At 70.7% G+C, this 57,671-nt stretch carries 36 protein-coding genes (1 of these 36 running past the window's edge); 19 read left to right on the forward strand and 17 right to left on the reverse strand.

The genetic code is table 11. The features are described 5' to 3' along the window. Positions 1-1,097 precede the first annotated feature (1,097 nt). From AC3ET4_RS06565 to AC3ET4_RS06595, 7 genes are all read right to left on the reverse strand, one after another. On the reverse strand, positions 1,098-1,877 hold the full coding sequence (locus AC3ET4_RS06565) for a hypothetical protein (protein ID WP_431946886.1): 780 nt from the start codon (positions 1,875-1,877) through the stop codon (positions 1,098-1,100). Between the two features lie 165 nt (positions 1,878-2,042). Continuing rightward, complete coding sequence (locus AC3ET4_RS06570; RefSeq protein ID WP_431946888.1) at positions 2,043-4,463, reverse strand: glycoside hydrolase family 95 protein; 2,421 nt, start codon at positions 4,461-4,463, stop codon at positions 2,043-2,045. Between the two features lie 69 nt (positions 4,464-4,532). Beyond that, on the reverse strand, positions 4,533-5,594 hold the full coding sequence (locus AC3ET4_RS06575) for an ABC transporter permease (protein WP_431946890.1): 1,062 nt from the start codon (positions 5,592-5,594) through the stop codon (positions 4,533-4,535). Beyond that, positions 5,587-7,098: a sugar ABC transporter ATP-binding protein gene (locus AC3ET4_RS06580; RefSeq protein ID WP_431946892.1), complete on the reverse strand. Its 1,512-nt coding sequence runs from the start codon at positions 7,096-7,098 to the stop codon at positions 5,587-5,589. Before AC3ET4_RS06580 ends, AC3ET4_RS06575 begins: the two co-directional genes overlap by 8 nt. Before the next feature lie 21 nt (positions 7,099-7,119). After that, positions 7,120-8,193 (reverse strand): sugar ABC transporter substrate-binding protein, encoded by a 1,074-nt coding sequence (locus tag AC3ET4_RS06585; protein ID WP_431946894.1) that lies wholly within the window; start codon positions 8,191-8,193, stop codon positions 7,120-7,122. A 95-nt stretch (positions 8,194-8,288) separates the two neighbouring features. Next, a complete protein-coding gene (locus tag AC3ET4_RS06590; protein ID WP_431946897.1) occupies positions 8,289-9,044 on the reverse strand; it encodes an SDR family NAD(P)-dependent oxidoreductase in 756 nt (251 codons plus the stop codon). After that, the gene (locus AC3ET4_RS06595) at positions 9,041-10,348 is read right to left on the reverse strand and encodes an enolase C-terminal domain-like protein (protein WP_431946899.1); all 1,308 of its coding nucleotides are present in this window, start codon (positions 10,346-10,348) and stop codon (positions 9,041-9,043) included. Before AC3ET4_RS06595 ends, AC3ET4_RS06590 begins: the two co-directional genes overlap by 4 nt. A gap of 300 nt (positions 10,349-10,648) precedes the next feature. Between AC3ET4_RS06595 and AC3ET4_RS06600 the strand changes: the two genes are divergently transcribed. The 8 genes from AC3ET4_RS06600 to larE all read left to right on the forward strand — a co-directional run bounded on the left by AC3ET4_RS06600 (position 10,649) and on the right by larE (position 18,194). Continuing rightward, positions 10,649-11,368, forward strand: coding sequence for a FadR/GntR family transcriptional regulator (locus AC3ET4_RS06600; RefSeq protein ID WP_431946901.1), 720 nt, complete (start codon positions 10,649-10,651; stop codon positions 11,366-11,368). A gap of 83 nt (positions 11,369-11,451) precedes the next feature. After that, on the forward strand, positions 11,452-12,303 hold the full coding sequence (locus AC3ET4_RS06605) for a fumarylacetoacetate hydrolase family protein (RefSeq protein WP_431946903.1): 852 nt from the start codon (positions 11,452-11,454) through the stop codon (positions 12,301-12,303). Then, positions 12,303-13,289, forward strand: coding sequence for an aldo/keto reductase (locus tag AC3ET4_RS06610; RefSeq protein WP_431946905.1), 987 nt, complete (start codon positions 12,303-12,305; stop codon positions 13,287-13,289). Before AC3ET4_RS06605 ends, AC3ET4_RS06610 begins: the two co-directional genes overlap by 1 nt. Continuing rightward, positions 13,289-14,239, forward strand: coding sequence for an amidohydrolase family protein (locus AC3ET4_RS06615; protein WP_431947023.1), 951 nt, complete (start codon positions 13,289-13,291; stop codon positions 14,237-14,239). The genes AC3ET4_RS06610 and AC3ET4_RS06615 overlap by 1 nt, the downstream gene beginning before the upstream one ends. Further along, positions 14,236-15,516 (forward strand): nickel-dependent lactate racemase, encoded by a 1,281-nt coding sequence (gene larA, locus AC3ET4_RS06620; protein WP_431946907.1) that lies wholly within the window; start codon positions 14,236-14,238, stop codon positions 15,514-15,516. The genes AC3ET4_RS06615 and larA overlap by 4 nt, the downstream gene beginning before the upstream one ends. After that, positions 15,513-16,202, forward strand: a complete 690-nt coding sequence (larB, locus tag AC3ET4_RS06625; RefSeq protein ID WP_431946909.1) for a nickel pincer cofactor biosynthesis protein LarB — start codon at positions 15,513-15,515, stop codon at positions 16,200-16,202. Before larA ends, larB begins: the two co-directional genes overlap by 4 nt. Beyond that, positions 16,199-17,380, forward strand: coding sequence for a nickel pincer cofactor biosynthesis protein LarC (larC, locus tag AC3ET4_RS06630; RefSeq protein WP_431946911.1), 1,182 nt, complete (start codon positions 16,199-16,201; stop codon positions 17,378-17,380). Before larB ends, larC begins: the two co-directional genes overlap by 4 nt. Then, the gene (larE, locus tag AC3ET4_RS06635) at positions 17,370-18,194 is read left to right on the forward strand and encodes an ATP-dependent sacrificial sulfur transferase LarE (protein WP_431946913.1); all 825 of its coding nucleotides are present in this window, start codon (positions 17,370-17,372) and stop codon (positions 18,192-18,194) included. Before larC ends, larE begins: the two co-directional genes overlap by 11 nt. Before the next feature lie 476 nt (positions 18,195-18,670). Here the strand turns inward: larE and AC3ET4_RS06640 are convergent, their stop codons facing one another. Beyond that, a complete protein-coding gene (locus AC3ET4_RS06640) occupies positions 18,671-27,145 on the reverse strand; it encodes a hypothetical protein (RefSeq protein WP_431946915.1) in 8,475 nt (2,824 codons plus the stop codon). A 791-nt stretch (positions 27,146-27,936) separates the two neighbouring features. Between AC3ET4_RS06640 and AC3ET4_RS06645 the strand changes: the two genes are divergently transcribed. Together AC3ET4_RS06645 and AC3ET4_RS06650 are read left to right on the forward strand one after the other, a co-directional pair. Further along, positions 27,937-28,539 (forward strand): ABC transporter ATP-binding protein C-terminal domain-containing protein, encoded by a 603-nt coding sequence (locus tag AC3ET4_RS06645; RefSeq protein WP_431946917.1) that lies wholly within the window; start codon positions 27,937-27,939, stop codon positions 28,537-28,539. After that, the gene (locus AC3ET4_RS06650) at positions 28,532-29,005 is read left to right on the forward strand and encodes an ATP-binding cassette domain-containing protein (RefSeq protein WP_431946919.1); all 474 of its coding nucleotides are present in this window, start codon (positions 28,532-28,534) and stop codon (positions 29,003-29,005) included. Before AC3ET4_RS06645 ends, AC3ET4_RS06650 begins: the two co-directional genes overlap by 8 nt. A gap of 130 nt (positions 29,006-29,135) precedes the next feature. On the opposite strand, the gene AC3ET4_RS06655 is transcribed toward AC3ET4_RS06650, so the two are convergent. Further along, on the reverse strand, positions 29,136-29,726 hold the full coding sequence (locus tag AC3ET4_RS06655; RefSeq protein WP_431946921.1) for a TetR/AcrR family transcriptional regulator: 591 nt from the start codon (positions 29,724-29,726) through the stop codon (positions 29,136-29,138). Between the two features lie 123 nt (positions 29,727-29,849). Between AC3ET4_RS06655 and AC3ET4_RS06660 the strand changes: the two genes are divergently transcribed. The 7 genes from AC3ET4_RS06660 to AC3ET4_RS06690 all read left to right on the forward strand — a co-directional run bounded on the left by AC3ET4_RS06660 (position 29,850) and on the right by AC3ET4_RS06690 (position 41,871). After that, on the forward strand, positions 29,850-30,578 hold the full coding sequence (locus AC3ET4_RS06660; RefSeq protein WP_431946923.1) for an SDR family oxidoreductase: 729 nt from the start codon (positions 29,850-29,852) through the stop codon (positions 30,576-30,578). Positions 30,579-30,885: 307 nt separating this feature from the next. Continuing rightward, the gene (locus AC3ET4_RS06665; RefSeq protein ID WP_431946925.1) at positions 30,886-32,334 is read left to right on the forward strand and encodes an MFS transporter; all 1,449 of its coding nucleotides are present in this window, start codon (positions 30,886-30,888) and stop codon (positions 32,332-32,334) included. Between the two features lie 420 nt (positions 32,335-32,754). Next, on the forward strand, positions 32,755-33,237 hold the full coding sequence (locus AC3ET4_RS06670; RefSeq protein ID WP_431946927.1) for a transposase family protein: 483 nt from the start codon (positions 32,755-32,757) through the stop codon (positions 33,235-33,237). Positions 33,238-34,004: 767 nt separating this feature from the next. Continuing rightward, the gene (locus tag AC3ET4_RS06675; RefSeq protein ID WP_431946929.1) at positions 34,005-37,397 is read left to right on the forward strand and encodes a S8 family peptidase; all 3,393 of its coding nucleotides are present in this window, start codon (positions 34,005-34,007) and stop codon (positions 37,395-37,397) included. Between the two features lie 548 nt (positions 37,398-37,945). Continuing rightward, the gene (locus AC3ET4_RS06680) at positions 37,946-38,110 is read left to right on the forward strand and encodes a hypothetical protein (protein ID WP_431946931.1); all 165 of its coding nucleotides are present in this window, start codon (positions 37,946-37,948) and stop codon (positions 38,108-38,110) included. A gap of 427 nt (positions 38,111-38,537) precedes the next feature. Then, on the forward strand, positions 38,538-41,486 hold the full coding sequence (locus AC3ET4_RS06685; protein WP_431946933.1) for a S8 family serine peptidase: 2,949 nt from the start codon (positions 38,538-38,540) through the stop codon (positions 41,484-41,486). Between the two features lie 169 nt (positions 41,487-41,655). Then, on the forward strand, positions 41,656-41,871 hold the full coding sequence (locus tag AC3ET4_RS06690; protein WP_431946934.1) for a hypothetical protein: 216 nt from the start codon (positions 41,656-41,658) through the stop codon (positions 41,869-41,871). A 35-nt stretch (positions 41,872-41,906) separates the two neighbouring features. Here AC3ET4_RS06690 and AC3ET4_RS06695 read toward each other — a convergent pair whose 3' ends face one another. Continuing rightward, a complete protein-coding gene (locus AC3ET4_RS06695) occupies positions 41,907-42,239 on the reverse strand; it encodes a hypothetical protein (protein ID WP_431946936.1) in 333 nt (110 codons plus the stop codon). 413 nt (positions 42,240-42,652) lie between these two features. Beyond that, the gene (locus AC3ET4_RS06700; RefSeq protein ID WP_431946938.1) at positions 42,653-43,750 is read right to left on the reverse strand and encodes a mechanosensitive ion channel family protein; all 1,098 of its coding nucleotides are present in this window, start codon (positions 43,748-43,750) and stop codon (positions 42,653-42,655) included. An 835-nt stretch (positions 43,751-44,585) separates the two neighbouring features. On the opposite strand from AC3ET4_RS06700, the gene AC3ET4_RS06705 reads away from it, so the two are divergent. Continuing rightward, positions 44,586-45,158 (forward strand): GNAT family N-acetyltransferase, encoded by a 573-nt coding sequence (locus AC3ET4_RS06705; RefSeq protein WP_431947025.1) that lies wholly within the window; start codon positions 44,586-44,588, stop codon positions 45,156-45,158. Positions 45,159-45,201: 43 nt separating this feature from the next. On the opposite strand, the gene AC3ET4_RS06710 is transcribed toward AC3ET4_RS06705, so the two are convergent. Then, positions 45,202-45,780, reverse strand: a complete 579-nt coding sequence (locus AC3ET4_RS06710) for a TetR/AcrR family transcriptional regulator (RefSeq protein WP_431946940.1) — start codon at positions 45,778-45,780, stop codon at positions 45,202-45,204. A 298-nt stretch (positions 45,781-46,078) separates the two neighbouring features. Here AC3ET4_RS06710 and AC3ET4_RS06715 point away from each other — a divergent pair, with 298 nt between their 5' ends. After that, the gene (locus tag AC3ET4_RS06715; RefSeq protein ID WP_431946942.1) at positions 46,079-47,524 is read left to right on the forward strand and encodes an MFS transporter; all 1,446 of its coding nucleotides are present in this window, start codon (positions 46,079-46,081) and stop codon (positions 47,522-47,524) included. Between the two features lie 143 nt (positions 47,525-47,667). Here the strand turns inward: AC3ET4_RS06715 and AC3ET4_RS06720 are convergent, their stop codons facing one another. From AC3ET4_RS06720 to AC3ET4_RS06740, 5 genes are all read right to left on the reverse strand, one after another. Further along, positions 47,668-53,793 (reverse strand): hypothetical protein, encoded by a 6,126-nt coding sequence (locus AC3ET4_RS06720; protein ID WP_431946944.1) that lies wholly within the window; start codon positions 53,791-53,793, stop codon positions 47,668-47,670. Between the two features lie 390 nt (positions 53,794-54,183). After that, positions 54,184-55,329, reverse strand: coding sequence for a PLP-dependent cysteine synthase family protein (locus AC3ET4_RS06725; protein WP_431946946.1), 1,146 nt, complete (start codon positions 55,327-55,329; stop codon positions 54,184-54,186). After that, positions 55,322-56,074: a class II glutamine amidotransferase gene (locus AC3ET4_RS06730; RefSeq protein ID WP_431946948.1), complete on the reverse strand. Its 753-nt coding sequence runs from the start codon at positions 56,072-56,074 to the stop codon at positions 55,322-55,324. The genes AC3ET4_RS06725 and AC3ET4_RS06730 overlap by 8 nt, the downstream gene beginning before the upstream one ends. Positions 56,075-56,304: 230 nt before the next feature. Next, positions 56,305-57,132 (reverse strand): amino acid ABC transporter permease, encoded by an 828-nt coding sequence (locus tag AC3ET4_RS06735; RefSeq protein ID WP_431946950.1) that lies wholly within the window; start codon positions 57,130-57,132, stop codon positions 56,305-56,307. 147 nt (positions 57,133-57,279) lie between these two features. Next, on the reverse strand, positions 57,280-57,671 hold the 3' portion of the coding sequence (locus AC3ET4_RS06740; protein WP_431946952.1) for an amino acid ABC transporter permease. 250 nt of this gene lie beyond the right edge of the window; the window shows 392 of its 642 coding nt (coding positions 251-642); its start codon lies beyond the right edge, outside the window; it ends in the stop codon at positions 57,280-57,282.

Raw genomic sequence — 57,671 nt, forward strand, 5'->3', positions numbered from 1 at the left:
CTTGAGGCTGCCGTGTGGTCGGCCGAGGTAACCGGCGAATGCGGAGTGGGAGCGCTGGAGCCGCTCCTGCCTCGCGGTGATGCGTGGCGGCACTGGAGCGAGCACCGGAACGGGCGCCTGTACGCTCCGCGCTCCTGGACGCAGGACCTCAACCGGTGTCGGGCGGCGGGAATCCCCGGAGGACTTGAGGTTCGCCACCAAGCCCGCTGGCCACCGGGATGGTCGCCCGGGCTCTGGACGCAGGCGTATCGGCCGCATGGGTCACCGGTAACGAGGTCTGGAGAGCCGTCAGATCGGCTACGCCTTGGCCGTCTCACGCAAGCGGCCGGTCCGCAGGCGTGCGGGCCTCCTCGAAGCAGGCATGCTTGCCACGCAGTTCACCGGGTCCCGCTTACCACGATGGCCAGGTCTTGTCGGGCATCGGCGGTGGACATCCACCGGAATCGACGCCCTGGCTGGATCCGGACCGCTCCCGGCCGAGTAGAGGGAAAGCTTCAGCTTGATACGTGCGCAACATCCGTATGGGAGGGTGTCCTACACTCACCCGACCACCGCTGCGGGTGGCGCCGGCACGCGGAACATCACCAACACCCTAATGCAGTGAACCATGGAGAGTACGTGGAGTTCCTTGACGGGCAGTTCAGCGGATACACGAAACGGCACCAGGATTACATGCACACGGGAGGCGGTCCGCAGTGATAACGCTGGAGGACGCCACGGTTACCGCGCAAGAATTCGCATCCCGCCGTCTCCCCAAAGGCGACGGATTCCAGTGGGGGTTTCGCTTTCGAGGGATTTCAAGTTCGGGCCTCTACCTGTTCCAGATCACCGTGAATCCACCGGCCCCGAACGGGAGGCCAAGGTTCGGCGGCAGCCCCGGATTCGTCGTCGACTCGAAGAGTGGGAGTTGCCGATCTGTGCGAGGCCACTCGGAGTACAAAGACCTTCTCAACCAGATAGCTGACAGAGCCACGTAAGGAAGCCGACGTACCCAGTGTGTCGCTCCGAGCATAGTTGCCCACCGAAGCGGCTGCGGGTGATGTCGGTGGGCAGGTCGGGACGGCCCCGCTCGGGGTGCGGGCGCCGGCCGCACCCGCTCAGCCGGCCGACGTGCTCTGCGTCGCCTCGCGTGCCGCGGTGAGGGCTCGCTGCCTGATGTCGCCGCCGAACAACTGCATCCCGGTGGCGGCCAGGACGTCATCCCTGCCGATGGTCCGCCCGTCCCCGCTGCGGGTGGCCAGGGCCCGGTGGGAATCCGTGAGGAACGGGGAGGGGGCCGGTTCGCCCGGCATCGCCAGGGTGACCGTGCCGAAACGTCTGACCCCGCCCTCGCGGACGACCATGGCCGCGTCTCGGGCAAGGTCCGTCAGGAACACGCTCGCGATCCCGTCCAGGTCGCGGACCATCGCCGGGACGGCCGTCACTCCCCGGCTCCGCAGCAGCTTCCTGACCCCGGCCTGGAACCTGTGGGCGCCGGCAACGGCACTCGGCCTGCGGGACCCACGGCGCCGGCGAGAAGGCACGACGGCGCCCTCGGCGTCGTGGAGGACACCGGTCAGGTTTCGGAACGTCGGGCTGTGGTCGTACCACTTCGTCCCCACGTCGAGCTCGACGTTCCGGTCGAGCGCCGAGAGGAGGTCCGCGGGGATCAGCTTCTTCCGGGCCTGCTCCGCCGCCGCTCTCCTCGCGCCGTCGATGATCTCCGTCAGCACCGTCCGCGTCACCGACGCGGCGGCCCACGCGGCCGACCGGGAGACGTGCATCGGGGTCACGTCCCTGAACACCGCTTTGACGAGAGAAGCCGTGAACGGCGCGACATCCGTCGCGGCGGCGGTCTCGAGTCGGCCGCGCCCAGGACCTGCGGACTGTGTGGTCATCGGAGGAAACGCTCCTTGCTGTCGGAGTGGGTCACCGCCCCACACCTCACCACATGGCCCCGCTCCCTTACTCATCCACCGTCTCTGCGGCACCCCGTCGAAGGGCGCGCCGCCCGCGCCCGCCGAGACATGAGGCCCGGCGGGCGCGAGCGGCGCTTTGCGGTGTCAGCGCGGCGTGATCACGTAGTCGCCGCGCGCCGCGGCCTCGAAGACGACGACGGTGCTCTCCGGACGTTCCACGGCGACCCGGCCGTGGGGACCGGTGGGGTGCACATCGACCGGAGCGGCCGTGCGCAGGCGGACGGTGCCGCCGTGCCGGGCCGTGAGCCGGGCCTGCGACAACGTGCCGTCGCGCCAGGTGAGATCGACGGTCAGGCCCCCGCGGGCGAGCAGGCCCGTGACGCGGCCGTCCGGCAGCTGCGGGGGCAGTGCGGGCAGCAGGTGGACCTCGTCGGTGTGGGACTGGAGCAGCCATTCGGTCACGCCGGCGGTGGCGCCGAAGTTGCCGTCTATCTGGAAGGGCGGGTGGAGGTCGAACAGGTTCGGCGCGGTGCGGCCGGGCGTGAGGAGGTCGCCGAGCAGCTTGTAGGAGCGGGCGCCGTCCTCGGCACGCGCCCAGAAGTTGATCTTCCAGGCGAGGGACCAGCCGGTTCCGGCGTCCCCGCGCAGCTCCAGCGTCTTCAGCGCGGCCTGGAAGAGGTCCGGCGTACCGCGCTTGGTGATCTGGTTGCTCGGGTGCAGGCCGTACAGGTGCGAGACGTGGCGGTGCTGGCGCTCCGGGGCTCCGGCGTCCCAGTCGTCCTGCCATTCCTGCAGCTGTCCCAGAGCGCCGATCTTCATCGGGGGCAGTTGGGCCCGGGCCGCACGCACCAGGTCGGCGTAGGGGCTGGTGTCGCCGAGGGCGTCGCAGGCCGCCAGGTACCCGTCGAACAGGTCACGCAGGATCTGGTTGTCCATGGTCGGTCCCGCGCACACCGACACGCCGCCGTGGTGGGCGTTCTCCGGTGACACGGAGGGACAGGTCACCAGGTGGCCCGTGCCGGGGTCGGGGACGAGCGAGTCGAGGAAGAAGCGGACCGCTCCCTCCACCACGGGCAGCCGGCGGCGCAGGGCTTCCCGGTCACCGGTGAAGCGGTAGTGCTCCCACACGGACGTCGCCAGCCAGGCGCCGCCGGTGGGCCACATCCCCCAGAAGGCGCCGTCCACGGGCGCGGTCCCACGCCAGGCGTCGGTGTTGTGGTGGGCCACCCAGCCGTCGGCGCCGTACTGCACCCGAGCGGTCTTCTGCCCCGCCTCCGCGAGGTCGTCGAGGAGAGCGAAGATCGGCTCCCAGCACTCCAGGAGGTTGGTGGAGGGCGCCGGCCAGTAGTTCATCTCCGTGTTGATGTTGATCGTGTACTTGGAGTCCCAGGGCGGGGACAGCTGGTCGTTCCAGATGCCCTGCAGATTCGCGGGCTGGGTGCCCGGACGGGAGGAGGCGATCAGCAGGTAGCGGCCGTACTGGTAGTGCAGGGCGACCAGTTGCGGGTCGTCTCCCTGGGCGAAGGCCGCGACCCGCCGGTCGGTCGGCGCGCCCGCCGCCTCGGTGGTGCCGAGGTCGAGCGTGACACGGCGGAAGAGCGCGCGGTGGTCGGCCACGTGCCGGGAGCGCAGCCGCCCGTACGGGGTGCCGCCCGCGGCGTTCAACGGGCCCTCGGCGCGGGCGCGGTGGTCGCCGGATGCGTCCTGGTAGTCGTTGTAGCTGGTGCCGACGGACACCAGCAGCGTCACCGCGTCGGCCCCGTTCACCGTGAGCGTGCCGTTCGCGCTGCTCACGGTGCCGCCCTCGGTGTGGGCGCGGACCAGGGCGCGGAAGCGGACCTGGCCGGTCACCCCCTCGCGGGTCTGTCCGGTCCCCTCCAGCCCCACGGTCATCGGGTCCGGGGAGTCCGTCCGGACCTGCTGCGGACTGTCGAAGGCGGCGGTGAAGGACAGGCTGCCGCGGGTGTCGGCGGTGAGCCGGACCACGATCACCTGATCCGGGTGGCTGGCGAACACCTCGCGCCGGTATGTGACGCCGCCGCGGGCGTACGTGGTGGTCGCGACGGCCGTGTCGAGGTTCAGCTCGCGGCGGTAGCCGGTGACCTCGCCCGCGCCCGGGACGGTCAGGCGCAGGTTGCCGACGGTCTGGTACATCAGCTCGCCGACCGGGGTGCCCATGAAGGAGGAGTCGATCAGACTCTGCGCGGCGCTCCACTCCCCGGCGAAGACCCTGCGCCGGATCTCCGGGAGGGCGGCCAGGCCCCGCGGGTTGGCGGGTTCGTAGGGGCCGCCGGCCCACAGGGTGTCCTCGTTGAGCTGGAGCTGTTCGGTGTCGACGCCGCCGAACACCATGGCGCCGAGGCGGCCGTTGCCGAGCGGCAGAGCCTCCAGCCACTGTCCGGCGGGCTTGTCGTACCACAGGGTGAGGGCGGAGGCCTCGCCGGCGGGGCCGGGCGGCGCAGCGGGGGCGGGAAGCGGGGCCGCGGTCGCCTCCACAGCGGGGAGGCCGGCGGCCAGAGCGGCGGACGCGGCTGCGGAGGCGACGAGGAACTCTCTTCGTTCCATGGATTGCCATGCCTTTCGGTCGCGGGTGCGGGCCGGACATCGAGGGCGTGCGTGTTCGGGGGGCGTCGCTCAGTCCTGGACCTTTCCTCCCGTGATGCGGGAGAGCGCCAGGGCGATGAGGATGATCGTGCCGTTGAGGGCGCCGATCCACTGTGCGGGGACGCCGCCGAGGGTGAGGACGTTCTGGATCATGAACAGGAGCAGGATGCCGGTGAAGGCGCCGAACATGGTGCCCTTGCCGCCGTTGAGGCTGATGCCGCCGATGACGGCTGCGGCGAAGACGGTGAAGATGTAGCCGTTGCCCTGGGCGGAGGCCACCGAGGCCAGGCGCCCCGAGAGCAGCAGGCCGCTGAGCGCTGCGAGGACGCTGGCGGCGACGATGACCGTCCACAGGACCCGGTCGGTGCGGATGCCGGCGGCCTTGGCCGCGTCGACGTTGCCGCCGATGGCGTAGAGGGAGCGGCCGAAACTGGTGAAGCCGAGCACCACGATCCCGACGGCGAACAGGAGCAGGCAGATCCAGACCGAAGCGGGCATGCCGGCCCACTGGGCGGTGCCGAGGTAGAGCATCGACGGTGGCAGTTGGAAGAACGTCTGGCCGCCGGAGATCCCGGTCAGGACGCCGCGGAGCACGATGAGCATGCCGAGCGTCACGATGAAGCCGTTGAGTCCGAACCGGATGATGAACAGGGCGTTGATCACGCCGATCAGCACGCCGACCGCCAGGGTGACGGGCACGGACCATCCGCCGGGCAGCAGGCCGATGCCGTGCGTGGCGCCGGCGGGTACGGTGAGCCACGCCGCGACCCCGGGCGCGATTCCGACGGTCGACTCCAGGGAGAGGTCCATTTTCTTGACGATCAGCACCAGGGTCTGAGCGAGGACCAGGAGCGCGATCTCGGACATGGTCTGCAGGACGTTGATCAGGTTGTCGGCCTGAAGGAACACCGGGTTGACGAGTTGTCCGACGATCGCCATGACGATGATCGCGGGAACGAGCGCGAGGTCGCGCAGCCGCGCGAAGGCGATCCTGCGTCCTCCTTGATCCCTGGTGGTCGGCTGCTCGCTCCCGGGCTCCGGCGGGCCGCCGTTCGGGGTCGTCGCGGCAGCCGCGGTCGCGCTGTCAGACATCGAGGTCCACTCCTTCCATCGCGGCCACGAGCTCGTGGTCGTGCCAGCCACCGGCCCTCTCGGCCACGACACGGCCCTGGAACATCACCAGGACCCGGTCACAGATGCGCAGGTCGTCCAGTTCGTCGGAGGCGATGAGCACTCCGGTGCCGGACCCGGCGATCTCCGCGACCTTGCCGAGGAGGAACTCCTTGGACCGCACGTCGACGCCGGCGGTCGGATTGATCAGCACCAGCACGTTCGGATCGTTGGCCATGGCCCGGGCCATCACGACCTTCTGCTGGTTGCCTCCGGAGAGCCCGGAGACGGGCAGGTGGGGTCCCGGTGCCTTGATCGCCAGCCTCTCGATCATGGAGCGGGCGTAGGCGTCCCGGCGGCGGCCGTCGATGAGACCATGCGGGCCGAGCCGCTCGGGGATGGTCAACGTCCCGTTGTCGGCGATGGACATCTGCGGTACCAGTCCCTGGTGGTGGCGGTCCTGCGGGACGAATCCCACTCCCGCCCGCAGCGCGGCCGGCACGCTGCCCGGCCGCGGGCGGACCCCCGCGATCCGCACCGTACCCCTGTCGGCGGACCGCAGTCCGACGACTGTCTCGGCGACCTCCGTGCGGCCGCTGCCGGCCGCGCCCGCCAACCCGACGATCTCCCCGCCGCGGACCGTGAAGGACACGTCCTGGTAGGCGCCCTCGACGACGGCGTCCTCCACCGCGAGCGCCGCCGGGGATGCGGCGGGCACCGGGCGGCGGCCTGCCCCGCCGGTCCCCTTGGTGGCGCCTTCGCCGGTCATGGCGGCCACGAGCTGGGCACGGGGAAGTTCGGCCACGGGCGCCGTCAGGATGTGCCGGGCGTCCCGGAACACCGTCACCGTGTCGCAGATCTCGTAGACCTCCTGGAGGTGATGGCTGATGAACAGGAAGGTGATGCCCTGCTGCTGGAGGTCGCGGATCCGGGCGAACAGCCGCCCGATGGCTGCTCCGTCCAGCTGTGCGGTCGGTTCGTCGAGGATGATGAAGCGCGCGCCGAACGACAGCGCCCGGGCGATCTCGACGAACTGCCGCTGCTCGATGTCGAGTTCGCCGGCGGGAACGCGCACGTCGACGTCGACCGACCACGTCCGCAGCACCTCGCGTGCCCTGTCGCGGACCGTTCGCCAGCTGATCAGGCCTCCGCGGCCACGGCCGTGCCGGTTCAGGAAGAGGTTCTCCGCCACGGTGAGCTGGGGGATGATGGTGGACTTCTGGTAGACGCAGGCCACCCGCTCCCGCCAGGCGTCCCGGTCCGCGAGCCGCGGCGCAGGCTCGCCCCCGAAGGACACCGATCCCTCGTCCGGTGCCTGAAGTCCCGTGAGGACGGAGACCAGGGTGGACTTCCCCGCCCCGTTGCGCCCCACGAGCGCGTGCGTCTGGCCGGGCATGATCGTGATGCCGGCGTCATGCAGCGCGACCGTGGGCCCGAACCGCTTCGTGATCCCCACCGCCTGGGCGACGGGGTGAGCCGTAACCATGCTTGTGTGTCGCCTTTCCGCTCAGCCGAGGTTGTTGCCCCACAGGGACGAGTCGTCGCTCTTGAGGCTGGGAACCCCGCCGTAGGTGCCGCCGTCCGCGGTCACGAGGGGAGCGGAGAGCTGGTCCTCCAACAGGCCGTCACGCACCTGGATGATGGTGCTGTCGTGGTCGGTCGGGCCGGGCTGGAACGTCTTGCCGTCGATCGCCGCCTTGAGGTAATAGAGGGCGTACTTCGCGTAGAGGTCGGCCGGCTGGGAGACGGTGGCGTCGATCTTCCCCTCGCCGATGTTCTTGAGCTCCTCGGGGATCCCGTCGTTGGAGACGATGTACACGTGCTTCTTGTCCTCGGGGCCCACCAGGAGGTTCTTCTGCTTGAGCACCTGGAGGGTGCCGGCGAGCGCGAAGCTGGACTGCATGTAGACGCCCTTGATGTCGGGGTGGGCCGTCAGGTCCGTCTGCAGCTTCTGCGCGGCCACCGCTCCGTCCCAGTTGGTGGCTTCACCGAAGACCTTGATGTCGGGGAAGTTCTTCTTCATGCACGCGTTGAAGGCCTCGGTGCGGTCACGGCCGTTGATCGACGCGAGGTCGCCCTGGAGCATGACGACCTTGCCCTTGCCGCCCAGCTTGGTGCCGAGGAACTGGCAGGCCTTCTCTCCGTAGGCGCGGTTGTCGGCACGGACCACCATGTAGACCTTGCCCGTGTCCGGGCGGGTGTCCACCGTGACGACCGGTATCTTCTTGGCTTCCATCTGCGCCAGCGTGGGCGCGATGGCCGCGGTGTCCTGGGGCGCCATGGCGACCCCCTTGACGCCCTGGCTGATGAAGGTCTGTGCGTTGGCGGTGAGTTTGGCGACGTCGTTCTGCGAGTTGGTGGTCTTCAGCTCCAGTCCGAGTTCCTTGGCGAACTCGGGGGTGTACTTGATGTATGAGTTCCAGAAGTCGGTGTCCGAGCGCGGGTAGTCGACCCCGATGACCGTCGAACCGCCGCCGCCCGCCCCCGACGCGGGTCCTGAGCCGCCGCAGGCGGTGAGCGCGAGGACGGTCAGGGCGGCGGTGCCGCCGAGGAAGGCGTGCCGGGTGAATCTGAGCTCCATTGCTCGTTCTCCTTGCCGGGTGAGTCGCGGTTAGAGCGGTACGCCGGCGGGTGCGGGAGCGGGTGCCGGTACCGCGGGTGAGGGAGGGGGCCGCTTCAGGCGCGCGGGCGAAGCCGCAGACCTTCCATGCCGCCGTCGACGGCGAGGTCCGTGCCGGTGGTCGAGCCGGACGACGGGCTCGCGAGGTAGGCGACGGCAGCGGCGACCTCGTCCGCGGAGACGAGGCGGCCCATGGGCTGGCGTGCGCACAGGGCCGCGCGCTCGGCGTCGGGGTCGGCCGCACGATCGAGGAGGCGGCCGATCCACGGCGTGTCGGCGGTCCCCGGATTCACGCAGTTCACACGGATGCCGTCGGGCACGAGGTCAGCGGCGGTCGCCCGGGTCAGGGCGAGCACGGCGCCCTTCGTCGCGGAGTACAGCGCCCGGTCCGGCAGTCCGGCGGTGGCGGCGATGGAACAGGTGTTGACGACGGACGCCTGACGGGAGCGGCGCAGGTGGGGAAGGGCCGCCCGGGTCACCCGGACCATGCCGACGACGTTGACGTCGAAAACCCGGTGCCACTCCTCGTCGGTGTTGTCCTCGATCGTGCCCTGGGCGCCGATCCCGGCGTTGTTGATCAGGACGTCGATGCCGTCGAGCACCCGCGCGGCCTCCTCGACGCCGGCCCGGACGCTCACGTCGTCGGCGACGTCCGCGCGGATGCCGACGAGGGGTTCGGGAAGCTCGTCCGGGGTGAGGTCGAGGCAGGCGACACGGGCGCCCCGCGCCGCGAGCAGACGGGCGGTGGCCAGCCCGATGCCGGAGGCGCCTCCGGTGACCAGGGCCTTGAGCCCCGCGAACTCGCCGCTCATGCGTCGGCCTCCGCGCTCCACACCGGTCCGTCGGGGTAGCGGTGTTCCTCCAGGGACCGCGTTCGCAGTTCGGCGCTGATTCCGGGCGCCTCGGGAGCGAGGTAGCGGCCGTCGCGGATGCGGACGGGGTCGGTGAAGTGCTCGTGCAGGTGGTCCACGTACTCGATCACCCGGTCCTCGGTGGTGCCGCTGACGGCCACGTAGTCGAACATCGCCAGGTGCTGCACCATCTCGCACAGTCCGACCCCTCCGGCGTGCGGGCAGACCGGGACACCGAACTTGGCGGCGAGCAGGAGGATGGCGACGTTCTCGGTGACGCCGGCGGTGCGGCTGGCGTCGAGCTGCAGCACGTCGAGCGCGTCCGCCTGGAGCAGTTGCTTGAACATCACCTGGTTGTGGGTGTGTTCGCCGGTGGCCACCTTGACCGGCGACAGCGCCCTGCGGATGGCGGCATGGCCGAGGATGTCGTCCGGGGAGGTGGGTTCCTCGATCCAGTACGGGTCGTAGGGCGCCAGCGCGGCCATCCAGTCGATCGCCTGCTGGACCCCCCATGCCTGGTTGGCGTCGACGGCGATCCTGACGTCCGGGCCCACCGCTTCGCGCGCCAGCCGCATGCGGCGTTCGTCCGCCTCGCGGTCGGCGCCGACCTTCAGCTTGATCTGGCCGAAGCCCTCGGCGACCGCCTCCTTGGCCAGCCGCACCAGTTTCTCGTCGTCATAGCCGAGCCACCCGGGGGTGGTGGTGTACGCGGGGTAGCCGTGCTCCAGCAGGTGCGCGGTGCGCCGGGCCCGGCCGGGCTCGGCGCGCCGCAGGATCTCCAGGGCCTCGTCACGGGTGAGGGCGTCCTCGAGGTAGCGGAAGTCGACGAGGTCGACGAGCTGCTCGGGGGAGAGTTCGGCGAGAAGCCGCCAGACCGGCTTTCCGGTGCGGCGCCCGTACAGGTCCCAGACCGCGTTGACGATCGCCGCGGCGGCCATGTGGATGGCCCCCTTCTCCGGGCCGAGCCACCGCAGTTGGCTGTCTCCGGTCAGGCGCCGCGAGAAGCCGCCGAGATCGGCCAGCACCTCCTGCACCGGCAGTCCCTCCACGAGCGGGGCCAGGGCGCGTACGGCGGCCACCTCGACGTCGTTCCCGCGTCCGACGGTGAAGGCGAGCCCGTACCCCTCCTCCCCCGCGCTCGTGCGGACGGTCACATAGGCGGCCGAGTAGTCGGGCTCGGGGTTCATGGCGTCGGAGCCGTCGAGCTCACGCGAGGTAGGGAACCGTACGTCGACCGCCTCGACGGCCGTGATCACCTCAGTCATGGCTTCCGCCACCTCCGGTGCGGAGGTGATGGTTCTGTCCCGGCATCATGGCAACCACCCGTCCTCATGTGTCGGCTAGATGTCCGTCGCGCTACGGCACTCGGACATTGGATGGATTTATAGGGTCGACTCGAGTCGGTGTCCATACCCTCGGACGGCAAAGGTTTCCGTCAAGCTTTCGACCTGCACACATGCGAAACTCTCGATCCGCAGAGCAGGGACCGGCCATCCCATGTCTTCCGCAGCGATGGGATGTATTGCTACGCTGCCGCCGCCTGAGCAGCCATCAGGGGGCAACGGATGTCATTGACGGACAAGGCGATCGACCGCATCAGGGACCTCATCCAATCCGGTGAGCTGCGGCCGGGGGCCAAACTCCCTCCCGAGCAGCAGCTGGCCACGGAGCTGGGCCTCTCCCGCAACCTGATGCGAGAGGCGGTGAAAGCGCTGGTCGTCGCACGGGTGTTGGAGATCCGCCGCGGTGACGGAACGTATGTGACCAGTCTGGAACCCGAGTTGCTGCTGAGCAGCATCGGCTCCGCGGTGGAGTTGCTGCGCGGTGACACCCTGCTGGAGCTGACCGAGATACGCCGGCTCTTCGAACCGGTCGCCACCGGGCTCGCCGCCACACGGATCTCGCCCGCGGGGCTGGCGGAGGTCGAACGGCATCTGGAGGCGATGCGGGCGACCCGCGACGACGTGGAACTGCTCACCGAGCACGACGCCGCGTTCCATCGCGCGGTCGTCGCCGCCACCGGCAACGCCACCCTCGCCACCGTGCTGGAGGGGATCTCCGGCCGGACACTGCATGCCCGCGTCTGGCGCGGACTGGTCGACGAGGACGCCGCGGGACGCACCGTGGCCGAGCACGAAACCATTCTCCGGGCATTGGCCGCCGGCGACGCCGCTCTGGCCGAAGCGGCCGCCCTCCTGCACGTCAGCACCACCGAGCAATGGCTGCGCGAGCACCTGGAACCCGACGGCGACGTCCCGGGCGGCGCCGCAGGCGACCCGCACTGACCGACACCCGAGGCCCCACCCGAAGACCGCCCGGGGCGTGCCGGTCACGGACGGGCACGCGTCACGAGCAAGGAGCACCCGCCATGAGATTCCTGCGCGTCGGCCCCGTGGGCCGCGAGCGTCCCGCCGTCCTCGACGCCGACGGCGTCGCCTACGACCTGACACCGCTCACGGGCGACATCGACGGGGCCTTCCTGGCCGGCGACGGCCCGGACCGCGTCCGCACCGCCCTGACCGACGGCGCCCTCCCGCGCGCCGACCTCACCGGCCTGCGCACCGGTGCTCCCGTGGCGCGTCCCGGAAAGGTCGTGTGCGTCGGACTCAACTACGTCGATCACGCCGCGGAGACCGCGACGCCCCTGCCGACGGAGCCGGTGGTCTTCATGAAGGCCTCCAACACGGTCGTCGGACCCGACGACACCGTCCTCGTACCGCGCACCAGCACCGCGACGGACTACGAGATCGAACTCGCTGCCGTCATCGGCCGGACCGCCCGCTATCTGGAGTCCCCCGACGCCGCTGCCGAGGTGATCGCGGGGTACGCCATCGCCGACGACGTCAGCGAGCGCTCCTTCCAGCACGAGCGCGGCGGGCAGTGGGACAAGGGGAAGTCCTGCGAGACGTTCAATCCGCTCGGTCCCTGGCTGGTGACGCCCGATGAGGCCGGGGACCCCCAGGACCTCGGGATGCGGCTGTGGGTCAACGGCGAATTGCGCCAGGACGGCCACACCAAGGACATGGTCTTCGGTGTGCACCACATCGTGTGGTACCTCAGCCAGTTCATGGTGCTCGATCCCGGCGACGTGATCAACACCGGCACCCCGGCCGGGGTCGCCTTCGGCGCCAACGACTTCGCCTACCTGCGGCCCGGCGACGTGGTCGAGGCGGCGATCGACCGGCTCGGCCGTCAGCGGCACGTCCTCGGGCAGGCCTGATGCTCTCCGCAGAAGGACCCTGGTACACCGAGCGGGTGCCTCTGGGACGTTCCGACGTGACCGTCAGCCGCCTCGGGGTGGGCACCGCGCCGCTCGGCGGTCTGTTCTCGGCCGTGGGAGAGCGGCAGGCCGCCGACACGCTGGAAGCCGCCTGGACGGCCGGGATCCGGTACTTCGACACCGCCCCGCACTACGGCGCCGGGCTCGCCGAGCGGCGGCTCGGCGCCTTCCTCACCGGGGCCGGCCACCCGCGCTCGGCCTACACGGTGTCGACAAAGGTCGGACGGCTGCTCGTACCCGGCGCGTCCGCTCCGGGCGACGAGGCCTTCCACGGCGCACCCGGGCTCGTCAGGGTCCGGGACTACAGTGCCGAAGGCGTCTACCGCTCGCTCGCCGAGAGCCTGGAGCGCTCCGGTCTCGACGCCTTCGACATCGTTCTCCTCCATGATCCGGACGAGCACTGGGAGGAGGCCGTCACGGGCGCCTACCCGGCTCTGGCCCGGCTGCGCGCGGAGGGAGCGGTACGGGCGATCGGCGCGGGTATGAACCAGACGGCGATGCTCACCCGTTTCGTCACCGAGACCGACCTCGACTGCGTGCTCGTCGCCGGCCGCTACTCCCTGCTGGATCGCAGCGCGGCCGACGAACTGCTCCCGGCGTGCGCCGAACGCAAGGTGGGCGTCCTGGTCGGCGGTGTGTTCAACAGCGGCATCCTCGCGAATCTGGCGCCGGACGCCATGTACGACTACGCGCCGGCCCCCGAGGCGGTCCGCCGCCACGCTCTCGCCCTCGGCGCATGCTGCGCCGAGTACGGCGTCCCCCTGGCCGCGGCGGCACTGCGTTTTCCACTGCGGCACCCGGCTGTCACCGGTGTCGTCATCGGCGCGCGCAGCGCGCAGGAGGTCACCGTGAACGTCGCGCACATCACCGCGACGATCCCCGAAGAGCTCTGGGCGAGGCTCGACGCCATGGAACGGAACGGATGATGAACAGGATCGACGCACACCACCACATCTGGCGGCCGGCATCGACCACCTCCCCCTCCCTTGATCCCGCTCCGCTCGCCGGCACCGGGCCTCGACGCCGTGTGCACGCGTGGCTCGACGCACCCGGGATGGCCCCGGTGCGACGGGACTTCACCTTGGCGGACCTGGCACCCGCCGCCGCGGCGGCGGGCATCGACCGCACGATCCTGGTCCAGGTCCTGCCCGACACCGACGAGACCGCGGATTTCCTGGCGCTGGCGGAGGCGGACGAGACGGTCGCCGGTGTCGTGGGCTGGGCGGACCTCACATCGGACCGGCTCACCGACACGCTCGACTCCCTGCGGGCGGCACCCGGCGGTGGACTCCTGGCGGGCGTGCGGCATCTCGTGCAGGGCGAACGGGACCCGGGCTGGCTGACACGTCCGGACGTGCGCCGCGGGCTGCGCACGGTGGCCGACGCCGGCCTCGCCTATGACCTGCTCGTCGTTCCCCGGCAGCTGCCCGCGGCCATCACCGCCGTCAGCGAGCTGCCGGAACTCACGTTCGTCCTCGACCATCTGGCCAAGCCGCCCATCGCCGGCGGCGAGACGGAGCCCTGGGCCTCGCTGATCCGCGAACTGGCGGCGCGTCCGAACGTGTTCTGCAAACTGTCCGGCATGGTCACCGAGGCGGGTCGCGACTGGAACGTGGCCGCCCTGCGTCCCTACGCCGACGTGGTGCTCGACGCCTTCGGACCGGACCGGGTGATGTTCGGATCGGACTGGCCGGTGTGCCTGCTCGCGGCCTCCTACGAGGAGGTCGTCACCGCCGCCGAGGCGCTGACCACCGGCCTCACCGATGCCGAGCGCTCCCGTGTCTTCGGCGGGACCGCGGAACGCGCCTATCGCCTGGGCGCGGGCCGCAGGCGGGAGCGGACCGGCGGCGAAGGGGCCGAGGAGGCGGTCCGGTGAAGCTGCGCCTCGCCTACGGGCGGTCGGGGCTCGAGATCGACGTCGATCCGCGCAGGACGACCGTCGTCGAGCCCGTCCACCACAAGGCGGCCGCGGACCAGGCGGCCGTGCTGCGCGCGGCCCTGCGCGACCCGGTCGCCGGGCCCCCGCTGCGCGAGAGGGTGCGCCCCGGGCAGACGGTCGCCATCTCGGCGTGCGACGGGACCCGTCCGCAGCCCCGGCGCCTGATGATCCCGGCCGTCCTGGACGAACTGGACGGCGTGGTCGACCGGGAGGACGTGGTGATCCTCGTGGCGACGGGTACCCACCGCGGCAACGACACGTCCGAGTTGAGGGCGATGTTCGGTGACGAGATCGTGGACACCGTGCGCATCGTCAACCACGACGCCCGCGACGCGGGGCAGCTGAAGTGGATGGGCAGGCACGGCAACGGCGTCCCGGTGTGGCTCAACCGGGAGTGGGCGGAGGCGGACGTCCGGATCACCACCGGCTTCGTCGAACCCCACTTCTTCGCCGGTTTCTCCGGCGGCCCGAAGCTCGTCGCCCCGGGGCTCGCGGCCCTGGAGACCGTGCTCGTGCTGCACGACGCGGCGCGCATCGGCGACGCGCGCGCCACCTGGGGCATCACCCGGGGAAACCCGGTCCACGACGACGTCCGCGCCATCGCCGAGGCCACCGGTGTCACCTTCGCCCTGGACGTGGTGCTCAACCGCGACAAGGACGTCGTCGCCGCGTTCGGCGGCGATCTGCTGCCGATGCACGCCGCCGCCACCGCCGCGGCCGCGCGGATGGCGATGCGCCCCGTACCGGCGCCCTTCGACGTCGTGGTCACCACCAACTCCGGATTTCCGCTGGACCAGAACCTCTACCAGGCGGTCAAGGGAATGTCGGCCGCCTATCAGGTGGTCCGGCCCGGAGGAACGATCGTGTGCGCGGCCGAGTGCCGTGACGGCTTCCCCGACCACGGCTCGTACCGCAGTGTGCTGGCCTCCGCCCCTTCCCCCCAGGCGCTGCTCGACGAGATCACCGCGCGGACCGAGACGGTTCCCGACCAGTGGCAGGTGCAGATCCAGGCCCGCATCCAGTCGGGCAGCCGCGTCATCATGCACACCTCCTTCCTCAGCGACGCGGAGCTGGCCTCGGCGCATCTGGAGCAGACCCACGACATCTCCGACACCGTCGCGGAGGCGCTGGCCGCCGCGGGCCCCGACGCCCGCTTGTGCGTTCTGCCGGAAGGTCCGCAGACCATCCCGTACGTCGAAGGAGGCCGGGCGTGAACGAGGTTCTGGATCTGGGGTACGCACGAGTCGACATCGGCCGCGAGGCACGGCAGGGGCTTCCGGAAGTCGTGTACGGCCCCGGCAAGACCGTGGCGCAGATCGCCGGCATCGTCACCGGTCTCCTCGAGCACAACAGCGGGCCCGTCCTCGCCACCCGCGTGGCCCCCGACACGGCGGCGGCCGTCCTGGAGCGGGTGGACGCCGGATCGTACGACGAGGAGGCCCGGCTGCTGCTGTGGCGACCGGCCGCCCCCGCCGGCTTCCACGTCGTGGTGGCCGCCGCCGGGACGTCCGACCGCCCGGTGGCCGCCGAGGCCACCGCTGTGGCATCCGCCGTCGGGCTGGCGACGACGGTCGTCCACGACGTGGGAGTCGCGGGACTCGACCGCGTCCTGCGGGTCCGCGAACTGCTGCGGTCCGCCGACGCGGTGATCGTCGTCGCGGGCATGGAGGGCGCCCTCGCCAGTGTCGTCGGCGGCCTCGTGCGCGCCCCCGTCGTGGCGGTGCCGGTCTCCACCGGGTACGGCGCCTCGCTGGAGGGTGTCACCGCGTTGCTCGCCATGCACGCCTCCTGCGCGGCCGGAGTGACCGTGGTCAACATCGACTCGGGGTTCTCCGCGGCCATGGCGGTCCACCGCATCGCCGTCTCCCGCCCGACGGCTGATCACGGGGGCAGCGCATGATCTGCTGGATCAACCCCTTCACAGGACTGGCCGGGGACATGTTGCTGGGCGCCCTGATCGACGCGGGAGCACCGCTCGACCGGATCCGGGCCGCCGTCGCCGCCACCGGCCTGACAGGCTGGGACCTGACGGCCGAACGCGTCACCGACCACGGGCTGTCCGCCACCCGCGTGCGCGTGGAGGTCTCCGATCCGTACACCGAGCGCCGCGCCGCCGAGGTGCTCGACCTCGCCACCCGGGCGGCTCCCCGGCCCGTGGCGGACATCGCCGTCGCCGCCCTGACCGCCGTCGCCGAGGCGGAGGGGCGGCTGCACGATACCGACCCGGCGGACGTCCACCTCCACGAACTCGGCGGGCACGACGCGCTCGTCGACATCGTCGGCAGCGCCGCGGCCCTGCACGCCCTCGGCGTCACCGAGGTCGTGAGCGCGCCCCTGCCACTCGGCCGGGGCGAGGTGAACTCCGCGCACGGCGTCCTGCCCTGTCCGGCACCCGCCACACTCGCCCTGCTGGCCGGCGCGAGCGTCAAGGGCAGCGACCTCCCCGGGGAGACGGTGACACCCACGGGCGCCGCGCTGCTGCACGCCGTCAGCGCCCGGTACGGCCCGCCCCCGCCCATGACGCTGGGCCGCACCGGCTACGGGGCGGGCACACGCAGCCTCCCCGACCGGCCCAACGTCGTCTCCGTCACCCTCGGCGCCCGGACCCCGGCCGGAGGGAACGAGGAAGTGGTCGTTCTGGAGACCAACCTCGACGACGTCACCGGAGAGCTCCTCGGCCACGTCATCAGCCGCGCGCTGGACGCGGGCGCACTCGACGCCTGGACGACGGCCGCGGTGATGAAGAAGGGCCGGCCCGCGCACGTCCTGCACGTCCTCACCGCCCCGCACCACGAAGGACGGCTGCGTGACCTGCTCCTGGCCGAGACCGGCACCCTCGGCATCCGGCGGATCGGCGCGACGCGCACGGTTCTGCCACGCGCCTTCGAGAGCGTCGACGTGGAGGGGCGTCCCGTCCGGATCAAACACGGTCCGCACGGGGCCAAGCCCGAGTACGACGACCTGGCGGCCGCGGCCGCGGATCTGGGTCTGCCGCTGCGCGTCGTCGCCGCGCGCGCACTGCGTCTGAGCCGAGAAGGGGCAGGCATGACGGACCGGGAGGAACCCTGTGCGCAGTGACGACGAACTGGAGCGCCGGCTCCTGGACCGCGTGCGCGCCCTCGGCGGTCCCCTCGCCGTCGCGTACTCGGGCGGCGCCGACTCCGCCCTCGTCCTCGCCGCGGGGGCACGGGCGCTCGGGCCGGAGCAGGTCCTTGCCGTCACCGCCGTCTCGGAGAGCCTGGCCGACGGCGAACTCTCCCGCGCGCGGCACCTGGCCGACGACCTCGGCGTCGTCCACCTGACGCCGCGCACCCATGAGTTGGCCCGAGCCGGATACCGGGCCAACGGACCCGACCGGTGCTACTTCTGCAAGTCCGAGGTCCTGGACACCATCTCCGCACTCGCTCGCGAGCGGGGCTTCGACGTGGTGGCCACCGGCACCAACGCCGACGACGCGGCGGACCCCTACCGCCCGGGCATCCGCGCCGGGCGGGAGCGCGGCATCCGCACGCCCCTCCTGGACGCCGCCCTGACGAAGGCGGACGTACGCCGCCTCAGCCGGCACTGGTCGCTGCCCACCTGGGACAAACCTGCCACTCCCTGCCTGGCCAGCCGTGTCCGCTACGGCGTCGAGGTCACCTCCTACCGCCTGGCACGCGTGGACCGCGCGGAAGCGGCCGTACGGGCGCTGGCGGCCGAGGCCGGGCTGCACCCGCGGGACCTTCGGGTCCGAGACCTCGGAGACCGGACCCGCGTCGAGGTGGATCCGCCCCTCGTGGCCCTGATGGCGGCGCTGCCGGGCATCGCCGAGGCACTCGCCGAAGCGGGCTTCGCCGGCCTGCCCCACCAGGTCGGGGCGTTTCGCTCGGGGCGGCTCAACACCGAGGGGTGACGGCCCCCGGATGTTCTTGGTGCTCCTTCAGGAGGGCCGCTGACCTTCGGGCCCGCATGACTGTCGCCCTATCTTCTTCACGGGTTCGCACCGGTCACTCGTAGGATCGGCGGAACCCAGGGGTTCCAGGTACGGCTGTGGCTGTTCCGCCGCCGGATGGCTCAGGGGGCTTGGCCACCCGGAACCCTGTGACGACTCGACCGCTGGTGGGGAGACGCGCCTCGATCGCTGCGTAGGGCAACGCCGGCGAGGTCGTCTGCGGGACCAACGTACGACGATCGGCCTATTGGTGCTGGCTGCGCTGCGGCGCAACGGCGGACGAATGAGGTTTTCTCAGCGAAATGATCTACGCGAAACGGCGTGAGCCGCCGCATGTGCGAGCGATCGACGCACCACCGCAGACCCACCCTGAGCCGGATTCCGGCGACTGGTGCCGACGCATGCGGCCGTCACCAGTCGCCGGGGGCCGAGCCCCGTCAGGAGGACGGGCAGAAATTCACCTCCGGGCCGTCCCCTCCCAGTCGGACCCGGATGGTGGCCTGCAACGCGTTCGCCGCGTGGCTGATGGCCGCCGACACCGCGCCCACGTGCTGGACGTCGACGACGAGGGTCACGACCCCCGGCGTCCGGGAACCCCAATGTCCAGCGATGTGCTTCGCCAGGTCGCCGCCCAGGGTGGCCATCGCACCGGCATCGTCTGTGGCGGCACCCAGGGCCGCGAGGATGCGGTCCAGGTGCAGGACCAGCAGCTCGGAAGGCACCGCCGGCCCGGCCGCGTCCGCCTCCACGACGGGCGGTTCCTCGGAGACACGGCCCGCGCCGGTCGCCCGCACCAGCCCCTTCGCGGCGCCGCCGGGCTCCGGCACCCGGCCCCACGACCGCAGGGAGCTGTGCGCGAGGGACCGCTCTGCGGACCCCGCGGTGCGATCCTCGCGCAGTTGACTCAACCTATCCCCATGCGACGGGGTTTCCTCGGGCGCCTCCCGCGCGGCGCCGGTAGCCGCAGGCCCGCCCGCGACGTCGAGGGAAACCGGTCGCGGCGCGTCCAGGAAGGCCATGGCGGATCCCTGACCGGTGCGCGCCGGTTCCGCGGCTTCAGCCCGCGTCCCGACGAAGGGGCCGGGGGGCGCTTCGGCCGTGTGCCGGTCCTTCCGGGGGTGCGCTTCCGCCTCGGGCAAGGCGGCTTCTTGCGCGGTAAGCGGCACGTCCTCACGGCTCGCGGACACGGGCGCCCCGTCAGCCGGACCGGTGCGAACACCCGCCTCTGGTTCGGTTACCTCCTCGATCGGGCGGCCCTGCCCGAAGAGCGCCCCGCCGTCGGCGTCAAGGAAGCGGTTGTCCCACCACTGGTCGAAGACGACGTCCGCATACGAGGCTGATGCCTGGTGGGGCTTCACGGTCGCGACGTGGCCGGGTACGGGGTACTCCGCCAGCTTGAGGTTGAGGACCTGCACACGGGAGTCGGACAGGACAGTCCGCTTGAGCTCCTTCTTGAACGCCGCTACGTCATCGAGCAGGGCGTCCTGGGACACGACCTCGTCGGCCAGTTGCGTGATCTGCGTCCGCAAGGACTCTCGAAGCCCGTTGACCATGCTGTCATCGGTGTTCGCCATTCCGATGAAAGCCGTGTGACCCCCTTGCGGTCCGACCTTGCTCGTGGCGGCTGCGGTGCGGATGGAGACCGGTGGCGCGGTGGCCATGGACGAGGTGAGGTAGCGGGTGGTGTGCGGGTCGTGGGTGCCGGGTTCCTCCCGTAGATCCTCGGCCGGTCGCCGTGCCGGGTGGAGCAGCTCACGGTCCTGTGTGGAGGTGCCGGTTACGCGGGCTGTGCGCTCGGGGGGTGTGGTCGGCTCCTGTGCCGACGTGTCCGCCTGGGACGCCGGGTCCACAAACGGGACGGTGCTACCGGGCCACCGGGCGGGACCCGCGGCCAGCGAGGACAGAGGTACGCTGACCAGTCCCTCGCCGGCGGTCTGACGGAACTGGACGAGATCGTGTGCCAGTCCGGGCAGGTGTCCCTCGGCTTGCGTCTGCTGATTACCGTGCCGCGTCTGGTCATCGCGGGACGTGCCGATGTTCTTGTCCAGCTCGGCCAGCCGTTCGTTGTGCTTGTCGCGGGCCCGAGTCGCCGGTCCGTGGCGGCGCTCGGCCGCATCCAGCCGCTCCTGAGCCGAGTTGAGTTCGCCCGAAAGCCCGCGAGTCTCCTCCTTGCCGGCTTCGGCGCCGGTCAGCCCCTGCTCAGCGGCGTCGTCGTCGAGCTTCCGCTTGGCGGCGGCGAGCTTGTCGAACTCCTCCTTGGCGGCGTCGAACTCTTTCTGGGCGGCCGTGAACTCGTCGTCAATGGCGGTCTGCTGCTCCGCGAGCGACTTCCTCTCGCCGAGCAGCTTCTCTTCCGCAGCACGAGCTTCTCGCTGCTTGCCGGCACTCTCAGTGATCGTCCCGACCTCGGCCGCGAACTTCTCATAGGCACCGGCGACCCGGGCATCGGCGGTTATGAGCGACCCGGTGCGATCGAAAAGCCAGTACTGCCAACCGGCCTCGGTACGGAACACGAGCTCCACGTCGCGGTCGGCGGTGACGGCGGTCCGGGATGCCGCGTACAGGGCCCGTCCCAGCAGTTTCGCGCCGCCCTCGGCGCCGGGGGCGAGCCACAGCTGAACGCCCTGCCGGTCGGCCGGGTCGAGTCGCCGGGCCAGTGCCTCCGGCAGGTCGGCCAGCGGATGGGTGGCCCAGTTCCGCAGGTGCTGCTCGGGTTGGTCGGCGAGCATCGACCGCACGTCGTACACGTTCCGCGAGGTACGCTCGTCGGTGACGCCGAAACCGAGAACGTCCCGCTCCAGCAGCCGTGTCACCGCGCTGCCGGTGACGTGCCGTACGCCTTCCGGGCCGGCGACCGTGATGACCATGTCCACGGTTGCCTCGTAGGTGCGGTTGCCCGGCTCCTTACCCGTCAGCGGCAGGGGTCCTCCGACAGCGGGGCCGAGCTTGAACCACTCCCGGCGATGGCTCATGGTGCCCGAACTCAGACTCTGACTGATCGGCTGCTGCGCCAGCAAAGGCACCGTCGCGCCCACGGTGTGCGACATACCGGCGTCGTAGGCGGTCTGCACGTTCAGCGCGGCTGCATTGCCGGCCGTGGTGGTACTGCCGGCGGCTGTGGCGGGGATGTGCAGCCGGTCGAGGGTGACACCGCCCGCGTCGGTGATGCGCCGGGGGTTGTAGACGGCGATCTGCAACGTGGCGGGGGCTTCCTGCGGCTCCTCCCCGGGATAGGCACCCGGCATGGAGCTGGTCATGCTGACCGAACGGGGAAGGTCGAGGCTGATCTTCCCGGCCTGGATGAGTTCCCCGAAGCGTACGGCGACGGTCTCCGCGGAGGAGGAGGCGGACAGCTGCTGCCAGTCGCTGGACAGCCGTGGTGCGACCTCGTGCAGGGCCTGGACGAGCTCGGTGTGGAAGTTGACGTGGAACACCGGAGTGGGCCCGGTGGGTACGAGGCGCAGGCCGTCGGCGATGCGGTTCTCCCCCGGAGTGGCATGCGGCGTTTCGGCCGGATGGCGGGTCGAGACACCGGGCGCCAGGAGATCGATCTCTTGTGCGGGCTTGGCCGTTTCCTCGGCCGGGAACCTCAGGCCGAGGCGCACCGGTACCGTCGCGGTGCGCACCGGCCGGCCGTTCAGCATCCGCTGCGCCCAGGCGGACACGCTCGTCCCGTCGCTCGCGTAGGCGCGGATGCCCTCTTCGGGCACTCCGGTGATGACGTTGGGCGGCCACTCGGTGACGAGTTCGGAGCGCACCTCGCCGATGTAGTTGTACAGGACCACGAACTGTGCCGCGGTTTCGGTGCGAAACCAGAAGCGCTGCTCATCGGTCGCGGAGACCCTGGCGGTCTGGGAGCGCGTGGCGCTGAGGGAGAGGGCGGGAGCGGTCCGGTCCGTCCGGGTGTCCTCGGCGGGGCGCAGGTAGTTGGCGTTGGGGGTGACCGTGGTGTTGTGCTGGCGGGTGGTGGTGACGCTTCGCGTGGTGTTCGCCGGGGCATGCAGGTGCATCTGCTCCATGCCGCTGCCGAGGGCCCCCGCGTTATAGCCGCGCACGGTGCGCAGGCCGGCGGCGTCCTGGCTCGGCTTGGCACTCAGTGCGACTTCCACCAGGCGGGCACGGCCGTAGGCCACGTGGCGGAAATGGAACCGCAGAACGCCCGCGGGGCCGCGGCCGGCCAGCACGCGCAGGGCGCTCGGCGACGTGGCGTCGGCGATCCTGGCCATCACACCGGGCATATAGGACGCATGACCTGGCTGCGTGGCACCCGGCGCCTCCTGTTCCACCAGGTCGGTCAGGACCCGGCGCAGCCGGTCGCGCTGTTCGTACAGGCGACCGGTGACCGGGTCCGGGGCGTCGCTGAGCTGCGTGACCGACAGGACGCTCGCCGAGCCGAGCTCGCGCGTATGGACGAACCGTTCCGGCAGGGGGAGATCAGCGAGAGGCCGTTGGGGCGGGGTCAGGCCGTCGACGTTCCGGAACCACCGCTCGTAGTCCAGCAGTTGTGCCGCGCTCATCATGAACTGGACCCCGCGCGGCAGGTCGACGGCGACCGTGACCGGCGGCGCGCTTCCGAGGTTCACCGTGTTGCCGACCACGTTCCGGGTTCCCCGGCGGACGGTGAGGAGGATCGTCGCGTCGGCGCCCATGCGGTATTGGGTGCCGCTCTCGGTCGGCAGCCGCATCACGCCGGTGGTCGACGTGAGCGTGTCGCTCTGCTCCGTCCGTCGGGTCTGGCCGTACCGCGCGGAGGAACCGGGCAAAGCTGACGGCTTGCCCTGGCCGGCGGCGTGACCGGGAACGACTCGGGGAGCCGACTGCTGCGCGTTGAGCGCGATCGCGGTCTGGTGCCCGCTCGACTTGCTCAGGTGCTGCGACGCGGTGTCCATGGCACCGAGGTCCGTCTCGAAGTACTGGCCTCCGGTGCTGATGTGCTTCGGCTGGTGCAGATAGCCCTGGAGCTCGATCGAGATTTCCTCGTCGGAGGCCAGGCCCGGCAGGGTCAGTCCCTCCACGACGTAGGAGCCGCTGAAGATCTGGTGGGCGCGGGCGGTCAGGTTGGCCGTGCTCAGCACGGCGTGCAGAGCCTCGGCGGCGGACGTGGTCTGGTCGTGCGCCGCGGCTCCGACCAGTTTCCGCGAAAACCAGTTCGCAGCCGTGGCCAGGGGCTGCGGAGTCCATGCGGCAGCGGTCTGCCGCACTGCCCCGAGCGTTCCGTGCTGCGTACTCGCACCCGGCTGGGTACCCGTGATGATCTGGTGGAACGCGTCCCTCAGCGCGGCCGAGGCATGCATCGTGTCGACGATGGCGTCGTCGGGGAGCCTGGTCGCCCCCGGGACGGTGCTGCCCGCCTCGTCCGTCATGGCCAGGCGGCGCTCGTCGTTCCGGTCGGACGCACGGATCCTCGGGGCCGGAAGGGCGGCCTCGTCCGGTCGCGTCGGCTCGATCGTACGCCGACGCGGCACCAGGAGCGTGATGCTTCCGGGCACGGTGTGCGCTGCGGCGCCTTGTTCCGCGGCGTCCGTCCGGTCTCCAGCGACGGGCTCGGCGAACCGCACCGTGGGGTCGCTGCTCGTCGCTTCGTAGACGTCGAGCGCGAACCGCGCCGGGATCCGGAAGGACTCGACGCTCTGCTCCTGGTCGTCGTAACCCCCCACCGAGGAGTTTCGGTAGAACTGGTCCTGGCTGAGACCGGCGCCGACGGTGGACGTGTGTCCGGTCTGCCGGGAGTGGGTGTAGTCGAGGCTGGGGCCGAGCGTCCACGGCTTGCCGGCCGTCCCGACAGGGAGCTTCGGACCGCCGCCGACGCCGGCCTGCCAGCCGTAGCTGTAGCCGTGCTGCTGGGAGCCGCCGACGCTGAACGTCGACATGCCGATGAGGTGGATGTCGGGCAGGTGTCGCACATGCCGGGTGGGCTTGCTGACGTCCCGGGACGCCGACAGCCGGAGCTGCACCCGACGTGTCCCGCCGGCGGCGCCGGGCTGGTCGAAGTACAGCGTCTGCCCGCCGTCGACCATGTTGTCGACCGCGGAGCGCAGACCTGCCCAGGAACGCGCCTGCTCGAAACGGCGCAGGTTCGCCAGCTGGGCCTGCACCCGCGCCTCGCTGAAGGGCCACCACGCTGTCGGCGTGGCCGGCGGCAGAAAACCCTCCCGGCGCAGCCACTTCTCGGCCCGGTCGAACAGGACCTCCGTTCCCTCCACCTTGAAAGGAGCCGCGGACACTCCGACACTCTGGAGATGCTCCAACTCCGCCGGCAATTTCCGCAGGGTGGTGGCGGGGTCAGGCACCTCCCCGCGTGCGGACTTCGCGTTGAGAACGCGCAAGTGCATTCCGTTTTCCCAGGGCCCGAAGTCGTGTGTGACGAAGCCGCCACGGGCACGGATGAGGGTGACGGTGTGCCTCACCTGGGCCGGGACGAGTGACTGGTCCCGGTTGCTGCGCACGGAGTGCATCATGACGGCCGAGCCGCCCGAGGCGAGCGAGTCGCTGGTCTGCCACTTCCCGCCGAGTTTGCCAAGAGCGCCACCCGTGATCACCGGTTGGCGGGCAGAGGTCAGCGACGGGCCCGCGCTGCCGTCGAGACTCAGACCGCTGGACACCTTGGCCGAGCTGTCCACCCTCGTGATCTGCTGGAGGTGGCTTTCCAGGATGACCTTGCGCTTGGTACCGGAGACGGCCTTGCCGGGGACGACTTCGGTGGTCAGCTGGAACACCCCGATCGCCCGGCCGCTGCCGTCCAGCAGGGTCGGCGACAGCACGCCGCCTTGCCGCTGCATCTGGATCGTGCCCCGGAGAGCCGATTCGGAGAAGAACGCCTGCACATCCTTCGCCGAGGTCTCTGACATGCCCGCCAGCTCGGTCGCGAACTTCCGCCGCACCCCGAGCAGCAGTCTGGCGGGGTCCCTGACGTCTTCCACGCCCCATACCGGCAGGTCGTCAAGGTCTGCGGGCCTGGGCGGCTCCTCCGCGGAGTCGGTGTAAAGGTGTTCAGGGAACCAGATGGTGACCGGGCCGTGCTCCGCCTTGTCCCATGCCGTCGGCGCGTTGGAAGCGGAGCCGTCGGTGCGCACCTCCCAGACGGACTGGAAGTCGACAGGCCGGAACAGTTCACGTCCGCGCAGCACGCCGTACGACAGCACACCGTTGGTGACCACGGTCGACAGCGACAGCTCGTTGTGCGTGAGGCCGAGCGAAAGCCCGGCGTCGATCCCCTTGACCAGTGCTGCTGCGTGAACGGGGAACGAAGCGGACCAGGGCACCGACACCGTGCGGACCGTACCCGCGGACACGCCGTTGGCCGACTCCTGTATCCCGAGGGCGCGCCGTTCCACGCGCGCTGAGGGGTCCTCCTCCAGGTCGGTGGCCCCGTACCGCTGCGAGGCCGTCGGAGACGTCAGCGCCATCCGAACGTCCACACTGTGTTCCCGACCCGCCACCTGAACCATGACCCGGTGGCCGGTACTGCCCCGCAAATACGGCATGTGCACGCTGAGTTCTTCGGCGCTCAGCCGGTCGCGCAGCTGCGTCATCACCTGGTCGTGTTCAGCCGCCGACGCCTGGATACCCAGAGTCCTCATGACGTGCTGATGCAGTCCGTCGACCACAGGAGCCGGGATCGGCTCGATGTTCGTCATGCCGATGATGCCGTCGTGCCGGGAGCCGTAGTTCCGGATGTAGGCGGAGAGCTCCGCGGACCAGCTCCTGGGGGCCTGGCTGACGTCCCAGCGATCGTCCCGCTCGTCGACGTGCGGCAGGACTTCGTACGCCGCCTTGCCGGGGAACTCGGCGAGCGGCTTCAGGGGGTGACTGCGCACGACGGGACCGGAGTCGGCGACCTCTTCGAAAATCCTCAGGTCGTCCTCCGTCACGACCACGTCGGGCAGCTCGTCGGTACGCGCCATCACACCGCGGTCGTCGGCTCTCCCGGCCAGCCTGCGGAACAGCGAGTTGTCGTCCTGGGCCCGGTCCGGCAGACCCGCGTAGTGCATCACCTCGTGCAGCACGGTGGCGTCGTTCACGTTCCGGAGCCGCTGCGCTGCCTCCGCAGTGGCCGACGGAACGACGGCGTGCAGACGGAAGTGCAGTTGGTCGGAGGGGGCGGGGCCGGTGGTCCTGCTCAGCTCGATCGCCTCGGGGTGCTCCGGGGCGAGGGTGAACGACAGGTCGAAGTGGACCTGGTCACCCGAACCAGGCAACGTGAGACCGCGGTTGACATGGCGGTCCAGCAGCTCGCGCATCCGGTTCTGGAAATCATCCAGCTGTTCGGGGCCGAACCCCTGGCCGAGCCGTACCGGAAGGTTGAGGGAGAGACTGCGCACCCAGCGCCCGTCGTACGCCTGGATCCGACCGATCCACATCCGGATGAGAGTCATGCGGCCGTGCAACCTGCCCGGCGCCTGCTGGGACGGATCCCGTCCGGGATCGAACCTCTCGGTGCGCAGCAGCGCGGCAGGAGCGTCCTGCCGACGGGACCGCCACTGCTCGGGACGGATCGGCTCGCGCGACGGAACCGCCGGACGCGGCGCGACGGCCTCCTCGGAAACGGGTCCGGCCGGCTTGGCCGCAGGGGTGCGGTCGACCACCTCGGCGCGTGTCTCCGGCGCGGCGGCGCTCCCCGTCCCTTGCGGCCAGTCCTGTCGGGGGGCGGCCAGCAGCCGTTCGTCCAGCCTCTCCCGAGTCAGATCGGTGAGGCGGTGGGACGGAATCCGCACGAGTGCCCGTAGGGCCTGCTCTCGCGTCAGCCCTAGGGGCGGATGCGCCACCACGTCCCGGTACACCTCGATCACCGCGTGGGCATCTGCCGCGAAGCCATCGAATGCGGAGATGTCAAGGCTTCCCGTCCCTGCGAGGACTTCATGCAAAGACGCGGGCAGCCCGAAGCAGATCCGGTCGAGGGCGCGGGGACTCACCGATCGTTCCTTTCACGGTGGACGATGGGGCGGGATCGTCTCCCGAAAGACAGGGCTCGGTGGGCGATCCGTCCACCGCGACCAGCCCAGCCTGAAGCCCGTACGACTCTGTCTACGCGGGTCCTCCTCCGGGTTCCAGCCGAGGGAGCGCTTTTTAACGCTTTCCGAGCGCGGGGCATCGAACGGGGAAACCGAGGTGGAACGGCCCAAGGGTCGGGGTCACGCTCCTGCGCGATGATCGCGCTGGCACGTCCCCTCCCGCGGTGGCGGCGGCGCTTCGCCTGGAACGCCTCCCGGCCGGCTTCGCCACGGCACGCTGGGGGCGACGACATAACCTTCTCGCCGCTGCCGAGGCGTATGCAGTCGCCGGGCTGCACTGTCTTGGACGCGAAATGTGCACGCCCGCGAATGAGGTCGGCGAGCACGTCCCGCAGAGCCGGCACGACGGCGAGACCGCCCACGCCGAGGGCGGTGGTCAGGGGCGTGACCGAGATGCCCAGGGTCTGCTCACGAAGATCGCCGCGGAGGCGGCGACCGCGGAGCGGGACAGCGCCGGCGATGCGGGGGGGCAGTGGGTCGCAGCGGACTTTCGGTTGCGGGCCCGCTGCCGGCACCGGGCCGGCGAGGACACCGGGTTCGCCTCGTGCGGGGACGGAGGCGCGACGCCCGCGGCACGCCAACGCGCGTCCGGGCTCCCCTCGGCCACCGGGGGCCCAATGCCGGGCCGTGGTCCAGCCTCCTCCCGCACCGTCGGCACACGGCCCCCCTGCGCCCGACCCGCTTGACGGGATGTGCGGCACGACCGGTCCGGCGCGGCGCGCTTCGAGCCGGGACGGCGCCCAGGTCGGCGCGGTGCTGTCGGGGCGACCCGGCACGCGCGGGCGCACTCCGCCTCCGCGCTGCTGGGCCTGCCCCGTTCGGACCGCGACGAGCGCCTGCTGCGCCACCGCTCGCTGGCCGTCCTGCGGGAACTCGGCGCCGCGGACTGGGCCGGCCGACTGCCCGGGGAACCCCCTACGGGGTGGGCAAGCAGGTCGCGCTCGCCCGGGCGCTGGTCGGCGAGCCGCGGCTGCTGCTGCTCGACGAACCGGCGTCGGGGCTGTCCGAGGACGGCATTGCGCGACCTCGGCGAGGTCATCGCGGGCCTGCGCGAACGGATGGCGGTCGTCCTCGTCGAGCACCACATGGACCTCGTCATGCGGGTCTGCGACCGGGTCCTCGTCCTCGACATCGGCAAGGTCATCGCCCACGGCACCCCGGACGAGGTGCGCGACGGCCGGCTGGTCACCGAGGCGTACCTCGGCGACGAGGTCGGCGAGGGGATCGCGGCGGCGCCGTCCGGCAGCGCCGCACCGGCTTCGGATGGCCCCGGGAAGGAGTCCCCCCGTGCTTGAGGTACGCGAACTCATCGTCTCCTACGGCATGGTGCGGGCCCTGGACGCGGTGTCGATCAGCGTGGACCGGGGCGGAATCACCGCCGTGCTCGGCGCCAACGGCGCCGGCAAGACCACGCTCCTGCGCGTCGTCGGCGGACTCGTCCGGCCCCGCTCCGGCAGCGTCCTGCTCGACGGCGCCGACATCACCGGACTGCCCGCCGAGGAGGTCGTGCGGCTGGGGCTGGCCCATGTGCCCGAGGGCCGCGGGGTCATCACCGAGCTGACCGTCCATGACAACCTTCGCATGGCGTCCTGTGGTGCGAGGAGTTCTCGGTTCCCAGTGCCCGCGGATCGCGGCGGCCAGATCGGCCGGGCCGGCCTGGTGGGCGTCCAGGCTGGTCACGGCGTAGACGCTCTCGCGCTGGCCGGTGGGCGTGCGGCGGCGGTGGACGCGGATGGCCAGGCGGGCGTGGGGAGAACTTGAAGCCGCCCTGGCAGACCAGCGGTCGCTCCACGCCCGCAACCGAACAGCCCGCCCCCATCACCGAAGGCAAGCACTCACGAAGTCAGCCGGTGGATTCGGGCTCAGTGGACCGGTGACCGGACCGCCTGGCTCACGCGCCGATCAAGATGCCGCGGACCGCGGTCAGGAATTCCTCCGACAGCGGGTCTCCGGCCGTGGCCCGCGCCAGCGTGAGTGCTCCCACCATGGCCGCGACATCGAAGACCGCGCGGCGCCTGATGGCTTCGCCGTCACCGTCGGGCACGTCCATGGCCCGTTCGAACTCCACAAGGAAACGCTTCACGCCCTCGACGTACGACCGCCGCAACGCGCTGTCCGCGGCGGCCCGGGTGGCGTCGGTGGCGAAGGCGGTGCCGGCGCATCCGGTTCCGGGCGAGTCGCGGTGCTCGGCCGTCAGGTACTCGTCCAGCAGCCCGGCTCGCCGGCCGGAGACGTCCGTGGTCTCCTCAACGGCCTGGTTCAGCAGGGACAGCAGGCCGTCGAACGACTCCGCGACGGCGAGACCCGTCAGCTCCTCCTTCGACGCGAACTGCTTGTAGAAGCCGCCGTGGGTCAGTCCGGCCGCCGACATGACCTCCTGAACGCTGACCGCGGAGCTCCCGCGTTCACGGAACAGCCTGGCGGCCGCGGTCACCACCTCGTCGCGGTGCTTCGCCGCCTCGGCACGTGTCGCCTTGGCCATGTCCTCCTCCTTCGCCCGAAGCGGATGATCACCGCCTAATTTAAATGGTAACCCTCATCTAAGTTGACATCCCGCCGAACCTCTTAGATTATGGAAGACATCCAACTTTGAAAGGAAGCCCCCGTGAAACTCGAAGACTCCGTGGTCGTGGTGACAGGCGGAAACCGCGGCTTCGGCCAGCACCTCGTGTCGCAGCTCATCGAACGTGGCGCCAAGGTGTACGCTGCAGCCCGCAGGCCGGAAACGGTCCAGACGCCCGGAGCCATCCCGCTCCAGCTGGACATCACCGACCCCGAGTCGGTGGCGGCTGCGGCCAAGACGGCATCCGACGCCACCCTGCTGATCAACAACGCCGGAACCCACAGCCGCGCCCACCTGATGGACGGCGACTTCGAGAGCATCCGTCACGAGATGGAGGTCTCCTACTTCGGGACCCTCAACGTCACCCGCCACTTCGCCCCGGTCATCGAGGGCAACGGCGGCGGCGCGATCCTGAACGTCTGCTCCCAGCTCTCCTGGATCCACTGGCCGGACTACGGCGCCTACAACGGCGCGAAGGCCGCGGAATGGGCCATGACCAACGTGTTGCGGCAGGAGCTGGCCCCGCGCGGAATCCTGGTCTCGGGCCTCTACGTCGGATACATGGACACCGAGATGGTGTCCTACGCCCCGGCCGTCCTGAAGAACGACCCGGCCGCGATCGCTACGCTCACCCTCGACGCGCTCGCGGCCGACGAGCCGGAGATCGTCGCGGACGACATGACCAAGCTGATCAAGCAGAACCTGCCGGCGGCGCCCGGCGAGCTCAACGGCAAGGTCGTCGAGATCCTGACCGGGATCCTGAGCGCCTGAGCGCCTGAGCGCCTGAGCCCACAGTCCGTGGTGGCACGTTCGGGAGCGTGCCACCACGATCCTCGGCAGAATTACAGCGGCGTGCACCGCCCTCCTATCGTCATGCACCTGGCAATGAGTGCACTCGACGGCGGATGCCGCCATCACCGCGGCCCGCCCCTGGACGCAGCGACACGATGCCGCGCGATTGCCGCTTGACGGCCCTGTCGAGTCAACAGGAGTGCATGCCCACGGGCTCGGACCCGGCGGTGCACCGCCTGACGTGACCTCCAGCAGATTCACCATACGCATCTAGGTCGTTGAGCAAATGAACACGAACGAACGTTGGACCCCCCGCGTCTGGGGGACGCTGATTGTCCTCTGCGCCGCACTCTTCATGGACGGCCTCGACCTGTCGATGGTGGGAGTCACCCTTCCCTCCATCGGCCACGATCTGGGCATGTCGACCTCCGCGCTCCAGTGGGTGGTTAGTGGATACGTCCTCGGCTACGGCGGACTCCTGCTGCTGGGCGGCCGGGCCGCCGATCTCATGGGGCGCAGGGAAGTGTTCCTGGTGGCGCTGGGAGTATTCGCGGCCGCCTCACTCTTCGGTGGCCTCGTGGACAGCGGAGGTCTCGTTATCGCCTCCCGCTTCATCAAGGGCGCCAGCGCGGCGTTCACCGCTCCCGCCGCACTGTCCCTGATCGTTACCACCTTCCCCGAGGGCCCGCAGCGGAACAAGGCCCTCGGCATTTTCTCCGCGACCGCGGCGAGCGGATTCTCGCTCGGCCTCGTCATCAGCGGGCTGCTGACCGAAATCGGCTGGCGCTGGGCGTTCTTGCTGCCCTTCCCCATCGCCACCATCGCGTTGTTCGCGGGTATACGGCTCATCCCGCACCAGCCCGCCCCGCCGCGGGCCGAGCGCCGCTATGACAGCGCCGGGGCCATCGTGGGCACCGGCTCGCTCTCCCTGCTCGTCTACACCGTGACCCAGGCTGCCGACGCCGGCTGGGGCAGCGCGAGGACCATCGGGTCACTCGCCGGTGTCGTCGTCATGGCCGTGGCCTTCCTGATCATCGAGTCCCGCTCGGCCGCTCCGCTGGTCAGGCTCGGCATCTTCACGAACGGCAATGTCAGCAGAGCGAATATCGGGGCCCTGCTCTTCTTCGGCGCCTACACCGGCTTCCAGTTCGTGCTGACGCTCTATCTGCAGGACCTGCTGGGCTGGTCCGCCCTCACGGTGGCCATGGCACTGCTCCCTAGCTCACTGATGGTCATCCTGGGATCCACCCAGATGCCCCGGCTGTTCGCGCGGTTCGGCCCGGCCAAGATCATGGCCGGCGGATTCATCGCCTACGTGGCCGGCTACGCGCTGCTCCTGAGGATCGGGCTGCAGACCTCCTATGCGCCGGTCCTCCTGCCGTCCGTCGTACTCGTCGGGATCGGATTCGTCCTCTGCTTCTCGTCGAGCACGGTTGCCGGCACCATGAACGTCCGCGACGAGGAACAAGGCCTCGCCTCGGGCCTGGTCCAGACGTCCCTCCAGATCGGCGGCGCGATCGTGCTCGCCGTTGTCACCGCGGTCGTCACCTCGGGAAGCCACGGTGCGGCCGATGCACATGGTCAACTGGAGGGTTACCGCACCGGGATCGCGGTGGTCGTGGGCGTCGCCCTACTCGGATTCGTCATCAGCCTGTTCGGTGTGATCACGGAACAACGCAGCCGGATCGCACCCCACCCCGAGTCCGCGGACGCGGCCTCGCTCCCGGTCGGCTGATTTCCCGCTCGCGGGGCACGCATCCCCGACCGAGCGCATGCGCCGGGTGGCGCCGCCCTGGTCGACGCGGTTCTGTTCGCTTCGGCTTGCGGGAGTCACCACAGCGCACCGATGCTCCTGCTTCTGCTCGGTGCCCCCGATGTCGTCGTGGGCGATCACGGGCTGGGAACCGGGCGGCTCGGGCGTGCCAGACGGAGAATGTCGAAGGGCCCCACCGCGACCGGTGGGGCCCTTCGACAACGTGCCCGGTGAGGCACTGGCGGAGGATATCAGGGCGGCTTCAAGTTCCGCGCTCGCGGTAGTTGTTGCGTGAGGGGTAGACAGCAGTGCAGGCACGAGCTTGGTGATCATTGTGGTGTCTTACGCCCGATGATCATGAGGTGGCCCGTGCCTGCCGCTGTATCTTCTCCGATCCCTGCCGTGCCGGGGAAGCTGGGTCCGCTGAACGTCGGCCAGGTCGCCGACCTGCGTCCCTACTTCGACTCGATCCCCGACCCGCGCTCGCGGCGGGGCCGGCGGTACTCGCTGACGTCGATCCTGCTGGTGTGTGCCTGCGCGGTTGTCTCGGGTGCCAAGAGCATCGACGAGCTCGCCGAATGGGGTGCGAGGGCCTCGGGCAGGCTGCTGGCGGCCCTGGGTATCCGCCGTCATCTGCTCGGGTGGCGGCGCACCCCCTCGCCCGTGACGATCGGGCGCGTGCTGGGCGCCGTGGACGGTGATGCCCTGGACCGGGCGGTGGGCGCCTACCTGACCGACCGGCACCACGCCGCCACCGGCGCCGCGACCAAGGCCACGGGGCAGCCGACGGCGCCCGCACCCGGGCGGCTGCGCGTCCTCGCCCTCGACGGCAAAACACTCCCGATCCTGGGCATCACCACTGACACGGACACCTACGGAACTTGATCAAGCCCTGGGGGCCGCCGAGAAATAAGTCGTGTGGAGAAGCTCTTGACGGCGCAGCTCAGACTGGGTGTTCACCGAGGAGTTATTTTTCGGCAGCTCCCTGGCCGGATGCCCCTGCCGACGGCATCCCGGCGTCCTGAACACCCAGGGTGCGATGCCGGGTGCCGCCCCTGGTGTGGTGGCACTCGGCGCCGCGCGGCCGCGAGAGGGGACGGGCGGGCCCGATGGCGAGTAGCCCGCCATATCGAACTCTCCAAACTCCGCTTGCAGGATGGGCTGTTGGGGCCGATACCGGTCCCGACACCCCGCCGGGCGCCGAGCCACGGGGAACCGTAATGCATGGCATAACCGGCCCACGGTCGCGGGCAACTCCTCCCCCGTGCATTCGGCCGGCGCTTCCCCACATGATCACCCCCATCCGGACGAAAGGACCCTGCGGAGACATCGCCTTATGGCAGACGACGCCATCACCTCGCGGATGTCATGAGATCTTCCCCCTAGCACACCGGTCTCCGTCGCCGGCGTCCGACGGTGACAGCGCAGGCCGCACACGGTCTGTGCCTGTCTAGCCGGATAGCGAGCGAGTTGGGGTCGAAAGTGCGGAAATTCCGTTCACAATACAGCAGTCCACCGTCCTTACACCTTCCGTCAATTCGATTTCAACCCGTTGACTTCCTCTCGGGACCGGTGCTTCGCTGTGCGGCGCGCACCCCAAGCCCACCGTGATATCCACGCGCCGGCGCGGGGTGAACGAGTGAGAGGAAACCGTGAAATTCACGTCCAAGAGACCTGCCGTCGGCACGGTCTTGGGAATCAGCATGCTGCTGGTCGCCGCCACCCCGTCGGCGTCCCTTGCACTTTCCGGCCCCACCGCAACGGCGTCGTCACCCGCGCCGTTCCCCGCCTCGGCGTCGGTCCCGGCCTTCCCCGCGGACTCCACGTCCACGGGTGCCGCGGCCGCCACCGGCGGACAGCGGTGGATCCCGCTGGTCACCGGCGACCGGATAGCGGTGAACGCGAAGGGCGAGATCGTCGGCGCGCGTCCCGCCAAGGGCCGGGAGGGCATCCCCATCCGGGTGGAGTCCCGTGACGGCCACACCTACGCCCTGCCCGACGACGCCCGGGACCTGGTCCGCAGCGGCCGGGTGGACCGGCGTCTGTTCGACATCACCACGCTGAGCTCGCCGGCCTACGCCGACCGCCGCGACCTGCGGCTCATCGTGATGTACGACGCGGCCCGTCCGGCGGCCAGGACGGCCCTGCGCACCGCCGGCGGAGCCGAGGTCCGGCGCACGCTGCCGAGCGTCAACGCCGACGCCGTCGCCGCATCCGCCGACGGCACCGCGGAGCTGTGGTCCGCGGTCACCGAAGGTTCCGCCGACGCCGGGAAGCGCACCGTCGCACCTGGTATCGCCTCGGTGTGGCTGGACAGCGTCGTCCAGGCGAGCCTGGACCGGAGCGTCCCCCAGATCGGCGCTCCCGAGGCGTGGGCCGCGGGCTTCGACGGCACCCGTACGCGCATCGCCGTCCTCGACTCGGGCGTCGACACCACCCACCCGGATCTGGCCGGGCAGGTCGTCGCCGAGAAGAACTTCTCCGACGCGCCGGACACGGGGGACCACTACGGTCACGGCACGCACGTCGCGTCGATCACGGCCGGCACCGGCGCCAAGTCCGGCGGCGTCTACAAGGGGGTGGCGCCAGGAGCCCGCCTGCTCAACGGCAAGGTCCTCGGCGACAGCGGCAGCGGCAGCATGTCGCAGATCATCGCGGGCATGGAGTGGGCCGTCGCCGAGAAGGCGGACGTCGTCAACCTCAGCCTCGGCGGCTACGACTCGCCGGAGGTCGATCCGGCCGAGGCGGCCGTCAACAGGCTGTCGGCCGAGAGCGGGGCGCTGTTCGTCATCGCGGCGGGCAACAACGGCGAGCAGGGAGCCGGAACGGTGGGCTCGCCGGGCAGCGCCGACGCCGCCCTCACCGTCGGCGCGGTCGACAAGCAGGACAAGCTGGCCCCGTTCTCCAGCACCGGCCCTCGCGCCGGTGACGGCGGCATCAAGCCGGACCTGACCGCGCCCGGTGTGGCCATCGGGGCCGCAGCCGCGCACGACAGCTACCTGGCCAGTGTCGCCCCCTCCGTCGCTGACGGCTACATCGCCCTCAACGGCACCTCCATGGCCACCCCGCACGTCGCCGGCGCCGCCGCGATCCTCGCCCAGCAGCACCCCGACTGGACCGGCGACGACATCAAGGACGCGCTGGTCTCCTCGACGACGCCCGGCGGATACACCGCCTTCGAGCAAGGCTCGGGCCGGGTCGACCTGCGCAAGGCGATCAAGCAGACCGTCGTCGCCCGCGAAACCTCCCTCAACTACGGTGTCGCGCAGTGGCCGCACACCGACGACCAGCCGGTCACCAAGGACCTCACCTACCGCAACTCCGGCGACGCCCCGGTCACCCTGAAGCTGACCGTGGACGCCACCGGACCGGACGGAAACCCCGCCCCCGGCGGGATGTTCACCGCTGACGAGCAGGTCACCGTCCCGGCGCACGGCGAGGCGACCGTCAAGGTCACCGCCGACACCCGCCTCGGCGGCGACACCACCGGCGCCTTCACCGGACGGGTCACGGCCACCGGCGACGGGCAGACGGTGGGCACCGCACTGGCCGTGGAGCGCGAGTCCGAGAAGTACACCGTCACGGTCAAGGCCCTCGACCGCATGGGCAAGCCGGCGCCGGCTCCCGCCTGGGACGCCCAGCTGCAGAGTCTGACGGGACCCTCCAGGGGCTCCAACATCGCGCTGGCCGGCGACACGCACTCGGTGCGCGTCCCCAAGGGCCGGTACTTCCTCAACAGCATGGTCCGGGTCGATCCGGAGGGCTCCTACGACAAGGGCGGTGACTGGTTCAACCAGCCCAACCTCGTCGTCGACAAGGACACCACGGTGACGGTGGACGCGCGCACCGCCAAGGCGCTCGACATCACCGTCCCCGACCGCTCCGCCCAGCCCGTCCTCGGCTACTTCAGCGCGGGCATCGAGATGCCCGACGGATTCGGCACCCGTTACGGGGTCTTCACCAACTCCCTCGCGCAGTACCGCACCGGCCACCTCGGCCCCAAGGCCGCCGCGGGCGACCTGCTGACCCAGCAGCTCATGACCACCTTCTCCACCGGCACGGGCGGGCACGACGAGTACCACCTGGTGTACCAGCCGACCGGCGACCGCTACCTCACCGGCTTCACCCACCACGCCAAGGCCCGGGAGTTCGCCGAGGTGACGACGAAGCTCGGAGCGCCCGCAAAGGGCAAGTTCGGGTTCGTCACACCGGTCACCGAGGGCGGCGCCGGCCTCGGCACCGTGCACGCCCTGCCCTACACCGGCACCCTGCACCTGTTCTCGGGGAACCCCTCGTGGCAGCTGGGCTTCATGCAGACCGACGCGAACGACTCCTACGAGTCCTCTTACGACGCGCTGCCGCGGACGTTCAAGCCCGGGCGCTCCTACGAGCACGTCTTCAACGTCGGTGTCTTCGGGCCGGATCTACCGGAGGACGCCGGACTCGTCGGATTCATCCGGGCCGACGAGGCGATCGACGGTCGGCTGCCGCTCTTCTCGGACAGCGAGGGGAACACCAGCGACAACAACGCACCGGTCGAGAGCGCGCGGACGTCCCTCTACCGCAACGGTGAGCTGGTCAGCACCAGCATCTACCCGATGGACGTCTTCTACATCGCGGAGAACGAGCGGGCCGACTACCGGGTCACCGTCTCGGTCAACCGCGGCGCGGTAGCCGACGTGTCCACGAGCATGACCGCGAGCTGGACGTTCTCCTCCGAGTTCGCCCCGGGGATCACCAAGCTCCCGACCTCCGTCGTGCGCTTCACCCCCGTACTGTCCCTCGACAGCACGGGCAAGGCCGGCGCGAAGGTCTGGGTGCCGGTCACCGTCCGCGGCACCGCCGCGGGCGGGAACCTCAAGTCCCTGAGCGTGTGGGCCTCCTACGACCAGGGAGCCCACTGGCAGAAGCTGAGCGTGCGCGACGGCCGGGTCCGGGTCACCAACCCGAAGGCCGGCGGCAGTGTCTCGTTCAAGGCGCAGGCCGTGGACAAGCAGGGCAACACCGTCGACGAGACCATCGTCGACGCCTACCGGACGAAGTAGCCGCGCCGGGCCGGGACCGCGGCGGGGTACCACCCGCCGTGGTTCCGGCCCGCGTACGTCCGGGCTTCCCGCGTTCGCGACGGCGCCCCGGGGCCGTGCTCAAGGCACGGCGATCACCGGGCACCGGGCGCGGCGCGCCAGGCGGTCCGCGACCGGGCGCAAGAGTGTGGTGCCGTCTCCCCTCCCGCGCCCCACGATGACGGCGTTCGCCCGGCAACTGCGACCGGCTTCCCCAGCTCTTTCGCGACGGCGCCCCTGCGGTGGACGAGCGTCCAGGGCAGGCCCGACAGGTAGTCCTCACGAGCGAGCCGCCGCAGGAGCGCCTGCACGGTGCCCGTCGCCGGACTCGTGCCGTCCATGTGGCTGCTGCACCGCGGGGCCGCCGGGGCCCCCTCCGTGCTCTTCGCGGTACACGTGCGCGCCGGGGCGGCGGTTCCCGCCGCGACCTTCGGCCCCCCCGGTTCTCCTGGCGGGCGCCGTCGCGGCGCTCCTGGTCGCCGCGACCTGCGTCCCGCGCAGCGGCACGGCCGCACGCACGCCCGGGTCCGGTGGCGGCCTCAGCCTCGTCGTTCCTCCTCTTCCTGACCGAGGGCGGCGCCGGCCTCCTCGCGGCGGCCGGCACCGAGGGCGCGGTCCCGGAAATCGACATCCGGCTCGTCAACGTGGAGTTGGTAGGCGCGGCGTGCCCTGCTGAAACACTCGGCCAGCCGTGAACGTGCCCACGGTGTCGGCATCCCGACACCTGTCTGCAAGACGCCAGACAGGCGGGTGCCCACGTCGCTCAGGTCGTCGGCACCGTGCCACCTCCCGGGAACCCCGCTTTCCGCACTCGGGAGCACGGACCGAACCGCGGTCACGCGTAGGCAGGTCTGCGCTCGTCACAGCTCCGAGATGCGCAATTCCCCCTCGCACTAAGGCGATCGACCGGACATCGTTCCCGTCGCGCTGCACTTACCGCGCAGCGGCGGCGAGATACCCCGCAGGCAGCCGCGGCGACGCCGGGGGCGACGGATCGTCATCCGGATGTGATCTCCACGTGATCGATCAGGGATTGGGTGTGATCGACATACGCACCGTTCACTACATGGGAGGAGACTCGTGGTCACGAGCGCGAGCCTTCGACAACGACGCCGAATAGTCGTGGCGTCGGCAATCACCGTCCTCGCCACACTCTTGAGCGGCCTGGGGAACACCGGGCCGGCCGCGGCACAGACCGGCACTCCGCTGCCGGACCTGCAGCCGGGCCGGTCCGACCACACCCCGGCATCGCTCACCGGCGGTGGCGCCCTGCACACCGACGCGCAGCCCGACACCATCAAGGGCCAATACGTCGTGCGGCTGCGGGAAGCGCCCGTCACTTCGTACACGGGCGGCGTCGAGGGACTCGCGGCGACGAGGCCGGCGGCCGGGCAGGAGCTCCAACCTCATTCGGCCGCGGCCGAGAAGTACCGCCGGCACCTCGGCGAAGCGCAGCGTGACGTACTCGGCGACTTCGGTGTGCGGGCCCAGCAGACGTACACCACCGCCTTCAACGGCTTCGCCGCCAAACTGACCGGAACGCAGGTCGGCGAGCTGGCCAAGGACCCGCGCGTCGAGGCGGTCACCCCGGCCCGACTCGTGAAGGCCGACACGGCGACGGCCCTGACCGCGCAAGCGGCGCAGCACACCGCACAGGCGCCGGCGCGGACGGCGTCCGGGACGGCGGCGCAGACCAAGCCGGTCCACGGCTCCGATGTGGTCGTCGGCGTGATCGACACCGGGATCTGGCCGGAGAGCGCCTCCTTCGCCGCCACCATGGCGCCGCCCGCGGGCTGGCACGGCACCTGCCAGAGCAGTGGGGACTTCCCGGCCTCCGCCTGCAACGGCAAGATCGTCGGGGCGCGGTACTTCGCCGACGGGTACCTCAGCGCCCACGGCTCGCTGCCCGAGGGCGAGAACCTCTCGCCCCGGGACATGATCGGGCACGGCACCCACACCGCCTCCACCGCGGCGGGTCTTCCCGTCAAGCACGCGATGGTCCTCGGGCACGACTACGGCGCGATCTCCGGGGTGGCGCCCGACGCGCGGATCGCCGTGTACAAGGCGCTGTGGGGCGGCATGGGCACGGACGCCGACATCATCGCGGCGATCGACGCGGCGGTGGCCGACGGCGTCCAGGTGATCAACTACTCGATCGGCTACGAGATGGGGGACGCCCAGCCGAACAGCCCGATCGGGAACGCCTTCCTCAACGCGTACCTCGCCGGCGTCTTCGTCGCCGCATCCGCCGGCAACGACGGCATGTCCGGAATGATCAGCAACGCCGAACCCTGGGTCACCACGGTCGGTGCGGCGGTGTTGCGGTCCCACGAGGCGACCGTACGACTCGGCGACGGCACGCGCATCATCGGCACCTCCATGGACGAGCTGCCGTCCCGTCGCAGCACGCCGATCGTCTTCGCCGACCAGGCCGGATCGCTCGTCGACGGGGCGCGCTACTGCTCGGCCGGAAGCCTCGACCCCGCCAAGGTCAAGGGCAAGATCGTGGCCTGCGACTTCCTTGACGCCGAAGAGGCGGTGGCGACGGTCAAGGCCGCCGGCGGTGTCAGCGTGGTGCTGTTCCAGTCGACCGGCAACGCACGCCTCAACGTGATCTACGACTTCCCGACCGTCTACCTGTGGAGCGCCGAACAGGCGGGAAGGCTCTTCAACTACCTGTGGGCGCACCGTACCGACGGGACCGCGTCGCTGACCGAGGGCGGGGACGGCAGCAGCGTCGTGGGACTGCCGAGCGTCGCGAGCCTGTCGTCCTACGGCCCCGACCAGGTGCACACCGGACTCCAGAAGCCCGACCTCGTCGCGGACGGCATCGACGTGGTCGCGGCGGTGTCGCCGATGACCGGCGGGCGTCTCTTCGACGCCTACTCCGGCACCTCGATGGCGGCCCCGCACGTGGCCGGCATGGCCGCACTGCTGCGCACCAGGCACCCGAACTGGTCGCCCGGCGCGACCGCCTCGGCACTGCGCACCACCGCCACCGACACCCGGGGCACGACCAGCCCCCTGCGCCAGGGCTCGGGCCTGCCGCAGACCTCGTCCGCAGACGACCCCGGCCTGGTCATCGAGCCCTCGGCCGCCGAACTGACCGCTTTCGCGGCCGCGGCGACGCCCGACGGCAAAGAGATCAACCTGCCGTCGATCGCGCTGCGCGAGTACGACGGGACAAAGCCGGTACGGCTCACGCGCCGGCTGACCAACGTCGGCACGCGGACCGAGACGTACACGGCGCGCGTCGACGGGCTCGCCGGGATGAAGGTGACGGTCAGCCCCCGGGCGGTCTCGGTGAAGCCCGGAGCGACCGCCACGGTGACCATCACCCTGGAGCGCGGCACCGCGACCTGGGACCGCTACACCACCGGGTCGCTGACCTTCGTCAGCCCCCAGCACCGGGTGCGCCTGACGGTCGCCGGCCGGCCGTGGGGACTCACGCCGCGGCCGTACGACGACACGGGCATCGAGTTCGGCCGCATCGGCGGGCAGGGCCAGGCGAACATGGAACCCGGCTTCACCGGCCCGCTGGCCGGCCGCACCACCGGGTACGTCCCCGTAACCTGGACGGACAAGAAGCTCACGACGTCCGTCACCGGCGGCGTCTTCTCCCCGGGCGGGGTGGGCACCCAGGGCACGAAGATCGTCGTGCCGCGCGGCTCGGCCGGGCTGGTCGTGCAGACGGCCTCGGACGACCCGGACACCAACCTCGACCTCTACCTCTACAAGGACGGCGAACTCGTCGACCGGAGCTGGGCGTCCTGGCACAGCAACGAACGCAGCGCGCGGTTCTTCCCCGAACCCGGCGTCTACACCGCCTACGTGCACGCCCGGACGACGACCTCGCCCGAGGTTCCCTACCGGCTCGGGGTGACCGTCATCCCTGAGAAGGCCGACGGGCGCAACGCCACCTTGACCGCACCGTCCCAGGTGAAGCGGGACGAAAGCTACCAGGTGACGCTGAACCCCGTGGGCCCGCAGCCCGACGTCGAGCAGTGGGCGTACACCGAGTTCCGCACCGGCAAAACCGTCGTGCCCGGCCTGCTGATCAGCTCCCGCTGACCGCGGACCGCGGACCGATGCGCTGACCGGCGCACGCCGACCGCTGGGGCCGGCCTTCCCGAGGGAGGGCCGGCGTGCGCGGCGGCGGTGGGGGCCGGGTTCGCCGTCAGCGTCTCCCTGGCCACCGGGAGCGGCCATCCGGCTCCCTCGCGCGGCGGCCGCCTACACGGTGCCCGTCGCCGGATTCGTGCTGTCCGTGTGGCTGCTGCACCGCGGGGCCGCCGGGCGCCCCTCCGCGCCCGACGCGGTGCACGGGATCGCCGTGGCGGCGGTCCTCGCCGCGACCTTCAGCCCCGCCCCGGTCCTCGTGGCGGGCGCCGTCGCGGCGCTCCTGGTCGCCGCGACCTGCGTCCCGCACGGGCGCGTACGCGCGTTGGCGGTCTGAAGGGGGCGCGCGGGAACGAGCCGCTACCGCCGCGCTCAGCAGTAGGCGTTCCAGCCCGCGCGGTAGCCGTCGCGGTAGCCACGGCGGTATTCGGAGTTCCAGCTCTGGGGACGGTAGTTGTCCCACTGGTTACGGCAGCGGGGGCGCGAGCGGGCGTCGTAGCGTCCGTCGTCCCGCCCGTCGCGGAAACCGCGCCAGTAGCGCTTTCCCGTTTGCTGGGCAAGGGTGTGCGCGGCCTGCGCCTGGACGGTGCCGGCCGTGACGTGGCCGGTGGCCGTCGCGGCCTGCGCGGGCGCCGCCGGCAGCACCGCCAGGGCTCCGATGGCCACTGGGCCTGCGAGCAGTGCGAGAGATCGCTGCGCGCGCATGGCTGTCTCCCCTCTCGGGAGCGTGCGGGGTGGGTGCGTCGTCCTCGGTCGCATCCAAGTCCATGCGCGGACAGTGCGATTGAGGAGTGCCGGGGCTCGGCTTCAGGAGTGGTCTACCCACACCCCGACCGTATCGAGCACGGTCCGCCATGTCCACTTATGGAGTAGTAGACCCGTATTGTCCCGGTCCGCGAATACCGTCCTCGGCCTCCGCCGTGGGCACGTGCGGACGCCGCCCTCGTCGTGATGGCCCGCGGCACCCTGCGGCGGCACGCGGTGCCGGGCGGTCGGCTGCCCGGCACCGCAGGACCGGCCCCGCAGGGCGGCGCGTCCGTCTCCCGGCGTACGGGAGGCCGCCGGGCACGCGCCCGGGAGTGCCCGCCCGGACCGAGCCGCCTGTCAGGTGCCGGCGGTCAGCTGCCGGCGGCGCGGCCCGGTGCCGCCGGGACCGTACGCTGCTGCGGCAGCGTCATCTCGCCGGGCTGCCCCTGACGCAGCACCACATTCCGTGTCGGGAAGGCGATGTCGATGCCCTCCTCCCGGAAGCGGCGGTGCAGGCGCTTGATGAACTCGTGCTTGATCCGGTACTGCTCCCCGTACTCCGAGGTCCGCAGGATCACCGAGAAGTCGATCCGCGACTCGCCGAAGGTGTGGAAGCGGACGGCCGCCTCGTGCTCGGGGATGCCGCCTTCGACGTGCGCCATGACCTCGTCGGCGACCTTTATCGTCACCCGCTCCACGTGCTCGAGGTCGTTGTCGTATCCCACGCCCGCCTGGACGATGAGCGACATTTGCTGCTCGGGCTGGTGGAAGTTGGTGGCGATCGCACTCGCTAGCTTCGCGTTGGGGACGATCACCAGGTTGTCGGACAACTGGCGCACCACGGTGTTGCGCCAGTTGATGTCGACGACATAGCCCTCCTCGCCGCTGCTGAGGCGTATGTAGTCGCCGGGCTGCACCGTCTTGGACGCGAGGATGTGCACGCCCGCGAAGAGGTTGGCGAGCGTGTCCTGCAGAGCCAGCGCGACGGCGAGACCGCCGACGCCGAGGGCGGTGATCAGGGGCGTGACCGAGATGCCCAGGGTCTGCAGCAGGACCAGGAAGCCCATCGCCAGCACGACGACGCGGGTGATGTTGACGAAGATCGTCGCGGAGGCGGCGACCCCGGAGCGGGACAGCGCCAGCGATCGCACCGTCTCGGCGACCATGCGGCCCGCGGCGATCGTGGTCGCCAGGATCAGCACCGCGACGAGCACCTGGTTGACCGTCCGGTCGACGACACGGGTCAGCGGCAGCGCCGCGGCGCCCACCCAGCCACCTGCCGCGAGCGCGGCCCACGGCACGGCGGTGCGCAGGGCGGTGACGACGATGTCGTCGCCGCCCCACCTCGTACGCGTGGCCCGTTCGCCGAGCCACCTCAGGGCCAGGCGCAGCAGCAGCCCGGCCAGGACGCCGGCGGTGATCGCCGCACCGGCGACGATCAGATCGTGCAGCGTGAGGGCGCGGTTCACCGGCCGCCTCCGCACAGGGGTGCGGACTCGCCCAAGGGGCGCGGGAGTTGCTGTGTGGTCACGGGTCGCCTCATCGATCGGGGAACGTTCAGCGATGTGCGGGAACGTTCGGATGCTCGCGAGCGCCGGGCCGAACGGACGTCGGCCCGGCGCGATCTGACACATCCTCCCGCAGTTTCGGCGCGCTCCGCACGCGGCCCCCGCCACCGCGACCCGATCCCGCGAAGATCGTGGCGGGCGGGCGGCGCATCGGTGGACGTGCCGGTATCCTCCCTGGTCACGCCCCTCGCTCGCTGGGCGTTCCCGTCGCTTCGTTCCGGGTGCGCGCCCGGCGGCGCCCCGGGTCTTCCTGTACAACGCCGTCGGCCTGAGTCCGGGCGGCAGCACGGGGGCTCTCCACACACCCGGCATCCCCCGGCGCGGCGGCGGACATCCGCTCCTGCCACGCCCAGGCCCGCCGCGCCGACCGGCGATGTATCCACGAGCAACTGACCGACGCCTCGCCGACGCCTATGACGGCCGCGGCCTGCTCGGTTCGGCGACGGACGCCCTGGGCCGCAGGACGACCTGCGAGTACAACGACGCCGGGCAGTCGCCGTCGGCGCGCGCGCCTGCGAGCGCCACCGCCACGCCCGGCTACGACGGCGCGGGGAACCTGACCCGGACCACCGTCCAGGCAGGGGCGACGCCACCGCAGCGGATGCCGCCGGACTCGGACGGCCGTCAGACCCCGCCCGGTCGCGGCCCGACCAACCACCCGCCCCCGTACTCGCCCGAGCCCTGCGGGGTGACCACGGCACCGCCACGCCTCGGCCCCCTGTGGTTGCATACCCCGGTGCGCGAAGAGACGGCAGGTGCGGTGATCCGGGTCCGGCGGCGGGAGGAGCGCGACCTCGACGCGTGCGTGCGGGTGCTGGCCGCGGTCCACCAGCGGGACGGCTACCCCGTCGACTGGCCCGCCGCGCCGGCGGAGTGGCTCACCGGGGCGGGCTCGCTCGGCGCGTGGGTCGCCGCATCGGACGGCGCCGTCGTCGGCCACGTCGGTCTCGGTCGGGGCGCCGAGGGCGACGCGGCACCCGGGCTGTGGAGCGCGCGCGAGGGGGCGGCCGCCGCCCCGGTCGCGGTCGTCGGCCGGCTCTTCGTCGCTCCGGCGGCCCGGGGCCACGGCATCGGGGCCCGGCTGATGGCCGCGGCCGTCGAGGAGGCGCGGCTGCGGGGCCTGCACCCGGTGCTCGACGTCGTCGCGTCGGACACGGCCGCCGCGGCCCTGTACGAACGGCTGGGGTGGACGCTGCTGGCCACCGTCGAGCAGCGTTGGGGCCCGGACCGGAGGGTCTCCGTCCGCGCCTACGCCGCGCCACGCGGGGCGACGGCGACTGCGACTGCGACTGCCGCCGAGGGTGCCTGAACTGCGGGGGCACCTGACCTGCGCGGCCCTGACCGCCTCGGCCTCAGCGGCGCACGCGGACGCCGTCGAGCGCGACGGACAGGATCCGGTCGCGCTGGGCGTCGTCGAGGAAGTTCGTCGCGCTGATGCCGGCGATCATGCGCAGTAGGTCGTCGAAGGAGATGTCGCCGCGGGCCTCGCCTGCCTGCTGGGCCCGCTCGAAGAGGGGCCCGCCGGCCTGGAACATGGACTCGCGGCAGGCGAGGATCACGTCCGACTCGGTGTTGAGGGCCTCGCGGATGGCGCGCTTGGTCACGGTGTAGTCGACGAAGCGGCGCAGCCAGGAGGTGAGGGCCGCCCACGGTTCACGGTCGGCGACCTCCTGCGCGACCTTGCACAGCTCGTCGACCTCGTCCGCGTAGACGGACTCGAACAGGTGCCGGCGGGTGGGGAAGTTCCGGTAGAGCGTGGCGATGCCCACGCCCGCGCGACGGGCGATGTCCTCCAGGGAGGCCTCGGCGCCGTTCTCGGCGAAGGCCTCGCGGGCGGCCGCGAGCAGCGCGTCGTAGTTGCGTGCCGCGTCCCTGCGGTGCGGGCGCTGGGACGCGACGATCGCGCTGACGGGGAACGTGTCGGCCGTCACTGTGCCTCCCTGTCCGGAACATTTGAAGTGGAGGATGGCCTCCGCTACATTGGAGGCATACCTCCACTTTATCAGTCGGTGTGTGGTTCCCGTCGGCGCGTGCCCCGTACGCGACGACGAGACGCCCGCGCCCTGATGTGACCCCCCACGGGCCCTGCGCCGACGCACCGCCCGTCCTCCCCCGCCCTCCCCGGCGGCCGCCGCGCGGTCACCGGTGCCCCCGGGCTGCCCGCGCGGCCCGTACGACCACGGCCGGACGAGCCCGGCCACGCCCCGTCCCGAACCGAAGAGGCTTTTCATGCCACGGAAGTCCACCACCCTCACCTTCACGGTCCTCGCGACCGGTGCAGGTGTGTTCTCCATGCTCCAGTCGCTGATCGCGCCGGCCCTGCCGACCGTCCAGGACGCCATGCACACCTCGCAGTCCACCGTGACCTGGGTGATGACGGCCTACCTGCTGTCCGCCTCGGTCTTCACCCCCATCCTCGGCCGGGTCGGCGACCTCATCGGCAAGAAGCGCACCCTGGTCGCCGTCATGCTGGCCCTGACCCTCGGCTGCCTGCTGGCCGCGCTCGCGCCGTCGATCGGCGTCCTGATCATCGCCCGCGTCATCCAGGGCATCGGCGGCGCGCTGTTCCCGCTGTCCTTCGGGATCATCCGGGACGAGTTCCCCGGGGAGCGGGTCGGCCCCAGCATCAGCAACCTGTCCGCCGTGATCGCCGCGGGCGGCGGCGTCGGCATCGTGGCGGCCGGCCCGATCGTCTCGGCGCTCGACTACCGCTGGCTGTTCTGGCTGCCCGTCATCGTCGTCGGGATCACCGCGCTGATCGCCTTCCGCTACGTGCCCGAGTCCCCGAGCCGGGCCGACGGACGCGTCAACTGGCTCGGCGCCGTCCTCCTGTCCGGTTGGCTCGTGGCCCTGCTGCTGCCGCTCAGCCAGGCCGGCCGGTGGGGTTGGACCTCCGGCCGCGCCCTCGGTCTGTTCGCCGCCGCGGTCGTGCTGTTCGCCCTGTGGCTGGCCGCCGAGGCCCGCTCCCGCAACCCCCTCATCGACCTGCGCATCATGCGGCTGCGCGCGGTGTGGGCCACCAACACCGCCGGCCTGCTCTTCGGCGCGGGGATGTTCTCGATCTGGTCCTTCCTGCCCGGGTTCGTCCAGACCCCGAGCGGCGCGGGCTTCGGCTTCGGCGCCAGCGTGACGGGAGCCGGCCTGCTGATGCTGCCGATGCTGATCGCGATGTTCCTCTCCGGTGTCCTCGCCGGCCGCCTGGAGCCCGTGGTGGGCGCGAAGCACCTGCTCACGGCCGGTGCCGCGCTCGGAGCCGTGGCCTGCGGCACCCTGGCGGCCTGGCACGACCGGCAGTGGCAGGTGGCCTTCGCGGCCGGTGTCTTCGGCCTGGGCATCGGTCTCGCCTTCGCCTCGATGGCCACCCTGATCGTGCGCAGCGTCCCGGCCGAGCAGACCGGCGCGGCGACCGGCATGAACGCCAACGTCCGCACCATCGGCGGTTCCATCGGCGCCGCGGTCAGCAGCGTCCTGGTCACCAGCCGGCTCCAGCCCTCCGGTCTCCCCTACGCCTCCGGCTACACCCACGCCTTCGGTCTGCTGGCCGTGCTGTGCCTGGCCGCCGCCCTGGCCGCGCTCCTCGTCCCGGTCCGCCGTGCGGCCGCGTGCCATGGCGCCGGACACGTGCCGACGGCTCCGGCGGAGTCCGAGGCCGTCACGTCGGGCGCCCGCGGCTGACCCCCACACCCCCAAACCACCCCGGGCGGGTGCGGCGCCCCCGTACAGGCCGCCGCACCCGCCCGCGCCCGTCCACGAACGACCTCGACGACCGGGTGACCGAACTCGGCCCGCGGCTGTCACCGGTGAGCGAACCGCCTCCCTCAACGCCCGGACTCAGGTGGGCAGAGGTTGAAAGGCCGGTCCTCGTCCCCTTCCATCACGAGAGTGATAGTGCGCCCGAGGACAGCGGCGAGTTTATTCAAGAACAGAATTTCCGGCAGCTTCGGACCGTGGTCGGTATCCAGCCGGACGGCCGTGCCGCCGCGCCCCCCGCGCGGCATAGCGAGGATGTCCCTGATATTCCGGGCTGCTTGTTCCGCGAGGTCGGCCATGCGTTCCTCCGTCACCGGCCCGGCCTGAAATTCGTCTGCGGCTGCAGACGTCATCCTCATGACCTGCCCGAATTCGAACCCTGCGGTGTGGCGTACTTCCTTGTCCCGCGTGTTGTTCGGCTCCGGCTCGAGTACTCCCGGATCGGCGGCGGTATTGCCGGGTCCAGCGAGCGCCGTGTCCATTTCAGCCGGCACCGTGACCGGCGACACGGCGGGCGCGGGCACCACTGCCGGAGGCCGCCGGGTGGTCGTGAAGAGCCAGGCGGGAGGAGTCTCCGTCACCCGCAGCAGGGTTTCGCCGGTGACCCACCGGCGCCCCCGGGGGCCGCCCACCTCCACGACGGCGACAGCACGGAGCAGGTGGCCCGTCAGTCCCTCGCCCTGCGCGTTCACCATCGGCGTACCGAAACGCAGCAGTTCACGTCGGTTGCTGCTGATGGCGGCGGTCTGGCCGAAACGAGGATGGTCGCCGCCGGTCGGCACCGTGAACGTGCCGCGGTCCGCGGAACCGTATGGCGAGGAGACCCCGAAGTTCGTTTCGAGCACGAGGGTGCTGTCGACCTGGGATGTGAAACCGTCGGTCGCCGAAGCGATATGGTCGATGGCGGTGTCCTTGCTCGTGACCTCCTTTCTCACCACGAAGATCTTGACGCTCATCTCGGTCTGCGAGTGGGTTGCGCGCGGACGGCCGACAAAGGCGGCGACCCCGCCCGGTTCCTGCAGAGTGATTCTCCCCTTGGCCGCCAGGGTGGCGATTCGGATCATCAGCCCCTCGCCGGACCGGGTGTTCTGCGCACGCAGATCCTGCCGCAACGACGGGTCCACCTCACGCAGCGCCTGGGTCAGCAGATCCAGGCCGGTGAATTCGTAGATCTCGAACGGACGGCTGGGCACCCAGGGGCCTGCGGCGAGCAGCGTCCGCAACTCCGGAGGAACCTCCATCTCGACGACCAGGCTGCCCTGGGGCGGCTCCGAGAGTACGGATTCCCGGGGGTCGCTCCTGAACAGCAGGGGTTCCGTCGTCCGAGCCTGGTCCGCGCCGGTGACCGTGCCGTCTGCGACAGGGGCGACGGGGGCCTCCGCTCCGTTGAACCGCAGGCTGACCTCGGCGGGCACGGACTTCCTGGTGTGCCTGATGACGGTGTGCTGCTGCTGCCCGCTGAGCAGGGACACCACCGCGGAGGGGTGAAGAACGCTTCGCACCGCTGTGCCGACGATGCGGACGAGCAGCGCTTCCTCCAGGGGCCGGGTGCTGACATCGATGACGTACTCGTACGGTACACGGCTGAACTCGACGGTCGAGCCGAAAGTCCGTTGCCAGGCCCGTCGCTCACGGGTGGAGCTCGCGGTCTGCGCAACGGAGTTCACCCGGCCGGTGGTCAGCGAGAACTTCGGACGGTGGCCGCCCGTGGTCTGTCCTGCGGGGGCGGCGGTGAACAGATGGCTGCTCGACCGCGTACCGCTGATCTGCGTGGCACCCGGGATGTGGAGAGCGCCGCCGTCGCCGTTGGTGTGACCGTAGATGTTGTCCATACCGCTGGTGCTGGTGACCGTCCGGCCCCGGATGCCCTCCAGGTCGGCGGTCGGATCCGGCCGGGCCGACAGGGCGACCTCCACCAGCTGCGGGCCGAGCCAGGAGAAGTGGACGAAGTGGAAGACGGAGCGGCCGTCCGGGCCGGCGTTGGGCAGGGTCCGCAGCCCCACTGAGCCGGTGGCCTCGTTGATGCGTGTCAGCACGCCTTCGACGTAGGCGGGATCTCCTGGCCGGGTCACACCCTGCGCGTGCTCCTCCACCACGTCACGCAGGACGTCCCGCAGGGCGTTGCGCCCTTCGCGGAGGTGGACCTCGGTCACCACGGCGAAACCGAGAGTGCCACGGCCGCTGCCCTCCTGCCGGTACCAGGACGGCAGCATCCTGTCCGGCGTGGCGGCGGCGGGGATCTCAGCCTGTGCCGTCGCAGGGAGCAGTCGGGTCAACTCGGGGTGGTTCTGCAGGTCGTTGTTCATCAGGAGGAACTCGACCGCGTGGGGGACGTCCAGCACCGTCGTCTGCTCCAGACGGGGGGCCGTCTTGACCACGCCTGCCAGCGTCCGCCCGGCTGCCACGACGGTGACGACGTAGTGCGCGTCCGCGGCGAAGCGGTGCGCGACCGTGGTGTCCTCGCTGGTGACGCGGAAGACGCCCGTGTTGTCGAGTGCGCCGACGCCCTCGGCGGAGGTGGTGGCGTACTGGTAGCTGCCCGACGGTGTGAACGACCCCGCTCCGGCCTCGTAGCTTCCGGCCAGAGTCGCGCCGAATCTGTGGGAGGACTGGCCGGTGACGGTGGACATCGACGTGTTGGTGGACTGGAGCCAGCGCTCCGCGTCCATCTTGGGCGCCTGCGGGAGCACCTGCAGATTCGTGAGATAGCCGGTCACGCTGACGGTGATGACCGTGCCGCTCAGGAGGCCCGGGGTACCAAAACCCTCGACGTCATAGGAGTCGCGAAATATGCGCAAGGCGTTCGCGGCGATGTGCTGGGGCGACAGTGCGGCGTACACGGCTTCGCTCGCCATGGACTCCGGGTTGGCCGCGGGCTCGCCCACCGCGGCCTGCCACAGCCAGCGGCCGACTCCGGAGGCCTGGTCACCCACCCACTTCGTGAAGCCGTTCATCCCCCGCCAGACCGGGGACATGATCCCCGGTTCCTGGGGCACGACGGCTTGCCCGCGCCGGGGAGGGTAGGTGGCGGGCGGCGGCAGCGAGGAGGACGAGGTGCTCGGGGTTTCCCGCCTCGCCCCAGCTGTGTTCGTGGCGTCGTCCGGGTAGCGCCCCGGCAGGTCCAGGGGCTCCTGGGCCAGCCGGGCGGCTTCCTCCTCGATCTCGCCGAGCAGGCTGCGGACTGCCTTCTGCAGGTCGCCACTGCCGCGGATGTCGGTGAAGAGCGCGGTCTCGGGTATCCGCAGGACGCCGGTGTCGTAGGTGCGCCCCGCGCGGGGCAGCGCCAGGCTCCGGGTGTCGGCGTCGGTGGAGCGTCTGGCCACCACCGGTCCGGGACGCGGTTGGGTGGGGGGTCCGTCGAGGGTCTCGTAAGTCGGGACGATCAACCGTGCGGAACCGTGCACCGGATCGAAGGCGGCACCCTCGCCATGGCTGTAGGAGATCGTCATCCGGAAGGTGACCGGGACCTTGAACCTCTGCACTCCGTTCTCCGTCGGACTGAGCACATAGTTCTCGAAGCCGCTGCCAAAGCCTGCGGCGTCACTTCGGCTCGTCTGCCGGCTGTACGTGTACTGCCCGGTGGCCGCCTGCAGCGGGAGGTTGCCGTGTCGGCCCAGCGGGTTGGTGACCGTCGCGCTGACCCCGGCGTTCCAGGCGTACGGCGTGTTGTTGAACTGCTCGTTGCCCACGATGGACGAGCCGATGTAGTTCAACGTCTGGACACCCGGGTAGCTCCACTCGTGCACCACCTGGTCGTCGCTGTTTCCACTGCCCTGTCCGTCGCCATGCCGGCGCTCCGCGGTGAGGGTCAGGACGACGCGTTCGGTCCCGGCATACGTGGGCTTCTCGAACCACACCTTGGTGCCGCCGTCGGGCATCTGGGGGAAGGCCGCCCGTAGCTCCAGACCGCTGCGCATCTGGTCGAGCTTGCGGGCGTTGACCAGCAGCATGGCGCGGCCGGCCTGGTCCGTCCTGACCGGACTCTCTTCGTCCGGCGGCAGGAAGTGGCGGTCGCGCAACCACTGCTCGGCTTGTGTGAACAACGGCTCGGCGCCTTCGACCCGCCCTACCGTCGTGGTGATTCCGAAGCTCCGCAGATCGCTCATCTTGGGCGGGAGATGCCTCGGTCCCTCCGGGGCGTGGCCGAGCGAGACCACCGACGGCACGAGCATGGGCAGCGGATAGGAGTGTCCGCCGTGCATCGGTGTGCCCGGTGCGGCCTCGACGGGCCCGGCATCGGCACGGATCAGCGTCACACGCGCGTGGAGATCGGGCGTGACATGGAGCAGTGGCGCGGCGGACCGCAGGGATTGCGCCGTACGAGCGCTTCCACCCGAGTTGAGCGTGTGGCTGGACTGGTGCAGCGCACCGCCTTGCGCGGTGATCTGACCGCTCCTCGGGGTGTCTTCCGAGCCCAGGTTCGCCCGGGACACGCCCAGGGTCACGCCGGCCCCCAGGGCGTTGGTGGTGGACGCGCTCACCTGCATGCGCGTGGACCTCAGGACATAGGACTCCAGAACCGTCTTCTCCGAGGTCGGCCCGGTGATGGCCTGAGTGTCGCTCAGGGTGCCGGTCAACCGCAGATACCCAAGGGCGTTGCCGGTCCGGTCATACAACAGGGGGGAGTTTACCGAGCCGTTGACCATGCTGATGACCGACGTGCGGAGCACGCCCTCGTCGAAGAACGCGCGCAGCGCATCCTCGGAAGCCTCCGACAGGTCCAGCGAGAAGGACGCCATCACGTCGGCGAAGAGCCGGTCGTGCTGAGGGAACGCCTCCACTCCGAACAACCGCTCGTCGGACACGGCAAGTCGGGAGACGTCGGGGGGAACGGTCTCGGGCTTGCCGGGGTCTGCCACCGGCAGCGGATTGTCCTGGAGAAGGTAGGTGGGGAACCAGACGACCAGGGGATCACCGCCGTCAGCGGTGACGGGTTGCCAGCCGTCGTCCGGGATCCGGCCGGAAACCAGTCGCCGCAAGGCGTCGCCGAGCCGCAGTTCCCATGTCACCTCGAAGTCGTACGGCCAGTGGCGACCCCTGCTCCGGAGGAATTGCATGGGTTGTGTCGTCGTACTCGCAGCCACGTTCGTCGCGAACTGGTTGTGTGTCAGGTTGAGGCTGAAGCCGACGGGTAGCGTCCACTGACCGCTCCCGGGAATCGGGAACGTGTGGTTGAAGGCGTAGGACATGACGCGGTGGTTGCTGGTGGCCGCGGTGTCACCCGTTTCAGCCATACCGATCGTCCAGGTCTGAGTCGCTACCGGAGGACCGTCGGGCATGGGATCGAGTTGTTCCGCCGAGGGGCCGGTCGCCCTCAGGCTCGCACGCAGGGAGATCGGGTAGCGCTTCCCCCGGTACTCCACGGTCAACGGAAGGCCGGAGACGCCGAGCAACCTGCCCCATTCATAGCTGAGCAGGCGGTCGGTCAGTATGCGGTTCACCGAGAGCCGGAAAGCCTCGTCAGAACCTCGATCGCCCTCGACCCTGTCGATCACCTGCTGCCGCAGCATGGCCATCGTCGACTCCGGGACCGGCCCTATGTGCACCATGGCCTTGGTGCCCGTGTGCCTGGCTCCGAAGCTGAGCACGCTGGCGGGGATCGTCGGCTCGTCCTCCTCCGTGAGGTCGTCCGCAGGCCCTCCGCCGTTCTCGGCAAGGGGTGGATGAAGGGTTGACGCGGTGCTGGAGGCGGGAGTGGGAGGGAGGACGTCGGTGTCAGCGGTGACGTGGTGGTCGTACGGCTCCTCGGACACGTCCGGGAGGTGGGAGTGCGCTTCGGAGGGGAAGGTGCTCATCGGGGCCTCGATCCGCTCGCCTCCCCAGGGCGCCTCGAACTCCTGCGGAACGACCGGTGACCGGCGCCGGGCGGCCGGCACGACATCCGGGTCACCGAAGGCCGGCACGAGTGGAGTGTTCCTTGCGGCGTCGGCAATGGTGGTGTTCACGCGCTGCTCCGCACCGCCTGCGGTCAAGGCTGCCAGTGCGGACTGAGGTGGTCCGAGGAATGCCTGCCCCGCCGTCCGGGCAGGCGGCACCGTCACCTGGGAGAGCACATCCCGGTACGCCTCGGCCAACAGTTGTCTCGCCCGGTTCACCGCGGCCTCGAGCGACTCACCCTGCAGCCGCTCCGCCAGGTCCCTCTCCAGCGGAAAACAGTCCTGTCCCTCACCGGCGACACCGCTGTTTGTTTTCACCGCACGCCACATCCTTCCCCATCGGGCGCCGCACATCCCCTGAGGAGACGCCAGCACCCGACCGCGCAACAAACGGACACCAGCAGCAAAAGAGGTCGGGGCTGAGCCGATCCACCGGACCCTCGATGGCCCTCCACGGTTCCCCGAACTTTAGTAAGCCTTTTTCACCTGGGGGAATAAGAGAGTGTTTCGCGTTTGTGAAGCGGGTCGGGTCAAGGGCGACCCGGCGTTCTGGTCCGGCCCGTGCGGACGACGGCCACCGGCTGATCCCAGCACAAAGGGAAACAGCCCGTGCGAGTGGAACGCACGGGCCGGAAGCACTGGATTTACCCTGCTCGAGTGTGCAACTCCGATCTGCACTCGGGCGGGTGAGCGCACGCCTCGGCGTTTTCAGGCGGGGATGGCACCGGTTTTCAAAAACCGTTCGAGCGCCTCCGTGTACGGCGCCGTCTGCAACCCCTGACCGGCCAGCCAGCCGTCGGAGTAGTAGGTGTCCAGGTACCGGTCACCCGGATCGCAGATCATGGCGACGACGCTTCCCGAGCGACCCGTCGATCGCAATTCGCCGACAATACGCATCGCCGCCCACAGCCCCGTGCCCGTCGAACCCCCGGCGCGTCGTCCGGTGAGGCGTTCCAGCATAGTCAGCGCGGCAATTGAGGCCGCATCAGGAACGAGCATCATGCGATCCACGATCTGCGGCAGGAAACTCGGCTCCATCCGGGGACGTCCGATCCCCTCGATACGGGAGCCGCCGGGACGCACGGTGTCCGGATCGCCGCTGACCCAGCCGTCGAAGAACGCCGATTTCTCCGGGTCGGCGACGCACACCCGGGTGGAGCGCTCGGTATAGCGAACGTAGCGGGCGATGGTCGCCGAGGTCCCTCCGGTGCCGGCGGTGGTGACGATCCACTCCGGCTCAGGATGCCGTTCCTTGCGCAGCTGGGCGAAAATGGACTCGGCGATGTTGTTGTTGCCCCGCCAGTCGGTCGCCCGCTCGGCATAGGTGAACTGGTCCATGTAATGGCCCCCGCTGACGGCGGCGAGCCGCGCAGCGGTCTCGTGGACCTCTGCCGCGGAGTCGACCAGATGGCATCGACCGCCTTGTTGCTCGATCAGCCGCTGCTTGGCACGGCTGGTGGAGCGCGGTATGACGGCGATGAACGGAACGCCGACAAGGGCGGCGAAGTACGCCTCGGAGACCGCGGTCGATCCGCTGGACGCCTCGATCACCGGACGCCCCGGGAGGATCCACCCGTTGCAGAGGGCGTAGAGGAAGAGCGACCGTGCCAGGCGGTGCTTGAGACTGCCGGTCGGGTGGGTCGACTCGTCCTTGAGGTAGAGCTCGACGTCCCACTCCTCGGGGAGCGGCAGGCGCACCAGGTGCGTATCCGCCGAGCGGTGAGCGTCGGCGTGCAGCTTTCCCACGGCCTCGCTCACCCATGCCCGATGAACGTCGTTGCTGCGGTCCACGTCCAGTGTGGTGGCCGCGTCGGCTCCCGCTGCCGGGCGTGTGCCCGCATGCGCCTTAGACATCGTGCACCACCACGTCCCGGTTCTCCGCCGAGATCTCCATGACGCATCCCACGGGCGCCTGCCGGCTCACCGCGTCCGGCCGGAGCGCACCCTCCGAGCCGATCACCAGCCTGCCGCCCTCGGTGCGGTGGTAGAGGTCGAAGTACGTCGCGCCCCGCCGCTGGATGACCTCGGAGTCCGGGCTGTGCTCGTTGTACGCGAACAGACCGGAAGGTGTGAGCAGCAGGCAGTTGAGGCTGACGTATGCGTCCGCGAGCATGCGGATCTCCTCGGCGGTCCTGGCGACAGCCTTGGCCGGCGGTGTTCCCCTGTCGAGCAGCGTGCGGACAGCGAGGTAGTAGCGTTCGCTGTCGGTGTCGCCCTCCGCCGTCCTGAGCAGGTCCGGGTCGATGGACGTGTCGAGTATCTTCCTGGGGTTGAAGTCCCCGTTGTGCAGGAAAGCGGCTCTGGCGTCACCGAACGGATGGGTGTTGCCCTGGTGCACAGGCAGTCCGGGGCTGGCCATGCGGAGATGCACGACGGCCATGTCGGTCACGCAGGTGTCCAGCAAGGACCTGAGCTTGGCGCTGCGGTCTCCGCGCTCGGGTTCTTTCGTGATCCGGATCGCCCCGTGCGAGTCACGGTAGGCGACGCCCCATCCGTGCTCGTGCTCGCACGCCATGGCGAGAAACGGTTCCAGGTCACCGGTGAGCAGTTCGCTCACCGGTGCGGGTCTGTCGGCGACGACGCCCAGGAAACGGCACATGCGAGATCTCTTTCTGTTCTTCTGTGTGCGTCAGTGTGGTGAGGTGAATCGGTGGGCAGCCCTGGCTCGGGAGTCGCGAGGCTTCACGCAACGGCGACAGCCGGCAGGGCCCCGCCCGGCCGGGGTACAACGGCCGCTTGCGTCGCCGGACAAGGCGGCAAGACGCAGCGGAGCTGCGGCGACCGACGACGCCACCAGGCGAGAGCCGTCGATCCGCGACGCCGCTCCGCCTATACGCGCGGGCTCTTACCGCCGATGCTCCGCTCCAGCCGTCCGGCGGCTGACGCCAGCGCGCAGTTGAGGACCACGTAGACGGCGGCCACCACCAAGTAGGCCTGGACCACGGTGTGGTTGAACTCCCCGAGCACCTTGGCGGCGTTCAGCAGCTCCAGGAAGCTCACGACATAACCCAGGGTGCTGTCCTTCAGCAGCCGGATCAGCTGGCTGACCAGGGCCGGTGCGGTCAACCGCACCGCCTGGGGCACCACGACACAGCGCATCGCCGTCCAATGACCGAGGCCGAGGGCGTACGCCGCCTCGGTCTGACCAGGCGGCAGCGCACGGACTCCGGCCCGGAAGATCTCGGCGAACACCGCTGCGTTGGTCAGCACGATCGGCCACACCAACTGCCAGAACAGCGGGACGTGCAGGTTCGCGCTGGGCAGGCCGAAAAGGAACGCGTAGATGAGCAGCAGCAGCGGAACAGAGCGCAGCACCTCGACGTACACCGACGCGGGCCATCGAAGCAGCGGCGTACGAGCCATGCGCGCCAGCGCCAGCAGAGCACCGCAGGGCAGCGCGATCGCACAGCTGACGAGCGTGACCTGGGCCGTCGCCCACAGCGCGGTCAGCAGGTAGCGAATGACCGGCCACTGGCCGAAGACACGCCACTTGTCCCCGTCCAGCTGGCCGTGGGCCGCGAACTGGTGCACCACCACCACCGCGGCGGCGGCGATACCGGCCAGCGAGACGGCGGTGCCCACCGCGATCCTCCGCCGGCCGCGCGGGCCCGGCGGGTCGAAGAGGCCTTCGTCCTCCCCTTCGAGTCGGGCGAGCACCGCGGGCACGGTCCGGAGGCGGGCCGCGCCGCGCCGGTTGGCCTTGGCTGACAGATCAGACGGCGCGGACGGTGGTGAGTCCGCAGTCAGGTCCGCCCGTCCTGCCACCGTCCCGCCCGCAGGTGCGTTCAGTGAGGGGGTCAATGCTCAGGACACCAGCCTTCGGTCGAGGGCCCCGGCCACCCGGCCGATGCACAATGCGAGAGCGACATAGCAGACCGCCGCGGCGCCGAAGGTGACCATCGCCTGTGCGTATTGCTGGTCCAGCAACTGCGTCTGGCCGGTGAGTTCGTCGGTCACGCCCACGGCGGCGGCGAGCGAGGAATTGAGCAGTACCGCGATGAGCAGGGAGGCCACCGGCTGGATGACCGACCGCAGTGCCTGCGGGAGGATCACCAGGCGGAGGGTCTGGCCGAATCCCAGGCCCAGCGCACGAGCCGCCTCGATCTGTCCACGCGGAACCGCTCTGACCCCCGACCTCAGCACCTCGCAGAAGAAGGCGGCCCAGTACAGGCCCATCGCGGTCACCGCGGTCCAGA

Source organism: Actinacidiphila sp. bgisy167 (assembly GCF_057707665.1).

Coding starts and splice junctions, on each gene's coding strand:
- AC3ET4_RS06565 (WP_431946886.1), bottom strand. CDS start 1,877: ATGACCACACAGTCCGCAGGTCCTGGGCGCGGCCGACTCGAGACCGCC.
- AC3ET4_RS06570 (WP_431946888.1), bottom strand. CDS start 4,463: ATGGAACGAAGAGAGTTCCTCGTCGCCTCCGCAGCCGCGTCCGCCGCT.
- AC3ET4_RS06575 (WP_431946890.1), bottom strand. CDS start 5,594: ATGTCTGACAGCGCGACCGCGGCTGCCGCGACGACCCCGAACGGCGGC.
- AC3ET4_RS06580 (WP_431946892.1), bottom strand. CDS start 7,098: ATGGTTACGGCTCACCCCGTCGCCCAGGCGGTGGGGATCACGAAGCGG.
- AC3ET4_RS06585 (WP_431946894.1), bottom strand. CDS start 8,193: ATGGAGCTCAGATTCACCCGGCACGCCTTCCTCGGCGGCACCGCCGCC.
- AC3ET4_RS06590 (WP_431946897.1), bottom strand. CDS start 9,044: ATGAGCGGCGAGTTCGCGGGGCTCAAGGCCCTGGTCACCGGAGGCGCC.
- AC3ET4_RS06595 (WP_431946899.1), bottom strand. CDS start 10,348: ATGACTGAGGTGATCACGGCCGTCGAGGCGGTCGACGTACGGTTCCCT.
- AC3ET4_RS06600 (WP_431946901.1), top strand. CDS start 10,649: ATGTCATTGACGGACAAGGCGATCGACCGCATCAGGGACCTCATCCAA.
- AC3ET4_RS06605 (WP_431946903.1), top strand. CDS start 11,452: ATGAGATTCCTGCGCGTCGGCCCCGTGGGCCGCGAGCGTCCCGCCGTC.
- AC3ET4_RS06610 (WP_431946905.1), top strand. CDS start 12,303: ATGCTCTCCGCAGAAGGACCCTGGTACACCGAGCGGGTGCCTCTGGGA.
- AC3ET4_RS06615 (WP_431947023.1), top strand. CDS start 13,289: ATGAACAGGATCGACGCACACCACCACATCTGGCGGCCGGCATCGACC.
- larC (WP_431946911.1), top strand. CDS start 16,199: ATGATCTGCTGGATCAACCCCTTCACAGGACTGGCCGGGGACATGTTG.
- AC3ET4_RS06655 (WP_431946921.1), bottom strand. CDS start 29,726: ATGGCCAAGGCGACACGTGCCGAGGCGGCGAAGCACCGCGACGAGGTG.
- AC3ET4_RS06665 (WP_431946925.1), top strand. CDS start 30,886: ATGAACACGAACGAACGTTGGACCCCCCGCGTCTGGGGGACGCTGATT.
- AC3ET4_RS06695 (WP_431946936.1), bottom strand. CDS start 42,239: ATGCGCGCGCAGCGATCTCTCGCACTGCTCGCAGGCCCAGTGGCCATC.
- AC3ET4_RS06715 (WP_431946942.1), top strand. CDS start 46,079: ATGCCACGGAAGTCCACCACCCTCACCTTCACGGTCCTCGCGACCGGT.
- AC3ET4_RS06725 (WP_431946946.1), bottom strand. CDS start 55,329: ATGTCTAAGGCGCATGCGGGCACACGCCCGGCAGCGGGAGCCGACGCG.
- AC3ET4_RS06730 (WP_431946948.1), bottom strand. CDS start 56,074: ATGTGCCGTTTCCTGGGCGTCGTCGCCGACAGACCCGCACCGGTGAGC.